At 66.3% G+C, this 56381-nt stretch carries 50 protein-coding genes, 2 tRNA genes and 2 pseudogenes (2 of these 54 cut by a window edge); 25 read left to right on the top strand and 29 right to left on the bottom strand.

What is annotated here, in order from left to right:
• On the top strand, positions 1–643 hold the 3' portion of the coding sequence (locus BMI01S_RS15495; protein ID WP_051381413.1) for a DUF4377 domain-containing protein. The gene continues 179 nt to the left of window position 1, outside the view; 643 of the gene's 822 nt are visible here — the last part of the coding sequence; its start codon lies off the left edge, out of view; its stop codon occupies positions 641–643.
• An 85-nt stretch (positions 644–728) separates the two neighbouring features.
• Here the strand turns inward: BMI01S_RS15495 and BMI01S_RS15500 are convergent, their stop codons facing one another.
• Positions 729–1997 (bottom strand): NAD(P)/FAD-dependent oxidoreductase, encoded by a 1269-nt coding sequence (locus tag BMI01S_RS15500; RefSeq protein WP_028230997.1) that lies wholly within the window; start codon positions 1995–1997, stop codon positions 729–731.
• A 230-nt stretch (positions 1998–2227) separates the two neighbouring features.
• Here BMI01S_RS15500 and BMI01S_RS15505 point away from each other — a divergent pair, with 230 nt between their 5' ends.
• Both BMI01S_RS15505 and BMI01S_RS15510 read left to right on the top strand, forming a co-directional pair.
• Positions 2228–2734: a GNAT family N-acetyltransferase gene (locus BMI01S_RS15505; RefSeq protein ID WP_042289726.1), complete on the top strand. Its 507-nt coding sequence runs from the start codon at positions 2228–2230 to the stop codon at positions 2732–2734.
• A 435-nt stretch (positions 2735–3169) separates the two neighbouring features.
• On the top strand, positions 3170–4714 hold the full coding sequence (locus tag BMI01S_RS15510; protein ID WP_028230998.1) for a methyl-accepting chemotaxis protein: 1545 nt from the start codon (positions 3170–3172) through the stop codon (positions 4712–4714).
• Positions 4715–4743: 29 nt separating this feature from the next.
• Here the strand turns inward: BMI01S_RS15510 and BMI01S_RS15515 are convergent, their stop codons facing one another.
• Positions 4744–5412, bottom strand: coding sequence for a response regulator transcription factor (locus tag BMI01S_RS15515; RefSeq protein WP_036019429.1), 669 nt, complete (start codon positions 5410–5412; stop codon positions 4744–4746).
• An 18-nt stretch (positions 5413–5430) separates the two neighbouring features.
• The gene (locus BMI01S_RS15520; RefSeq protein WP_028230999.1) at positions 5431–6336 is read right to left on the bottom strand and encodes a S1C family serine protease; all 906 of its coding nucleotides are present in this window, start codon (positions 6334–6336) and stop codon (positions 5431–5433) included.
• Positions 6337–6636: 300 nt separating this feature from the next.
• Between BMI01S_RS15520 and BMI01S_RS15525 the strand changes: the two genes are divergently transcribed.
• The 4 genes from BMI01S_RS15525 (at position 6637) to BMI01S_RS15540 (ending at position 9101) form a co-directional block, all read left to right on the top strand.
• Positions 6637–7530: an alpha/beta hydrolase gene (locus BMI01S_RS15525; RefSeq protein ID WP_238327919.1), complete on the top strand. Its 894-nt coding sequence runs from the start codon at positions 6637–6639 to the stop codon at positions 7528–7530.
• Between the two features lie 212 nt (positions 7531–7742).
• Positions 7743–8495 carry a hypothetical protein gene (locus tag BMI01S_RS15530; RefSeq protein WP_036019433.1) on the top strand — a complete coding sequence of 251 codons (753 nt, stop codon included), beginning with the start codon at positions 7743–7745 and terminating at the stop codon, positions 8493–8495.
• Between the two features lie 416 nt (positions 8496–8911).
• Positions 8912–8987 (top strand) — tRNA-Asn (locus tag BMI01S_RS15535).
• Positions 8988–9025: 38 nt separating this feature from the next.
• Positions 9026–9101 (top strand) — tRNA-Gly (locus BMI01S_RS15540).
• A gap of 157 nt (positions 9102–9258) precedes the next feature.
• Here the strand turns inward: BMI01S_RS15540 and BMI01S_RS15545 are convergent.
• The 3 genes and pseudogenes from BMI01S_RS15545 to BMI01S_RS43000 form a co-directional block, all read right to left on the bottom strand.
• Positions 9259–10251 (bottom strand): lysylphosphatidylglycerol synthase domain-containing protein, encoded by a 993-nt coding sequence (locus BMI01S_RS15545; protein ID WP_028212735.1) that lies wholly within the window; start codon positions 10249–10251, stop codon positions 9259–9261.
• 59 nt (positions 10252–10310) lie between these two features.
• On the bottom strand, positions 10311–11576 hold the full coding sequence (gene hpnI / locus BMI01S_RS15550; RefSeq protein WP_407669017.1) for a bacteriohopanetetrol glucosamine biosynthesis glycosyltransferase HpnI: 1266 nt from the start codon (positions 11574–11576) through the stop codon (positions 10311–10313).
• Positions 11576–11722, bottom strand: a pseudogene (locus BMI01S_RS43000) (hopanoid biosynthesis associated radical SAM protein HpnJ); the annotation flags it as partial. The pseudogene BMI01S_RS43000 and the gene hpnI, both read right to left, overlap by 1 nt.
• A gap of 618 nt (positions 11723–12340) precedes the next feature.
• Here BMI01S_RS43000 and BMI01S_RS15555 point away from each other — a divergent pair.
• Positions 12341–13531 carry a glycosyltransferase family 4 protein gene (locus BMI01S_RS15555; RefSeq protein WP_036019435.1) on the top strand — a complete coding sequence of 397 codons (1191 nt, stop codon included), beginning with the start codon at positions 12341–12343 and terminating at the stop codon, positions 13529–13531.
• Positions 13532–13551: 20 nt separating this feature from the next.
• On the opposite strand, the gene BMI01S_RS15560 is transcribed toward BMI01S_RS15555, so the two are convergent.
• Positions 13552–14553 carry a GNAT family N-acetyltransferase gene (locus BMI01S_RS15560; protein WP_028212737.1) on the bottom strand — a complete coding sequence of 334 codons (1002 nt, stop codon included), beginning with the start codon at positions 14551–14553 and terminating at the stop codon, positions 13552–13554.
• Positions 14554–15000: 447 nt separating this feature from the next.
• Positions 15001–15303: pseudogene (locus tag BMI01S_RS15565) on the bottom strand (IclR family transcriptional regulator domain-containing protein); the annotation flags it as partial.
• Between the two features lie 144 nt (positions 15304–15447).
• On the opposite strand from BMI01S_RS15565, the gene BMI01S_RS15570 reads away from it, so the two are divergent.
• The 4 genes from BMI01S_RS15570 (at position 15448) to solA (ending at position 20296) form a co-directional block, all read left to right on the top strand.
• Positions 15448–17016 (top strand): SH3 domain-containing C40 family peptidase, encoded by a 1569-nt coding sequence (locus BMI01S_RS15570; protein WP_081716054.1) that lies wholly within the window; start codon positions 15448–15450, stop codon positions 17014–17016.
• A 460-nt stretch (positions 17017–17476) separates the two neighbouring features.
• A complete protein-coding gene (locus tag BMI01S_RS15575) occupies positions 17477–18574 on the top strand; it encodes a porin (protein WP_407669013.1) in 1098 nt (365 codons plus the stop codon).
• Between the two features lie 32 nt (positions 18575–18606).
• Positions 18607–19002 (top strand): substrate-binding domain-containing protein, encoded by a 396-nt coding sequence (locus BMI01S_RS15580; RefSeq protein ID WP_244145353.1) that lies wholly within the window; start codon positions 18607–18609, stop codon positions 19000–19002.
• A gap of 124 nt (positions 19003–19126) precedes the next feature.
• Entirely contained in the window at positions 19127–20296 is a 1170-nt protein-coding gene (gene solA, locus BMI01S_RS15585) for an N-methyl-L-tryptophan oxidase (protein WP_028231004.1), read from the top strand.
• A 117-nt stretch (positions 20297–20413) separates the two neighbouring features.
• Here solA and BMI01S_RS15590 read toward each other — a convergent pair whose 3' ends face one another.
• The 5 genes from BMI01S_RS15590 to BMI01S_RS15610 form a co-directional block, all read right to left on the bottom strand.
• Positions 20414–21772, bottom strand: coding sequence for an RNA polymerase sigma factor (locus tag BMI01S_RS15590; protein ID WP_407669018.1), 1359 nt, complete (start codon positions 21770–21772; stop codon positions 20414–20416).
• A complete protein-coding gene (locus BMI01S_RS15595) occupies positions 21715–22137 on the bottom strand; it encodes a VOC family protein (protein ID WP_028212749.1) in 423 nt (140 codons plus the stop codon). The genes BMI01S_RS15590 and BMI01S_RS15595 overlap by 58 nt, the downstream gene beginning before the upstream one ends.
• 52 nt (positions 22138–22189) lie before the next feature.
• Positions 22190–22612, bottom strand: coding sequence for a YciI family protein (locus BMI01S_RS15600; protein ID WP_028212750.1), 423 nt, complete (start codon positions 22610–22612; stop codon positions 22190–22192).
• 149 nt (positions 22613–22761) lie between these two features.
• On the bottom strand, positions 22762–23115 hold the full coding sequence (locus BMI01S_RS15605) for a YciI family protein (RefSeq protein ID WP_028212751.1): 354 nt from the start codon (positions 23113–23115) through the stop codon (positions 22762–22764).
• A gap of 99 nt (positions 23116–23214) precedes the next feature.
• Entirely contained in the window at positions 23215–23838 is a 624-nt protein-coding gene (locus BMI01S_RS15610; RefSeq protein WP_028212752.1) for a TetR/AcrR family transcriptional regulator, read from the bottom strand.
• Between the two features lie 87 nt (positions 23839–23925).
• Here BMI01S_RS15610 and BMI01S_RS15615 point away from each other — a divergent pair, with 87 nt between their 5' ends.
• The 7 genes from BMI01S_RS15615 to BMI01S_RS15645 all read left to right on the top strand — a co-directional run bounded on the left by BMI01S_RS15615 (position 23926) and on the right by BMI01S_RS15645 (position 31517).
• Positions 23926–25053: an MBL fold metallo-hydrolase gene (locus tag BMI01S_RS15615; RefSeq protein WP_028212753.1), complete on the top strand. Its 1128-nt coding sequence runs from the start codon at positions 23926–23928 to the stop codon at positions 25051–25053.
• Between the two features lie 280 nt (positions 25054–25333).
• Positions 25334–25762 carry an antitoxin Xre/MbcA/ParS toxin-binding domain-containing protein gene (locus tag BMI01S_RS15620; protein ID WP_028212754.1) on the top strand — a complete coding sequence of 143 codons (429 nt, stop codon included), beginning with the start codon at positions 25334–25336 and terminating at the stop codon, positions 25760–25762.
• On the top strand, positions 25762–26253 hold the full coding sequence (locus BMI01S_RS15625) for an RES family NAD+ phosphorylase (protein ID WP_028212755.1): 492 nt from the start codon (positions 25762–25764) through the stop codon (positions 26251–26253). The genes BMI01S_RS15620 and BMI01S_RS15625 overlap by 1 nt, the downstream gene beginning before the upstream one ends.
• Positions 26254–26616: 363 nt before the next feature.
• Positions 26617–27876: an ROK family transcriptional regulator gene (locus BMI01S_RS15630; RefSeq protein WP_028212756.1), complete on the top strand. Its 1260-nt coding sequence runs from the start codon at positions 26617–26619 to the stop codon at positions 27874–27876.
• On the top strand, positions 27863–29416 hold the full coding sequence (locus tag BMI01S_RS15635) for a sugar ABC transporter ATP-binding protein (protein WP_028212757.1): 1554 nt from the start codon (positions 27863–27865) through the stop codon (positions 29414–29416). The genes BMI01S_RS15630 and BMI01S_RS15635 overlap by 14 nt, the downstream gene beginning before the upstream one ends.
• A 41-nt stretch (positions 29417–29457) precedes the next feature.
• The gene (locus BMI01S_RS15640; protein ID WP_028212758.1) at positions 29458–30483 is read left to right on the top strand and encodes an ABC transporter permease subunit; all 1026 of its coding nucleotides are present in this window, start codon (positions 29458–29460) and stop codon (positions 30481–30483) included.
• A gap of 92 nt (positions 30484–30575) precedes the next feature.
• Positions 30576–31517, top strand: a complete 942-nt coding sequence (locus BMI01S_RS15645; protein WP_028231006.1) for an ABC transporter substrate-binding protein — start codon at positions 30576–30578, stop codon at positions 31515–31517.
• Positions 31518–31589: 72 nt separating this feature from the next.
• Here the strand turns inward: BMI01S_RS15645 and BMI01S_RS15650 are convergent, their stop codons facing one another.
• Positions 31590–33527, bottom strand: coding sequence for a sensor domain-containing diguanylate cyclase (locus tag BMI01S_RS15650; RefSeq protein ID WP_081723410.1), 1938 nt, complete (start codon positions 33525–33527; stop codon positions 31590–31592).
• Positions 33528–33764: 237 nt separating this feature from the next.
• On the bottom strand, positions 33765–34856 hold the full coding sequence (locus BMI01S_RS15655; protein ID WP_028212760.1) for an extracellular catalytic domain type 1 short-chain-length polyhydroxyalkanoate depolymerase: 1092 nt from the start codon (positions 34854–34856) through the stop codon (positions 33765–33767).
• Between the two features lie 231 nt (positions 34857–35087).
• Here BMI01S_RS15655 and BMI01S_RS15660 point away from each other — a divergent pair, with 231 nt between their 5' ends.
• The 5 genes from BMI01S_RS15660 to BMI01S_RS15680 all read left to right on the top strand — a co-directional run bounded on the left by BMI01S_RS15660 (position 35088) and on the right by BMI01S_RS15680 (position 39120).
• Entirely contained in the window at positions 35088–35534 is a 447-nt protein-coding gene (locus tag BMI01S_RS15660; RefSeq protein ID WP_028231007.1) for an Ohr family peroxiredoxin, read from the top strand.
• Between the two features lie 55 nt (positions 35535–35589).
• Complete coding sequence (locus BMI01S_RS15665; protein ID WP_028231008.1) at positions 35590–35904, top strand: hypothetical protein; 315 nt, start codon at positions 35590–35592, stop codon at positions 35902–35904.
• Between the two features lie 149 nt (positions 35905–36053).
• The gene (locus BMI01S_RS15670) at positions 36054–36506 is read left to right on the top strand and encodes a MarR family winged helix-turn-helix transcriptional regulator (RefSeq protein WP_028212763.1); all 453 of its coding nucleotides are present in this window, start codon (positions 36054–36056) and stop codon (positions 36504–36506) included.
• 227 nt (positions 36507–36733) lie between these two features.
• The gene (locus BMI01S_RS15675; protein WP_028231009.1) at positions 36734–37054 is read left to right on the top strand and encodes a DUF4148 domain-containing protein; all 321 of its coding nucleotides are present in this window, start codon (positions 36734–36736) and stop codon (positions 37052–37054) included.
• 296 nt (positions 37055–37350) lie between these two features.
• The gene (locus BMI01S_RS15680; RefSeq protein WP_051381414.1) at positions 37351–39120 is read left to right on the top strand and encodes a trypsin-like peptidase domain-containing protein; all 1770 of its coding nucleotides are present in this window, start codon (positions 37351–37353) and stop codon (positions 39118–39120) included.
• Between the two features lie 51 nt (positions 39121–39171).
• Here BMI01S_RS15680 and BMI01S_RS15685 read toward each other — a convergent pair whose 3' ends face one another.
• The 14 genes from BMI01S_RS15685 to aroQ all read right to left on the bottom strand — a co-directional run bounded on the left by BMI01S_RS15685 (position 39172) and on the right by aroQ (position 54418).
• Positions 39172–40011: an anti-sigma factor family protein gene (locus BMI01S_RS15685; RefSeq protein WP_028231010.1), complete on the bottom strand. Its 840-nt coding sequence runs from the start codon at positions 40009–40011 to the stop codon at positions 39172–39174.
• Positions 40008–40526, bottom strand: a complete 519-nt coding sequence (locus BMI01S_RS15690) for a sigma-70 family RNA polymerase sigma factor (protein WP_028231011.1) — start codon at positions 40524–40526, stop codon at positions 40008–40010. Before BMI01S_RS15690 ends, BMI01S_RS15685 begins: the two co-directional genes overlap by 4 nt.
• 92 nt (positions 40527–40618) lie before the next feature.
• Positions 40619–41338 carry an anti-sigma factor gene (locus BMI01S_RS15695; protein WP_036044968.1) on the bottom strand — a complete coding sequence of 240 codons (720 nt, stop codon included), beginning with the start codon at positions 41336–41338 and terminating at the stop codon, positions 40619–40621.
• Positions 41339–41602: 264 nt separating this feature from the next.
• Complete coding sequence (locus BMI01S_RS15700) at positions 41603–42586, bottom strand: diguanylate cyclase (RefSeq protein WP_238327922.1); 984 nt, start codon at positions 42584–42586, stop codon at positions 41603–41605.
• Between the two features lie 196 nt (positions 42587–42782).
• Complete coding sequence (gene cheB, locus BMI01S_RS15705) at positions 42783–43808, bottom strand: chemotaxis response regulator protein-glutamate methylesterase (protein ID WP_028231013.1); 1026 nt, start codon at positions 43806–43808, stop codon at positions 42783–42785.
• A complete protein-coding gene (locus BMI01S_RS15710; protein WP_028231014.1) occupies positions 43805–46108 on the bottom strand; it encodes a hybrid sensor histidine kinase/response regulator in 2304 nt (767 codons plus the stop codon). The genes cheB and BMI01S_RS15710 overlap by 4 nt, the downstream gene beginning before the upstream one ends.
• Positions 46105–46863: a chemotaxis protein CheW gene (locus BMI01S_RS15715; protein WP_028231015.1), complete on the bottom strand. Its 759-nt coding sequence runs from the start codon at positions 46861–46863 to the stop codon at positions 46105–46107. Before BMI01S_RS15715 ends, BMI01S_RS15710 begins: the two co-directional genes overlap by 4 nt.
• Positions 46856–48352 carry a CheR family methyltransferase gene (locus BMI01S_RS15720; RefSeq protein ID WP_042289737.1) on the bottom strand — a complete coding sequence of 499 codons (1497 nt, stop codon included), beginning with the start codon at positions 48350–48352 and terminating at the stop codon, positions 46856–46858. The genes BMI01S_RS15715 and BMI01S_RS15720 overlap by 8 nt, the downstream gene beginning before the upstream one ends.
• Positions 48349–48873 (bottom strand): chemotaxis protein CheW, encoded by a 525-nt coding sequence (locus tag BMI01S_RS15725; protein ID WP_042289739.1) that lies wholly within the window; start codon positions 48871–48873, stop codon positions 48349–48351. Before BMI01S_RS15725 ends, BMI01S_RS15720 begins: the two co-directional genes overlap by 4 nt.
• A gap of 13 nt (positions 48874–48886) precedes the next feature.
• Complete coding sequence (locus BMI01S_RS15730) at positions 48887–50560, bottom strand: methyl-accepting chemotaxis protein (protein ID WP_028212773.1); 1674 nt, start codon at positions 50558–50560, stop codon at positions 48887–48889.
• 270 nt (positions 50561–50830) lie between these two features.
• A complete protein-coding gene (locus BMI01S_RS15735) occupies positions 50831–51499 on the bottom strand; it encodes a TetR/AcrR family transcriptional regulator (RefSeq protein WP_028212774.1) in 669 nt (222 codons plus the stop codon).
• Positions 51500–51623: 124 nt separating this feature from the next.
• Positions 51624–52913 (bottom strand): MFS transporter, encoded by a 1290-nt coding sequence (locus BMI01S_RS15740; RefSeq protein WP_238327923.1) that lies wholly within the window; start codon positions 52911–52913, stop codon positions 51624–51626.
• A gap of 141 nt (positions 52914–53054) precedes the next feature.
• On the bottom strand, positions 53055–53966 hold the full coding sequence (locus BMI01S_RS15745; RefSeq protein WP_036019447.1) for a shikimate dehydrogenase: 912 nt from the start codon (positions 53964–53966) through the stop codon (positions 53055–53057).
• Positions 53963–54418, bottom strand: coding sequence for a type II 3-dehydroquinate dehydratase (gene aroQ, locus BMI01S_RS15750; RefSeq protein ID WP_028212776.1), 456 nt, complete (start codon positions 54416–54418; stop codon positions 53963–53965). Before aroQ ends, BMI01S_RS15745 begins: the two co-directional genes overlap by 4 nt.
• 310 nt (positions 54419–54728) lie before the next feature.
• Here aroQ and BMI01S_RS15755 point away from each other — a divergent pair, with 310 nt between their 5' ends.
• On the top strand, positions 54729–56381 hold the 5' portion of the coding sequence (locus BMI01S_RS15755) for a bifunctional sugar phosphate isomerase/epimerase/4-hydroxyphenylpyruvate dioxygenase family protein (RefSeq protein WP_036044990.1). The gene runs 264 nt beyond the window's last position; 1653 of the gene's 1917 nt are visible here — the first part of the coding sequence; it begins with the start codon at positions 54729–54731; its stop codon lies off the right edge, out of view.

Raw genomic sequence — 56381 nt, forward strand, 5'->3', positions numbered from 1 at the left:
CAAAGGCATGCGCATCGACGCGCTGTTCGTCGGGGCGGAAGAACCCGTGCAGCTAGACTTCACCGCTGACCGGTTAATCGTAATCAATAGCTGCAACAACATGAGCGCCAGTTTCAGCGTCAAGAAAGGACAATTGCAGCTCGGACCGATGATGAGCACCAGCATGGCCTGCCCCGATGCGGCTCGCGCCGCGCTCGACGATGCAATTGCGCAGCGCCTGCGTGGCAGCCTCGGTGTGAACCTGCTGACGCGCGATAACACCCCGCGCATGCAACTCGTAACCGAAACTGGCGATATGCTGACCTTCACCGGCGTGCCCACTGCCGAGACGCGTTTCGGCGGCCCCGGTGAAACAGGATTCCTCGAAGTCGCCGCACAGACCGTACCGTGCAAAAATCCGCTGATTCCTGACAAGAAGTGTTTGCTGGTACGCGAACGCCACTTCGACGAGCAGGGTTTGCCGAGCGGAACACCCGGTGAATGGCGGCCGCTGGATCAGGATATCGAGGGCTATTCCCACACTCCTGGAATCCGCAATGTGCTGCGCGTAAAGCGTTACAGCGTCAAAAATCCGCCCGCCGACGGACCCTCAGTGGCCTACGTCCTCGACCTCGTGATTGAATCGCAACAGGTCGGGAACTAGGCGGGCTTCGCGAATCGCCTCGCGGCCAGGTGCCGAACGCACGCTACGAAGAGCCACGCGGCCTCGTAACAGGCGGCTGTGGGGCTCAGCGGCGGTATGCCGCGAGAGCGTCGCGCGCCTGAAAGGCGCTGTATGTCAGTTGCGCGGCGGCGAGGCCCGCGATTCCGAATGTGCGGCTCAGGCTGAACGCCGAAAAACCTTCCGGCACGGGCACGTCCAGCGCCAAGGCATCGGCTAGCACCTCGCCCGCGACCGTCGTGGGCGCCATGCCGTGGCCGCCGAATGCGATCGCATGCCAGACGCCTTCGGCATCGCGGCCGATTTGCGGCATTTTGTGCCGGGCATAGCTCATCAAGCCGCCCCACGCGTGGTCGATCTTCACATCGGCCAGTTGCGGATACACGCGTGCAAGATCGCGCCTGAGCAGTCGCACGATGGCTTCCGGACCGCGGTCGAGCACCGAGATCCGGCCACCCCAAAGGACGCGCGTGTCCTGCAGCGGACGATAATAATCGAACGCGAAACGCGTGTCGTAGACCGCATACGGCGCGTCGATCGCATCGGCCAGGCGCGCGCCAAGCGGCTCGGTTGCGATCACATAAGTAGCGATCGGCAAGATCGCGCGCTCGATGCGCGGGGCGACGCCGCGAGCGTAGCCTCCGCCGGCAAATACGACATCCTTCGCGGACACGCTGCCGTGCGGCGTGCGCACGACGTACCCCGCACCATCCCGCTCGATCGCACGCACCGGAGATTGCTCGTACACTCGCGCGCCGCCTTGTTCGGCGGCGTTCGCAACACCGAGCACGTATTTCAGGGGATGAAAGTGAAAAGCGTTGGGCTCGAAGAGGCCACCGTGATAGCGCGAGGTCTTCAACTGTGCTCGCAACACGTCCTTTGCGACCGGCTCCCAGTCGACCCCGAAGTCGCGCTTCATCAGCTTGCGGATGGCGTCGAGCCGCGAAGGATCGTCGAACCAGTTCGCGAGTACGACGCCTCGGTCGACGATCTCGCAGTCGATTCCATAGCGTGCGATGCGCGCGCGAATCAGTTCCACCGCGTCGACCGTGAGCCGGTATAGGTAGCGTGCCCTGTCGTGACCGAGCCTGCTCAGCAAGTCGGCATTGTCGAGGCTGTAACCGCCGAAGACGAAGCCGCCATTACGACCCGACGCGCCAAAGCCAACGCGTTCGGCGTCGAGCACGACGACGTCGCGCACACCTCGCTCAACGAGCCCGAGCGCGGTGTTCAACCCGGCGAGGCCGCCTCCGACGATGCAGACCTGGGCGTCCGCCTTGCCGGTCAGTTGCCCATAGTGACGGCGAGAAACGGTGGATTCGTAGTAGTTGCTCATGCAATTCGGGGATTTCGAAGTGACAAGATCGACTCGTGCGACGAAGACGAACTGGAACTGTACTCGAATATCGCGAGGCGAGAGTCATCGACAAGCGCGCGGACGGCAGGATCCGGATTCGTCCGGGCAATGTACATGCCAGTCGCTCATCGACTTGACTGCTCAAATCACCGAAAATCGATCCGGGAAGTGATTCGAAAGTCGATTGCCTCCCACTCACGAGAACCCCGATGTCCATAGAGTCGAGCCCTGTTCTAGTTCGCGCCGCCACGGAAGAAGACTGGCAAACCTTAAAGGCGATCCTCCTTGCCGCGCTGCTTGACAGCCCTGCGGCTTTCGGCCTGAACTACGCCACCGCGGCCGCGTATAGCGAGCAGCAATGGCGCGACTGCGCTTCGGAACGGACGCAGCCGCAATATCTGCTAGCCATCGAACAAGGGCGCGCAGTCGGTCTTATCGGCGACGCGATCAATCGCTCCCACGAATACAACCTGATTGCCATGTGGGTTGCCCCGAACTGCCGGGGAATGGGAATTGGAGATCGCCTGGTCGCTGCAATTCAGGCGCGCGCGATTGGACGCGGACATCGAAGAGTCGTGCTGAAGGTTTCGCCGGACAACACAAACGCTGTGGGTCTCTATCGGCGGCATGGTTTCGTGTTCTTGCCCGAATGGGAAGCGTTATCCGGTCAGCCCGCGATCACTTTGCAGAAAATGGAATGGAAGAACGGTCGCTGACTGCCTGAACACCTTCCGTAGGAACTCCGATTTCCGTTTCGCGACATTCGCATCGAGGCAGGGTCTTTGCCGCTCGTCGCCTACATCAGGCATCGGTGCTAACCGGCTCACCGAGCCGTTCGCTGTTTGGACATGTGAGATCGAGAAATCAGCCGCGCCGAGCGCCAACCACCAGGTAAACCCTTAATACTAGTCATGGCATTGGCATAATATGGTGTTAACAATCTCATTGCATGATAATGCCATGCGTATAGAATGCGACGTGGACAAATCTACGTGACACTTGCAGCCTTAATAAAATTGTCATTCGTATTACTAAATAAACCAATTCAACAACGCCCGGATATTGAAAATCATTCCGCAAGGGACGAGTCGTCCGCGGCCAATCGCTGCGATCGAAAAGACAATTCAGACGGTCTTTAACAGGGGGCATTGATGCGCAACAACCAGCCGGTGACGCAGCACGAATTCGAGCTTCCGGACAATGCGACCTTGATGTCGACGACCGACGCTCAGAGTCACATTACCTACGCCAACGCCACGTTCGTCCAGGTGAGTGGCTTTTCAAACGAAGAAATCGTGGGCCAGCCCCATAACGTGGTCAGGCACCCGGACATGCCGAAGGAGGCCTTCGCGGATATGTGGGCGACGCTCCAGGGTGGCGAGCCGTGGACCGCACTGGTGAAAAACCGGCGCAAGAACGGTGACCACTATTGGGTTCGCGCCAACGCGACGCCGGTGGTGCGCAACGGTCGGCCCGTCGGTTACATGTCGGTACGGACCAAGCCGCCACGCGACGAGATTGCAGCCGCAGAGTCCCTGTATCGCGAGTTCCGGGAGGGAAAAGCAAACAATCGTCGATTCCACAAGGGTCTGATTGTTCGCACGGGCCTGATGCGATGGGCGTCTGCATTCAAAACGATGCCGGCCAGGTGGCGCATCCGTTCGGCACTGCTGGTGGTGGCACCGGCCATGATGTTGGCGGGCTGGCTGCTCGGCCTGAACGGGCCTGCGCTTGCAGCATTCGCTGCCGTCTCGCTGGTCGTCTCGGTGGTCGCTTCGCTGTGGCTCGAACGCCAGATTTCACGTCCACTCGAACAGGTCTTCGAACAGGCGTTGCGCGTTGCCTCAGGCGAGAGCCAGACAGCGGTACTGATGGACCGCGTGGATGAAATCGGAATGACCTTGCGGACAATTAGCCAGCTCGGCCTGATGTTCCGCTGGCTGATCGATGATGTGAGCGAGCAGGTCCTCAACGTGGAGCGTGCAATCAGCGAGATCGCCCAGGGCAATAGCGATCTCAGCCGGCGCACCGAGCAGGCCGCCTCGAACGTGCAGGAGACCGCATCCTCGATGGCACAGATGACGGCGACCGTAAAGAGCAATGCGGACACGGCGCTGCAGGCCAACGCCCTGGCCGGCAACGCGAGCGATGCGGCAGCCAGAGGCGGAAAGGCGGTTTCCCAGGTCGTCAACACGATGAACGCGATCACAGAGAGCTCGCACAAGATCGCCGACATCACTAGCGTTATCGACGGCATTGCGTTCCAGACCAATATTCTCGCGCTCAATGCCGCCGTCGAGGCAGCACGTGCCGGCGACCAGGGAAGAGGATTCGCGGTCGTTGCAGGAGAAGTACGCGCGCTCGCGCAGCGCAGTGCGGCTGCCGCCAGGGAGATCAAGAATCTGATCGGAGCAAGCGTCGAAACGGTCGAGGCCGGGTCCACTCTTGTCGACGAAGCCGGCAAGACGATGGATGATATTGTCATGCAGGTGACACGGGTGACGGACCTTATCGCCGAGATCCGCTCTGCCACCGAAGAACAGAGCAGCGGCGTCACGCAGATCGATCACGCGGTGAGCGATCTCGACAACATTACCCAGCAGAACGCCGCGCTGGTGGAGCAGAGTTCCGCTGCTTCCGACAGCCTCAAGCAGCAGGCAATGCATCTGGTGAAGGCTGTGAGTGTGTTTCGCTGAAGAAGCAGCAACCGGGCTCAACGTCCCATCTAGACCATGATGAACCCGCGCCGCATGCCGAGCATCACCGCTTCGGTGCGATTGGTCGCGCCGAGCTTGCCGAAGATGGAGGACAGGTGCGATTTCACCGTGTTGTCCGAGATGTCGAGTTGCCGCGCGATCTCCTTGTTGCCGAGCCCGTCGGCGAGCATCGCCAGCACTTCGATCTCTCGTAACGTCAAGGCTTCGAACGGACCGCCGGATGACGTCTGGCGCAACGGCTTTCGTCCGGCAAAGCGCCTTGCGACGATATCGGGCGACAGCACGCACAGCCCCGCAGCGACGGCTTCGATGGCCGCGACGATTTCAGCCGGCGTCGCGTTGCGCGACAGCATCGCCGACGCCTCGCCGGGCATCGCCTCGAGCACCCAGTCGCTATCCGGGTCGTCGAGCAACAGGACCAGCGCCGGCGGCGCTTGCCCCAGTTCGAATAGCGCCTTGAGCACGTCGCCCGCACCGGGTTCGTTGTCGATGAGGAGCACATCGGGCACGGAACCGGCGAGGTTTTCGGCGAGCGCATCGGCATCGGCTGCGCTGTCCACGAAAGCGAGCGCCGGGTGCGCGTCGATAATCGTTTGCAGATCTGCGCGCCCCTGCGACGATGCCGCGATCACCGCGACCCGCACCGGCCCCATGCCTACCCTCTGTCCGTTCGACATTTCGCTGCCGCGAGATCCTTACCTGCACGAATTCCGCTGAGGGCGTTCGCCCACGGTTACCACACACGCGTGGCGTTCGCCCCCCCGGATCAGCGCGATTGGCAACTGCTGTCCAATGCTTGCCGAGCCGAGCGCGGCATGCAGGTCGTCGATGTCGCGGCAAGCTTTGCCATCCAGTTCGATCAGCACATCGCCGATGAGCACGCCCGCCTGCTCCGCAGGACCGGCCGGCGCAAGCGAACTGATCAGCAATCCGCTGCTGAACGACAGGTTCATCTTGTTCACCCACGCGCCCGGCAGGCTGACCTGCTGCGTGCCGAACCCAAGATAGCCACGCGACACGCGCCCTTTGGCCAACAACTCCTCGGCGACGCGCTCGACTGTCGTATCCGGAATCACGATGCCGGCGCCGCGCATCAGCGCCGACGTGCAGATGCCAACAACCTGCCCGCGCATATCCACGAGGGCGGCCCCGGAGAAACCTGGGCGCAGACCGCCGTCCAGACGTACGAACGCGTCGATGTACCCGCCTCGCCACGTGCGCCAGGGACCGGCCGCGCTGCCAATCACGCCGAAATCCGTGCTGATGCCGAGTGCGTCCGTACGCGCGACGGCGAGCGCCAGGTGGCCCGGCTTCAGTGAGCGGGCATCGCCAGGCGCGACCGGCGCCAGTTCCACGCCGTCCACTTTCAGCACGGCGACATCGGTGCCCGGATCCAGCCCTGCGAGGACAGCGGCGACCGTACGGCCGTCGGTCAGCGTGACCTCGATCCCGTCCTCACGCCTGATCGTATGCGCAGCCGTCACCACGACACCGTGGCGCCAGATTACCCCACTCGACGGCATGCGGTGCCGCCCATGTATTGCCACGACACTCGGCCCGACTCGCGCCGCAATGTCGGCCAGGTGGTCCGATAGCTCCATCAAGGATTTTCCGCTCGATGATGTCGTTTCCATTTCCAGTCTCCTGCCGTTTGCGGATTCACAATGACAGAACGACGCGCACCGCGCACCACCCGAATGGGTAGTCGGGGCCATTCGTACGCCAGGTCAACGCGAGAAAACACCAGGCTCGCGCCCCACTAGATGGCGCGTTTGCCCAAATTCGGCATTGCGCTCAGGAGTAGCCTCGTTGATTCCGGGAACGCTGGATGACGCGCGAAGGCCCGGGGACCGACGGCATCATGCCGATCGCGGAACAAAGAGATGCCTTCAGGGGGAATGATGCGCACCGATGTCGAATTCTCATCTCACAACACGCGTTGCGCCGCCTGGCACTATCGCCCGCGAAACACCGGTCACACGGTGCCGTGCGTCGTCATGGCCCACGGGTTTTCAGGCGTTCGCGAGCAACGGCTCGACGCGTATGCCGAACGCTATTGCGATGCGGGAATGGCCGTGCTGCTGTTCGACTACCGCCACTTTGGCGGCAGTGACGGCGCGCCGCGCCAGTTGCTGAGCATCGGGCGGCAGCTTCAGGACTGGAAAGCCGCGATCGCCTTTGCGCGTACGCTTCCCGATGTCGACCCCGAGCGCATCGCGCTCTTTGGCTCGTCGCTGAGCGGCGGACATGTATTGTCGCTCGCCGCGCACGACCCGGCCATCGCCGCTGTCATCGCGCAGGTGCCCACCTGCGACGGGCTGCGCAATTTGCCACCGCTCGGCGTCGCTCACCTCACGCGTCTGGTGCTGGCCGGGGTTTACGATGTGGTCCGCTCGCTGCTGGGCCTGTCGCCTTTTTACATCGCGGCGGCCGGCGCGCCCGGCTCGCTTGCCGCGATGGCCACGCATGAGGCCTTGCCGTGGTTCAACGCGGTCACGCCCGCCAAGACCACCTGGGTCAACAAGGTGGCCGCACGAATCGCGCTGGCCTATGGCACCTATCGCCCCATCAAGGGCGTGCACAGGATCCTGTGCCCAACGCTTTACTGCATCGGCGAACAGGACCAGCGGCTCGCGCCTGCCAAACTCGCGCATGCCGCAGCGATGCGCACGCCAGCGTCGGAGGTGAAGGTCTATCCATGTGATCATTTCGGCCTCTACAGCGGACCGCTCTGGGAGCGCGCAGTCGCCGACCAGACAGCGTTTCTCGTGCGGCACCTGGACCCCGCCGATTGATGACGGGCGAGGACTGTAGTCCGCGCGCCGGCGGACGTGCCGACGGGCGATCCGGAACCTGGCGGGTGCGTCTCGGCGTCACGCGGTCGAGCCGAACAGCGCGCAGGACGCCAGCCGCCTGCGTCGCGGCAGGGAGCGCTAAACTTCTACGCAGCGCCGGTCCTGTCCTCGGCCCCGATTGCCACCTTCCGATCTGTCTACGGCAGGCCACCATGAACATTCACTACGGATGTTTCGTTCGTCCGACGCGGGCCGCGATTGGCGTGGCTTGCCTCGCAATGCTCGCGGGCTGCGGCGGAAGTGTCTGCGTCGGCCTCGACGGATGCAGTGGCGCAAGCGTGACGCCAAACGTCACCCTGTCCGGCACGGCCGCCACCGGCCGTGCGCTCGCAGGCGCCACGGTCAGCATCAGCTGTGTGCAGGGCTCGGGCTCTGCGCTTTCCGACGGCGGCGGGCACTATTCGATCTCGGCCAATGCGACGCCTCCGTGCATCCTCACCGCGGTGTCGGGTGGCACGAGCCTGCATTCGGTGGCATTCGCAGGCGGCACCTTCAATACGACGCCGGAGACCGAACTGATGCTTGTCTACATCGCGTCCCAGCTCGGCACGAGCGAGAGCGGTCTCATAACGGGCTTCCCGACCAACCCGCAGTTCCAGCAGGTACTGGCGAACCAGACCGACGTGCTGGCTGCGCAATCGGCTGTCGTCGCGAACCTGCAGCAGCGCTATGCGCTCACGCTGGCGGTACCGGCGTTTCTGACGACATCGTTTACGGTTGGCCAGGCAGGTGTCGACAGCGATCTGACCGCGCTGGCTGCTGCGGGCGCCATCGACGCCAACGGCATGCCCGATCAGGCCGCCGTCTCGCTCCTCTCCTCGGCGGGTCTCGCCCATCCGCTCATAGCGACATCGGCGCCTTCTTCCGGCGGCGGCAGTCCTGGCAGCGGCAGCGGAACGATGTGACGTGCTGCGCGACCGGGGGTCGTGGAGTCGGCACGGCAATGGTCATCGCAAAAGCCGGTGAGGAGAGGAGCGGCCAGCAACCAGGAGGTCAGCGAAAGGCCGCGCGCGCTATGCTCGCCGTAATCGGCGCCGCTCCCCCTCCCACGCATCTTCTGCCTGCCAGCGATGCACTCTGGCTCGCGAGAAATAAGTTGTCGGCGCTGGAAAGGGAAATCAAAGCCTGGGAGTCCATAACGGTCTCGACAGATTGCTGAAGGATGAAGCGCGCGCTTGCACGCTCTGCCCTCTACTCCCGGCGACGCGGAGGTCTCCTGGATCGCAGGCCTCGGGTACTGTCAATCCACGGCCGCCCGCAAGCGACAACAAAAAATAGCTGCAACGGCGGACATTCTCCTGTACAATCCGGCCTCCTTGATTCCCCGATAGCTCAGTCGGTAGAGCGCCGGACTGTTAATCCGTAGGTCCCTGGTTCGAGCCCAGGTCGGGGAGCCAAAAGTGCGCAATGCATCCCAGAAGCGCATTCCAGATACGCGGGAGTAGCTCAGTTGGTAGAGCGCAACCTTGCCAAGGTTGAGGTCGCGAGTTCGAGACTCGTCTCCCGCTCCAGTACACGTCGGCCCTAAGCGGCGCACTGCATCGTTGCGCGCCGGCACGAAAGCACCGCAAGCCCTTCTTCCCCCTGCGCCGCCAGCAAAGTCCCTTCGACAATGGAGAGCGCTCGTTCGACCTGTCAGTTTGGCCTGCGAGCGCGCGCCGGCCTCGATCAGTGCACGCCCCCCGCCCGTCGCCTCGACGGCCAGCCATATTCCGCCGCTTGCCATGCAAGCAGCCCCGGCAAATAGAACAGCAGATCGCGTATGCGCCGCGCCCCCGCGAGCGCGAGACACGTGGGCGCATCGAACCCCAGCAGACCGCCTATCACGACGAAGGCGCCTTCCTGCACGCCAAGGCCGGCCGGAACCAGAAACGCAATGCTGCTCACCATCTGGATCAGCGCTTCGATCACGAACGCCTCCATGAACGTTGCATCCGTGCCGAGCACGCGCAACGCGATCCAGATTTCGAACGCGTACCCGAGGCATTGCAGCGTTTGCCAGATGAACAGATAGCGCACGACCACGCCGGTCTGCCGCCAGATCAGCTTGAGAGAGAGATCGACACGCGCGGACTTGCCCACGAGATCGACGACCTTGCCGCTCGTGATGTGGTTGAGCGTGCGCGCAGCCCGTTCGAATGGCCGCGCGTGCTGCACGAGCGAGAAGAGAACCAGCAGCGGAGTGAAGGCCGCGATGCCCCAGGCTAGCCGCCCCACGAACCGCGCGGTATCGGAAGAGGAGTGTTCGAGCAGATACCCGGCCGCCACCAACGCAAAGAGCACCTGGCTGATCAGCGTGAGCTGCATGTCCGCAACGAGGCTCGCCACGGCCGGAGCCGGCCGCACACCGGCGCGCCCAAGCAGGCGAAACGAAACGATTTCCCCGCCGATGCGCGCGACCGGCAGCAAGCCGTTGATCGATTCGCGAATCCACACGAGCTTGAGCATCGTTGCGAACGAAGGGCGCTGCGCAGCGCGGACGAGCGTGCGCCAGTCCCAGGCGTTGGCGCACATCGGCAGGATGTGCACGACGGCCGCGAGGACGAGGCCTGCGCCCGCGCCCCGCAACAGTTGCAACACCGCCGCGGGATGCTCGCGCCATACGAGCCACACCGCGATCGCAAGACCGCACAGTGCGGCAATACGTCCGATATGCTTCATCTGCGGGCGCTCTCTGATGGATGCTCCCGTCTCATTCTCTCTCCCATCTGCCTTGACGCTCAGGTCTCGCGAACGGGCGAAAGCATGCCGTTCCTGTCGACGCGAAAGCGTGTCCCGCGCCAGACGACGCCCGACGAGCAAAAGCTCGCAAAATAGATTGCGAACTGAACCAGTTCGCAAAGCGGTAAGAATAACAGTCCACTGGTCTTGTCGCCGGTCGCGCGGTCGGTTTGGCAGACGAGCCACGCGCGCGCCAACAGGGCGACGCCGGCCAGCACCCACGCCGGCCACGCGCCGCCAGACAATGCGACAGCGAGCAGGGCAAGCGCGAACGGATGCATCAGCACGGCGCCGAGATGCCCTGAGCGGTCCGCCGCGCGAACGGTGCGGCTCCAGCGCAGTTCGTGCGCGAAGAGCCTGGTGAACGTATTTTCCAGACAGGCGTGCCGCACGAGGATGGGCGGAATGGAAACCTGGGCGCCTGCGCGGCGAACGGCCTCGCCAATCGCGTGGTCCTCGGCGAGGTGATGGGCGAATTGTGCGAGCCCGCCAATACGTTCGAGCATTTCGCGCGTCATGGCAATGGACTGGCCGAAGCATGGCCGTGCACGCCCGATTGCGAGCCCTGTGACGACGCCGGGCAGGAAATGATAGTTGGTCAACGCAGCCGCAACGCGAGGCCAGAATCCCGGCGCACACAGGCCGCGATAAACGGCGGTCACGAGGCCGACGCCCGGCTGCTGCAACGCCCCGACCACATGGCGTAGATAGTCCCGATCGACAACCACGTCGCTATCGGCGAAGCACAGCACATCATGCTCGGCCTTTTCGAGCATGTTCACGAGATTCGCGATTTTGCGGTTCGGCCCGTAGAGGCGCGCATCGGCGACCACGGTGATGTGCGCATCGGGGTAGCGCACGCGCAGCCGCTCGACGGCGCGCAGCGCTTCGTCGCCCGCGTCGTGAACGCCGAACAGATACTGGATGGATCCTGGATAGTCCTGCTCGAAAAAGCTGGCGAGGTGCTGCTCGAGATCCCATTCGTCTCCATGCAGCGGCTTGGCAAGCGTGATTGCCGGGAAATGCTCCGGCACGGCGACCTGGCGTGCGAAGAACCGGCCGACCAGCACGCTGGCCGTACACGTATAGACGACGCCGAGCGCTGCGCAAAGGCCGCATAACACGGCGAGCGACATGAAAAACCGATGCGCGAATCCCGGCAGTTCCGTGTGAACGACTTCGAACAAGGCAGTCATGACGGCAAGCGCAGTCACGGCCACCGCAATGATGGCGCCCGTTCGTCCCCTGGCGTGCGCGCGGTCCATCATGCTTCGCGCGCGCGCAAGAAACGGGAGAACGCTACGCCTTCGCGCAGACGCCGCTTCGTCATGTCCAAGCCCGTGCGCGTCTCGCACACGATCTCCCGGTTCCTCGAAGGCCGGAGAGGGAACCGCCGGTAGAACTGCTGCAGAAACAGCGTTTTCATATTCCTTGATTGCCCGCGCAGTGTGGTAAACCCGGGTTGCGCGCTGGCGCGCATTACGCAATGCATTCAATTTCCATTCCGGCCCGCACGTTTGTTAGCGAACTGAAGGCAAGAGCATAACCCAGGTGGCTTCGAGATATTAAATCGAAATGCTGATGGAGCGCTGATTTGCGGCCCACCGAGCCAGCCCGAACATGCGAACCCTTGATTTTGACCGGCTGACATGACAGTTCATTGTGTGCCGCCGAAGTTCGCGAAAATCGGCCACACGCCGCCGCCCGGCACCCGGCACCCGCGAAACCCGGCTCGCAACGCCGCTCCATTCCCCTGGACGAATCGACCGCTGCCCTGCACGGAGTTGATGCGTCTCCAGCCATATCGGACAAGAATTCGCTGATCGCCGACATTGCAAAAAAACACTTCCTAATCGGGTTAGGATGCTCGAAACAGCCGGACTGCGGTTCCCCGCCGCGAAGGCGCGAGCGGCGTGGCGCAGACAAGCTGCCCGGCGAGTCACGACGAATGCCGGGGATTCCCATGCGGCCGGGCACCGTCATCGTGCGTTGCCCCGTCAACCGTGAGCCACCCAAGCCGTCATTGTCCATGCGCATCCTATTCGTCATCGGCAACCTGGGCGACTATCACGTCCCTCGCTACGAGGCCCTCGTCAGCGCGGCCTCCACTCGCGGCCACGAAGTGGCGCTTCTGGAGGTCTTCTCGCGCTCCGGCGTCTACGGTTTTCCGCAGGAGCGCCGCGCCGCGTTCTTCGCGAACCGGCCGAGAATGGCAGAAACGCTGGTCGAGGACGGCGCCGACAGCGACGGCCTCGGCGCACGCGGCGCCGCGCGCCTCATAGCGAAGGTGCGCCGCTTCATGCCCGACGTGGTCATCACGCTTGGCTACAACACCGGCTATTCGGCGGTGCTGTGCTTCCTCAGGCATCTCACGCGGCGCTTCAAGCTCATCTACATGTCGGATTCGAAGGCCGACGACGGGCTGCGCCAGCGCGCCAAGGAGCGGCTCAAGCGCCTGATCGTGAGCCGCTTCGACGGCGCGCTGGTAGCAGGCGAAAAACACCGCCGCTATGCGCAATCGCTTGGCATCCCGAAGGAACGCTCGCGCATCGGCTTCGACGTGATCGACGTCGATTATTTCTCGCATCTCGCGCGCGCGGCGTGCGACAACCCGGAAGCCGTGCGGGCGCGCTTCGGGCTGCCGCAGCGCTACCTGCTTTGCGTGAGCCGCTTCGTGGCGCGCAAGAATGTCGACGTGCTGATCGAGGCCTATCGCCAGTCTGGCGTGGCCGAGCAGAATATCGGGCTCGTGCTGGTCGGACAGGGTCCGCTCGAAGCGCAATTGCGCGAACACATCGCCGCGCTCGGGCTCACGCCGCATGTGACGATACTCAACTCGCTCGCCAACCAGGAGATGCCCAATCTCTATGCGCTTGCGGAATTCATCGTGCTGGCGAGCGAATTCGATCAATGGGGGCTGTGCGTGAACGAGGCGTTTGCCGCCGGATGCCCCGCCATCGTCACGCGCACGTGCGGGGTAGCCGGCGAAGTGGTGATAGACGGCGTGAACGGTTTCGTCGTCGAGCCACGCGACGTGACGGCGCTCGCCCAGCGCATCGGCAAACTAGGTGGCGAGCCCGCGTTGCGCGAGCGCTTCGCGGCGGGTGCGCAAAGCGCGATCCGGCGCTGGACGCCCCTGCTCTTCGCAGCGAGCGCACTGGAACTTGCGGAGGTCACGACGCGTAACGCACGAGACCCCGCGCAGCACGAGCTCGTCTAGTTCGCAATACGGGGCGCGACTCACAGGTTCGGCGCGAAGTCCCGTGCAGGCGCCAGCTTGCGCTTGAGCGTGCGCATCAGCAAATAGCTCGTGCCGTGGCGCTCGACGCCGAGGCGCTGCGTGAGCATCGCGCCAAAACCGTTGAGGAAGCTGAATGTCGACGGGTTCGAAAAGCCGTCGAAGTCGAATGTGAGCTTGCGCGCGAGCGCGCGGCCAATGCCTGTCCATAGCAGCAGGCTGACCGAGCCGCTGTGCGAGTCCTGCGACCGCGACGAAAGCAGGTAATACATTGCCTGATGGTCCCACACCAGACCGACCGCCGCGACGAGCTTCCCGCCCTGCCCATAAGCACCGAGCAGCGTGCCGGCCTTGCGCTCGACGAACGCATGGATGAGATCGCGCATGACCTCTTCCCCATAGGCGTTGCTACGTGAGCGCGCCGCGAGATTCGCCTCATAGAACGCGATGAACTCCTCGGGCGCGAGGTCGGACACGACCGTCAATGCGCGCGAGGCGCTGCGGATCACGTTGCGCGTCTTGCTGTTCAGCTGCTTCCAGACTTCGTCAGCCGTGGTCTGGGCGCCGATGCGAAACGTGTAGCGCGCCGACACCGTATAGCCATGCAGCGCGAACGCAAGGGCGTCGTGGATACGGGGGTCGAGCACCTGGAAAAAGCTGTCGCAGTCGGGCAACTGCTCGATCAGCCGCCCGGTGACGTCGAGGCGGTGATGCAACTGGCGCGCCGCGCTGCCCGTCACCGGCTTGATCACCGGCCCGAGCGTGCGCGTGAGCGGCGGCAAATGCGAGACACGCCACAGCCCCATGCGCTGCATCGCGTACGGCATCTCGCCGATGACCTCGCCGTTGCGCTTCACTACGGCAAGCTTCCAGTTGTCCTGCGTGGCGATATCGAGCCACCAACGCTCATGGAAGATCGAAGGCGCCGCTCGAACGGGCACCGGCGAAACAGCGGCTGCCGGCGCCTCCAGATCGGGCAACGTCCGGTCGTTTATGGTCGTCATCGATCACCGGTCTGTTCTGACTGCAAGCGCCGCGGGGTTCCGCGTGCGCTTCACCTCCCACCCCTACGCCCACGCTCCTCAACGACTTCTTGAAGATATGGCAACAGCGCGTCTTCAATATGACAGTTCACGCGACGAATATCGTTTTGGGCCCGGTTCATGCACAGCGATGCCGGATGGCGCCTCCAGCGCCCCTTCGTTTCCGGGCTCACCAGCCAGCTGTCTCTGGCACATCCACTCCAGTCTACGGATTGCACCCTGCCCGTTTACGCCAAAACCAAGACGCTTACGGGTAGGTTATGCCCCTGGTCGATTTCTGTCCGATCATACTTTCCGGTTCGGCTTCGCAGCATCGCTGCGACTGCGCTATTTACCTGCGTAGCGCACCCTGACGAGAACGATTTACGGTCCGCCCAATATCATCAGGAATCCGATGGAATACCATTTTCACGCCAATGGTTGCGTCGTCATCGCGCGCGTGAGCCCGTGCATGGGGCGGCGTACCGCCACATCGAACGGATTCGTCTGCGGCCCGATGATCCCGGCCTGCCGCTTGAGCAGTTCGACGACCGTAGGCAGCCGGTCTTCGGTCAGACGCGCAGCTAGCGTGCCCACACTGAGCGCGCCCACGGCGCACCCGTTGCGGTCGAGAATCGGCACCGCCACACCCGCCATGCCTTCCAGCACGCCGCTATTGCGGCCCGCGTAGCCGAGCTGGCGCACGCGCTCGATCTCCGTGCGCAGATACAAGCGAGCCCCACGGCCTTGGCGAGCGGGGTCACGCGGCTGCCATCGGCCCGGGCCTCGCCCAGCGCACGGATTACCGCGAATTCGAGGCTGGTGGGCGTGGCGCGTCCTGTATCATCCCCGGGTTGTCGAACCGCCCGCTCGCCCATGCGCACTGCCCTCGATTCTTCCTCCCGCCTTTGCACGCTTCCCCGGGCTTCGCGCGCCCGCCTCCTCGCGCTCGTGTTCGCCGCCGCGTGCGTGCTGCCGGGGTGCGCAACGGGCCCCACGTCGCAAACGGGCCACGCACAAGCCGCAAACGCGCTCCCGCCCGATACGGTCACGCTGTTCCCCATCGAGCACTACGACCAGAACGTCGATCACTGGATCGATCCGGCCAGCGCCACTTACGACAAGCCCTTTCTTTCCCCGGAAGTCCAGCGCGCGCAATTCGATGCGCTCTTCGCGCGCTATTTCGGTGCGGGCCCGAACGATCCCTCGCCGTGGAATCGTGCGTTCGTCGAGCAGCGCGTGTATCGCGCCGGTGGCAGCGACATCGCCGCGCTGCAAATGCGCCGTCTCGCCTGGTTCGACAACGCGGGCAAGGCGCCGCCCCGCATCGGCTATGGCATGAATTTCCGGCCGCACACGAAGGCGTGGATCGACGCCATCGAGCGCAACGCCAATGTCAGCCAGTTCGGGCGGGCCAGCGGCTTCGACGCCGGGCGACGCGCGATCGCCACGACGGCGCTGTATGTGCGCGAGCTGCCCACCATCGATCCATCGTTCTACTCGCACCGCATCGCGGGCGAGGGCTATCCTTTCGACAATCTCCAGGTGAGCGCGCTGCGGCCGGGCACGCCGCTCTATGTGCTCGGCACGAGCGCGGACGGCGCCTGGCGCTACGTGCAGACGCCGGACGTGCAAGGCTGGGTGCGCAGCGACGGCGTGGCGAGCGTGGACGATGCATTCGTCACCGCGTGGCGCGCAGCCGCGCGGCAGTCGCTCGGTGTCGTGGTGGTGGCCTCCGCTGCACTGCGCGACGGCGGCGGCGTGTTCCGCTTCGATGCACCCGCGGGCACGCTGCTGCCGCTGCGTCCCGCATCCGGCGCGGCACCGGGCGCGGTGCTCGTGCCGGCGCGCGACATCGACGGCCGCGCGGCGATCCGCACCGCTCGACTCGATTCGAACGAGATCGTGCCCGCACCGCTCGCGGCCACGCCGCGCCATCTCGCGCAGCTCATGAAGGCACTGATCGGACGCCCGTACGGCTGGGGCAATACGAACTTCGACAATGACTGCTCGGCCGAGCTGCAAAGCATTTTCGCGGCGTTCGGCGTGTGGCTGCCGCGCCATTCGTCCACGCAGATGAGTGCCGGTGCGATGACCGACCTTTCGGCGTCCACGCCCGCGCAGCGGCTCGACTGGCTCGTGCAACATGGCGCGCCCATGCGCACACTGGTGTATATCGGCGGCCACGTGATGCTGTATCTCGGCAACGCGGAGCGCGACGGCAAGACAGTGCCGCTCGTGTACCAGGACGTGTGGGGCCTGCGTCCCGCCGACAACAGCCGCCGCGCCGTGATTGGCGGCTCGGTCGTCCTGCCGCTGCTGCTCACGTACCCGGAAGACCAAAGCCTCGAATCGCTCGCGGGAACCCCGACTTTCCAGGTCAGCATTCTGGGCACGCCGGCCGGAAATGCGCCTTCGCAGGATGAGGAAAACCCGGCGGGTTGAGTCGAACGCCCGCCGAAAAACCGTGCACTGGATACATCAATTGAATCCTGGAATGTGATCGTTTCTCCCAGGATGACAGATTCCGCACGGTCGTACAAAAATAGACTCCATCGAACGTAGCATCCTGTCAACGTTGCACACCCCTCGTCAGTGGAGAAGCGATCGGTGAACGCGCATTCAATCCGGCTCATGCCTTCCAGCAAGCCCACGATGATCACGCGCTCGTCCACGCAGCTTCTGCGCATGCGCGCGAGCCCCTGCGGCCGCGCTACCCTGTAGTACCCCGAGCACTCTGATTCGTGCGGTTCCGCGAGGAACCGCAGCCTCGCTTCGCCCATTTTCTGGCTGTTTTTTCCGGCTCCTGCCGGTTTTTGCATCAAGCATTGCCTGCGCTTTGCCCGTGCGTCCGAAACACCTGTCACCATCACCTCAATCTACTTATAACAGTAAGGATGACGAAATGTTACAACGCGACAACATCGGTATGAAATGGCTGGTCCGCTGCCTCGTGGCGGCCGGTACGATGGGGACAGCAGGCGTCGCAAACGCGCAGAGTAGCGTCACCCTGTACGGTATCGTCGACGGATCGATCCTCTATACGAGCCGCACGATGAACATGCAGACGGGCCAGAACGCCGGTCATCAGTTCTCCTTCACGGACAGCGGCATGACGGGCTCGAACTTCGGCCTGCGCGGCACGGAGGATCTGGGCGGCGGCCTGCACGCCGTTTTCGCGCTCGAAAGCGGCATCAGCGTCGCAAACGGCAAGTTCAACAACTCCAACGGCAACTTCTTCGGCCGCCAGGCCTGGATCGGCATGGAAAGCCCGTACGGCACCGTCAAGGCCGGTTTGCAGTACTCCCCATTCTTCCTCTCGCTCTACCATACCGACCCGCGCGGCATGTCGCAATTCGGCAGCGGCCTCGTGAGCTATGTGAATAACGTGTTCGTGACCGGCCTCTTCAATAGCAATTCGCTAACGTACACGTCGCCCGAAATTGCGGGCGTCCAGGCGATGGGCATGTTCGCGATGGGCGGCGCGGCCGGCAATTTCCAGGCGGGACGCCAATATTCGGCGAGCCTGCGCTACCACATTGCGGGCTTGACGCTCACAGGCGCACTCTACAGCGGCAACGCCGGCGGCAGCGCGGCATCGACGCCGGTTCCGGGCACCGTGGAATTCGTCGGGCGCACGCTCGGCGCGAGCTATCGCTTCCCGAACTCGCTCACGATCTCCGCTTCGTATGCGCTCTACAAGGTCGCGCAATCGTTCGACAACAGCGTCTATTCGGGTGGCCTCAGCTACATGCTCACGCCCTACCTCAACGTCGATGCGGGAGTCTGGTACACCCATGACGGCAACGACGGCGGCAATCACTCGCTCATGGCGTCGAGCGGTTTGCAGTACTATCTTTCCAAGCGCACGACGCTCTATGGCCAGCTCGGCTACGTGTACAACCACGGGCGCATGGATACCGGATTGTCGATCAACAACGCCCTGTTTGGCGTCACCGGCTCGACGGTGGGCGCGAGCATCGGAATGCGGCATCTGTTCTGATGCGCGATGTGCCAGGTCGCGCACGGGTCGGCGTGGCACGCCTTCCCGGCCGCACCGCTACGCGCGGTCTCGCCACGCACATACGTCGCCTCTCGACAATTTGCGCCGTGATCGGCGTCACCGACGTTCGGCTCGCACATCAGATGCGTCCCGCGCTGACCACCGTCGCGATCCAGACCGAGGCCGTGGCCGCGCTGTCGATCCGCAGCCTGATCTGGCTGATCGACCACCCGGACCGGCAGCCGCCTATGGTGTTCGGGCCGCAGCCCGAACTCGTCGTCCGGATGTCCAGGGGCCACGCAGGCGGCGCCCGCGCGCCAAGGCGTAGGCAGCGCACGCAGCATCTACGCCTGGCCCGGTCGCAAGGCCGGCCGCCGTGCACGCAGCGCGGCCAGACCGGTGCACAAGCCGTGGTTGTTCGCTTCTGACCACCGCGCGCACGCTCGACAGGCGCGGGCGCAGCGCGGACAATGAACCCCCTTCAAGGCGCGTCATGAGCAGCCCCGATCGACGGGACTGCCCTGCGCGCGCCGTACCGCTCACAGGTCAGGTATGCACGACACAAACCTTGGCAATCGACACTTCGACACGCTCATTGTCGGCGCTGGGTCCATGGGCATGGCGGCCGGCTATTACCTGAGCCGCCTCGGCAACAAGGTGCTGATGCTCGACGCCGGCGACCCGCCTCACGACCAGGGGGCGCACCACGGCGGCACACGCCTCATCCGCCACGCCTATGGCGAAGGCGCGGCATACGTGCCGCTTGCGCTGCGGGCGCAGCGGCTCTGGGAAGACCTGGAGCAGCAAACGCAGCGAAACCCGCAGACCGCCCTCTTCATGCGCACGGGCGTCGTCAATATCGGCTCGCCAGATGACCCGTTCCTGCGCGAGGTGCAGTCGAGCGCGGCACGGCACGGCATCCCGCTGGAAACGCTCGGCGCATCTGAAGCCAGCAAGCGCTGGCCCGCATGGCGGCTGAGGGCCGACCAGATCGCGAACTTCGAACCCGGCGCGGGTGTGCTGTATTGCGAGCGGGCCGTCGCCGCTTACCGCCAGCTCGCGACCGCGCTCGGCGCAACCCTCTGCACGAATACGCGCGTCGTGCGCATCGACTGCCATGGCCGCGAGAGCGTCACCGTCTGGACACAGAAGAACGAAAAGTTCACCGCCCGCGACCTGGTCGTGTGCGCCGGCAAGTCGACGCGTTCTCTGCTTGCGCCGCTCGGTCTCGACGTGCCCGTCACACGCGTGCGCAAGACGTTCGCGTGGTTCGAGGCCGCACCTGGCCTCTTTGCGCCTGAGCGCTTTCCGGGCTTTTTCGTCGCCTCCGAAGTCGGTGGCTATTACGGGTTTCCCGACCTGGACGGCAGCGGCCTGAAGCTGGGCCGCCATGACATGGGCGAGCCCGTTTCCGTGGACGCGCCGCTCGCGCCATTTGGCGCCGAACCCGGCGATCTCGGCGATCTGCAAGCCTTCCTGCAGCGCTATTTGCCGGGCGCGGGCAAGCTGCGCGTGGGCCGCGCGTGCGAATACGACATGACGCCCGACACGCATTTCATCATCGACCGCATGCCCGCCTGTCCGAATGTCCACCTCGCAACCGGCTTTTCGGGGCATGGCTTCAAGTTCGCCAGCGCGATCGGCGAGGCGCTGGCCGAGCGGATCACGCAAGGCGAGAGCCGCATCGACCTTGCCATGTTCGCGCGTAACCGTTTCGCATAACGAAGCATGCTGTTTCGCCGGAATCGTCACGACCCGCGCCGTGAGGCGCCGCGCGCACAGGCAGCAAGCGTCGCACCCCGATCGCTCAGGAACGCAAACGGATAAGTCCGGAATATTCTATGCGCGTGCCGCGCACGCCTGCGCCCGCCCCAGCAGCACCTCGCGGTCGCGCGCGTTTTGCGTGAGCGAGGCCGCGCGTTCGAATTCCGCGCGCGCCTCGGCATGCCGCGCGAGCTTTTCCAGCAGATCGCCACGCGCGGCCGGCAGCCACGGATAGTCGCGCAGCGCGGCTTCCTCGCACAGTGCATCGACGAGTTCGAGCGCCGCGTGCGGCCCTTGCGCCATGCCCACCGCCACGGCGCGATTCAGGCGCACGACTGGCGAGGCGTCGAGCGCGAGCAGCGCATCGTAGATCGCGACGATCTGCGCCCAGTCCGTCGCCGCCACGCTCGGCGCGCGTGCATGGCACGCCGCGAGCGCGGCCTGCAGCGCGTAGGGGCCCGGCGCGCCCGCGCACGCCGCGCCGCGCGACAGCGCCGCAACGCCGCGGCGGATCAGCAGCGCGTCCCAGCGGCTGCGGTCCTGGTCGGCGAGCAGCACGGCGTGCCCTGCGGCATTCACGCGTGCGGGCAAGCGCGAAGCCTGCAGCTCCATCAATGCGACGAGGCCATGTGCCTCGCCTTCGGCCGGAACGAGCTCCGCCAGCATGCGGCCTAGCCTCAGCGCTTCTTCGCAAAGCGCTGGCCGCGTCCAGTCCTGGCCCGCTGTGGCCGTATAGCCTTCGTTGAAGATCAGATAGATGACTTCGAACACAGAAGCAAGACGCGGCTTCAGGTCAGCAAGCCGCGGCACTTCGAACGGCACGTTTGCCCCCGCGAGCGTGCGCTTCGCCCGCACGATGCGCTGCGCAACGGTCGCCTCCGGCACGAGGAACGCGCGCGCGATCTCGGCAGTGGTGAGGCCGCCGAGCAGACGCAGCGTGAGCGCGACGCGCCCCTCCTTCGGCAGCACGGGATGGCACGCGACGAACACGAGCCGCAACAGATCGTCGCCGATCTCGTCCTCGCGCGCCGTATCGAGCGCCTCCACGAAGTCGGGCGCGAAGTGCGCTTCCAGCGCTTCGAGATCCGCGCCCATTGCCTCGTGCGCGCGCGCATGCGAGGCCGCGCGCCGTAGCCGGTCGAGCGCACGATGTTTGGCGGCGGTCATGAGCCACGCTCCGGGGTTCTCGGGAATGCCGCCGTCCGGCCAACTCTCCAGCGCGGCGACGAACGCGTCCTGCGCGATCTCTTCCGCTACGCCCACGTCGCGCACGATGCGTGCGGCGTGTGCGATCACCCTCGCCGATTCGATGCGCCACACGGCCTCGACCGCGCGGCGCGTCGCAGCGAAGGCGTCGCGTTCGTCGGCCGGATGCGTCACGAGCCGTGCGCGCCTTTCTCGACGGCCGCCGGCGACATGTACATCAACTCCCAGATATGGCCGTCGAGATCCTCGAAACTGCGGCCGTACATGTCGGTGCCGCATTCCATCGGCGGACGCTTCGAGGTGCCGCCCACCGCCAGCGCCTTTTCCACGAGGCCATCGACTTCTTCGCGCGACTCACACGAGAGGCAGGTCAGCACCTCGGTGCATTCGCGGGCGTCCACGAGCGCCTTGTCGGTGAAATTGCGCATGAAGTCGGGGGTGAGCAGCATGGCGTACATGTTCTCTCCGAGCACCATGCAGGCTGCCTGGTCGTTGGTGAACTTCGGATCGAAACTGAAGCCCACCTGGCCGAAGAAGTCCATCGAGCGCTTGAGGTCGCGCACGCCCAGATTGACGAAGATGTGCTTGTGCATGATCGTGTCTCCGCAATGATCCATTGAAGTCAATTCGTTGAATGAAAAACGCTCAGGATGCCTTACGTTGTGCTTGCAGCTCACGGAAACGCTCGACGCCCGCGCATTCCGGCAATTCTTCGAGTTCGAAGAGCTGGCGCACTTCGATCTCGCATTCATCGTGCTTGCCGAACGGCGCCGGGAAGCGGCGCGCCCACTCGATCGCTTCGTCGCGCGAACGCACCTGGATCAGCGTATAGCCGGCGATCAGCTCCTTCGTTTCGGCGAACGGGCCGTCGACGATCGTCGGCTTGCCGTTCGTGTAGTGCACGCGAAAGCCGCGCGAACTGGGCTGCAGCCCCGACGCGTCGAGCAGCACGCCCGCCTTCGCCAGCTCGTCGTGATAGCGGGCCATTTCGGCGAATATTTCCATGTCGGCGGGCGGCTCGCCCGCTTCGCTCAACGCGTTGGCACGGACCATGATCATGAATCGCATGTCTTCTCCTGAGTGTGGCGTTCGGAATCGTGGAAGCAAGCGGCACCGGAAGGTGCGCTCATGAACACGACGCGCGGGGCGCACGGAAATCGACAGCGGGCAGCGAAATAATTTGCTTGCCTGGGGAAACTACCTGGACAGACGGCGCCTCAACGAAAACACGGACCGGTTTCGCGCACCTCGACACTCGCCCATTCGGCCGCCGGGCAGCGCCGCGCGATGGCGAGCGCCTCGTCGCGCGTCGCGCAATCGAGCAGGAAGAAGCCGCCGATCATCTCCTTGGCCTCGGCGAACGGGCCATCGACGATGTTCGTGCGGCCCTCGCGCACCTGTACGCGCGCAGCGTTGGTGTCGGCGGTGAGCGCGTGGGCGTCGATCAGCTTGCCTTCGGCGGCGAGCGCCTCGGAGAACGCGACCATGCGCGCATAGAGCGCCTCGCCCTCGGACCGCGCGCGCGTATCGCGCTGGCCGCGCGGCTCGGCGATGAGCAGCATGAATGGCATGAAGCCCTCCTTTGCGTCGTCCTGCGATCCCGAAAGGCAAGAGTCTAGTGCAGAACACCGGTTGCGCGTCGCAGGCTGGCACAACGCGCGCTCAGGCGCTCATGCGTAACGCGCGAGAAAAAGATCGGCGGACGATTCGGCGATCTGCCGCTGTTGCGCTTCGCCGAGCGGCGGCTGGCCCATGGCGACCTGCGGCCAGAAGGCGAACGCCTTCACGACGCCGTGCAACTGCTGCGCGGCAAATGCTGGATCGGGCGTCTTCAGGCGCCCTTCGGCAGCGGCGCTGCGCACCCAGACCGTAAGGTCCTCCTCGCGCTCGCCGATGCGGGCCACCATGTCGCGCGCGCGTTCCGGGGAGTGGATGCCGGCCGCGATGGCCACGCGCGCGAGCTTGAAAAACGCTTCGTCGCTCAGAAGCCGCAGCTTGCGCATCAGCAGTTCGACGAGTTGCGGGCGCAGCGGCTCGCCGGCGCGGTAGGCCGGCGCGTCGGCGGTCGCGCTGGCGTCCCAGAGCTGACACAGGATCGACGCGAACAGCGCCTCCTTGCTCGGGAAATGGTTATAGACCGTGCGCTTCGAAACGCTCGCGCGCGCGGCAATGCGGTCCATGCTGGTGGCGTCGAAGCCCGAGGCGAGAAACTCGTCGATGGCCGCCGCGACGATAGCGGCGCGCTTGCGCTCGGTCAGGCGCAGTGGGGTGGGTGAAATGGCGCTGGAATCCATTTCCAAATTTTACACCGCGCAGTTTACTTTTCGCCAGAATAAACTACACTGTGCAGTCTACTTCCCGTCCCCACAGGCAGCCGCTCCATGACCTCGTCTTTCGCCTCTTTGAGCCGTATCCTCGGCCTGAGCGCCGCACAGCGCGGGCGCGAGCTTTCGCGCACCTCGCCGCAACACGACGGCGAGCGCTTTCGCAACGTGCGTCCACGCCCGGCAGAGGGACTCGGCAAGACGCTGAAGATCATGTGGAACATGATCTTCCACAAGCCCGGCGGCACCATGCCCGGGGGGACGCTCCCCGTTCAACCGCTCACGCGCGAGCAGCTCGAGGCCGCGCCCGACCGCAGCGTCTACCGCCTCGGCCATTCCACGCTGATCTTCAAGCTGCGCGGCCACTTCTGGCTGACCGACCCGGTGTTCGCGGAGCGCGCCTCGCCGTTTCGGCGTCTCGGGCCGAAGCGCTTTCACGCGCCGCCCATCGCGCTCGACGATCTGCCGCCTTTGCGCGGCGTGATCCTCTCGCACGACCACTACGATCATCTCGACCGCGAAACCGTGCTCGCGCTCGCCGCGACGACGGGCGTTTTCCTCACGCCGCTCGGCGTGGGCGACCGGCTGATCGAATGGGGCATCGACGGCGCGAAGGTGCGCCAGTTCGACTGGTGGCAAGGCGCGATGGTGGAGGGCATCGAGTTCACGGCCACGCCGGCGCAGCACTTCTCGGGACGCAGCCTGTTCGACGGCAACAGCACGCTGTGGGCCTCCTGGGTGATCGCCGACGCCGACCTGCGCGTGTTTTTCAGCGGCGACACGGGCTATTTCGACGGCTTTCGCACGATCGGCGAGCGGCTGGGCCCGTTCGACGCGACCTTCATCGAAACCGGCGCGTACGACCCGCAATGGCCCTACGTCCACATGCAGCCCGAGGAAACGGTGCAGGCGCATGTCGATTTGCGCGGCGAGTGGCTGGTGCCGATTCATAACGGCACGTTCGATCTCGCGATGCATCACTGGCAGGACCCGTTCGAACGCGTGACCGGGCTCGCGCTCGCGCGCGGCGTGGTGCTTTCCACGCCGCGCATGGGCGAGCGGCTCGATCTCGCCGAGCCGCATCGCGGCGAGCGCTGGTGGCGGGAAGTAGCCGAAAGCGCAGAACCCCCGCGCACGGCGCGACGGTGGCTCCCGTGCCGGGATGCTGGGGAGGCGCAGTTGTAACGGTCTACGGTCGGGCTTTGCCAGCAATCGCGGGTGGAGTCCCGTAAGGCGAAAGCGGCGCGTCAGGCCCGGCGAGATGGGCGATAAGTGCGTGCCTCATCGCACTGCCGGCCGCCGATGGGCGCCCGGATTCCCGGTACGTAGGCGCCCTTAGCGCATTCGCATTGCGTGTCGCGGCGGCCGGTTCGGACTCTCTACCGCGGAGAGCCGGCAAGCCTCCCTCGTGGCAGCTCAAATGAGCTACAATTTAAGCTCATTTGATTTACGATGGAGGCCCGCCATGCAACTCGTTTCCCCGGAGAAGGTTGCTGCGGTCATGGGGCTCAGTCCGGTACCCCATTCGATTGCCGAGCTCGAGGCGCAGGTCGCAGAAGGCCTCCCAAAATCCGCCTTGCGTAACGGCGTCGAACAGATCGCCGTGACTGCGGAGGCAAGGCGCGCACTTCAGGCACGTATCGTTCCCGAGGCAACCTACAAGCGCCGGCGCGACCGGCTGACGCCTGATGAATCTGAGAAGACGGAGCGTCTCGCACGGGTCTACGCGAGCGCGGCCTACGTCTGGGACGATCCGGCGGATGCACGCACCTTCCTTGCCACACCCCACCCCCTGCTGGAGGGGCGCGTGCCCCTCGAGGTTGCCCTGACGGAACTGGGTGCCCGCCGCGTGGAAGAGCTCCTGTGGAAGCTCTTCTACGGGCTGCCGGCCTGATGAGGATTTTCCGCATCGCCGACAGGCGGCATCCGCTATGGAACGGCACCGGCGCCATGCTCATCGGCGGCCGCTTCAACAGCCCGGGCCGTCCTGTAATCTATGGCGCGCTGACGTTCGCGGGCGCCATGCTCGAGGTACTGGTGCACGCACGGATCGGCAAAGTGCCAAAGACACACGTCTGGGTCGAGGCGCAGGTTCCTGATGATCTTCCCGTCGAGAGGCACACGCCGGGCACACTGCCTGTGGGATGGGACGGGCCTTCCCTTGAAATCGCACGTGAGTTCGGCAACCGCTGGCTGGAGGAATGCCGCTCCGCCATCCTGGTCGTGCCATCGGTAGTCGCGCGTGCCGAGTCCAACGCCTTGGTGAATCCCGCTCATCCGGACGCTATGCGGATCGTCGTATCCGAAGCGCAGCGAGTCATCTGGGATGAACGCCTGTTCGTCCTGCCTGCGATAGATGGCCAGGAGAAGTCGGAACATCACTGAAAACGAAGTAGGCGTAGGATGCTGATCGCCTCGACAGGCAGACGTCGCTTTGCTGCTTCGTCCTGGGCTCGCGTGTCGGGTGCGCCAGCCGCTCGACGGTTGGCGGCAGCGGCATACGCTGTCTTCAATGACTCCGTTGAACTCACCTACGCGCGCGCCGGCGCGTCCTCTGCCAAGTTCCAGCTTTTTACGCTCGCAAAAGTCTCCTAAGCTTTGCATTAGGGCCGCTACACCTCATCTAGCCCCATTACCCTTAACGGGATTTCCCCAGGCTGACAGCCCCCGATTTCTGGCATTAAATAAATCAACTTGATTTATTTAGTCGGCCACGCAGTTCGCGAAAGCGCCGACCGGAGGAGACACGTGAGAAGTCCGCATGTCGGTCAGGGCAGCAATTCCGCCAACGTCCGCCGCTTCAACGAACGCCTGCTGCTGCAGGCGCTGCGTCGCGCGGGCGAGGCGTCGAAGGCCGACCTCGCGCGTCTTGCGAACCTCACGAGCACCGCCGTGGGCAGCATCATCACGTCGCTCACCGCCAATGGCCTGATAGAGGTCAGCGGCCGCCGCGACGGCCAGCGCGGCCAGCCCGCGTCGCTCTTGCGCCTTTCGCCGCGCGGCGCGTTCGCCATTGGCGTGCGGCTCGACCGGACCAACATCGAAACCGTGCTGGTCGACTTCGCCGGCCAGATGATCGAGCGCCGCTCGCGCGACATGCTCTTGCCGCAGCCGTCGCAAGCGCAGGAAATCGTGCAGCGCGACATCGCCGAGCTATTAGGCGTCCTCACGAGCGAAGAGCGCAGCCGCCTCGCCGGCATCGGCGTCGCGCAGCCGTACAACCTCGGCAGCTGGCTGCGCGAACTGGGCCTGCCCGCGGATACGTTCCGCGTGTGGAACGACGTCGATTTCGCGGGCGAGCTTGCGCGCGCCACGGCCCTGCCCGTCTTCAGCGAAAACGACGGCAACGCGGCCGCGATCGCCGAGATCTTCTATGGCTGCGGGCGCCAGCGCGACGACTTCCTCTACCTCTTTCTCGGCCCGGCAATTGGCGGCGGCATCGCCATCGACGGCGACTGCGTACGCGGCCTGACCGGCAACGCGGGCGATTTCGCGGTGATGCCCGTGCTGCCGAGTCGCCTGGCCTCCGCGCACCAGCCGAAGGGTCAGTGGGACATCCTGCTCTCGCGCGCCTCGCTCATCGCGCTGCGCCGACACCTGCAATATTGCGGCGAGACGATCGACAGCCGTGCGGACCTCGAATCATGCATTGCGCGCGGCCACCCGGCCGTGCAGGAATGGCTCGACGACTGCATCGACGCGCTCGCGCCGGCGCTGCGCGCGGCGTTCTGCGTGCTCGACGTCCCCACCGTCGTGCTAGACGCCGACGTGGACGCGGGACTCATCGACACGCTCATGCAACGCCTGCGCCTTGCGGTGGCGGCCACCGCGCCCGAGGCGCGCGGCACGCCCGCGCTCGTGCGCGGCACCTTCGGCCCCGACGCGGGCGCGCTCGGCGCGGCCACGCTCCCCATGTTCTTCAACTTTTCGCCGCGCGCGGGCATCCTCATGGGTGCCGGCGCGCAAACTTACGCACAAGCGCAGGAGGAGAGCCATGTCGCCCTCTGAGTCCACGCCCCCGCTGCTGGAAATGCGGGGCATCTCCAAGACCTTTCCCGGTGTACGCGCGCTCGACAACGTCCGTCTCACCGTCTATCCCGGCGAGGTCCACTCGCTCATGGGCGAGAACGGCGCCGGCAAATCCACGTTGATGAAGATTCTCTCGGGCGCCTACCAGGCCGACCCCGGCGGCGAGATTCTCATCGAGGGCAAGCCGGTCGTGATCGACGGTCCGCACGCAGCGCGCGAGCTGGGCATCGCCGTGATCTATCAGGAACTGAGCCTCGCGCCCAATCTCTCGGTGGCCGAGAACGTTCATGCGGGCCGCGAGCTGCGCAAAGGCGGCCGCCGCTTCGGCACGGTCGACCGCCGCGCCATGGAGCGCGGCTGCGAAGACGTGCTCACGCGACTCGGCGCAAGCTTCGGTCCGGCCACGCTGGTCGGCTCGCTCTCCATCGCGGAACGCCAGCTCGTGGAGATCGCACGCGCCGTGCATAGCGACGCCCGCATCATCGTGATGGACGAGCCCACCACGCCGCTCTCCTCGCGCGAAACGGAGCGCCTTTTCAAACTGATCAACCAGCTGCGCGACGAAGGCCTCGCGATCATCTACATCAGCCACCGCATGGCGGAAGTGTATGAACTCTCCGACCGCGTTTCCGTGCTGCGCGACGGGGGCTACGTGGGCACGCTCATGCGCGCGGAACTCAACGCGGAAAGCCTCGTGAGCATGATGGTGGGCCGCGATATTTCGGGCTTCTACAAAAAGGCGCACGCGCCCTACGACCCGGGCAAGGCCGTGCTGACCGTGCGCGACGTGGCCGACGACAAGCGCGTGCGCGGTTGCAGCCTCGATCTGCACGCGGGCGAGGTGCTCGGCATTGCGGGGCTCGTGGGCGCGGGCCGCACCGAACTCGCGCGTCTGATTTTCGGCGCGGAGCCGCGCGTGCGGGGCGAGATCGCCATCGACGGCAAGAAGCTCGACGTGCACACGCCGCGCGACGCGATCAACGCGGGCCTCGTCTATCTGACCGAAGACCGCAAGCATCAGGGCCTCTTTCTCGACATGAGCGTGCGCGACAACATCAACGTGGCCGTGGCAGGGCGCGACGCGCGCATGGGCGTGCTCGACCTCGCGCGCGGCGGCGAGCGCGCGAAGGAAGCCATCCGCTCGCTCTCCATCCGCGTGCCGAACTCGCGCGTGAACGTGGGCGCGCTGTCGGGCGGCAACCAGCAGAAGGTGCTGCTTTCGCGCCTGCTGGAAACGAAGCCGCGCGTGCTGATCCTCGACGAGCCCACGCGCGGCGTCGATATCGGCGCGAAGTCGGAGATCTATCGCATCATCAACGACCTGGCCAAGACCGGCGTGGGCATCATCGTCATTTCGAGCGAGCTGCCCGAGATCATCGGCGTGGCCGACCGCGTGCTCGTCATGCGCGAAGGCATATTCGCCGGCGAACTGGGCGGCTATACAGGCAAGCCGATTTCCCAGGAAGCGATCATCGAACTCGCCACCGGCTCGCAGCACCCGCTCGACGAAGCCGCCTGACCCCTACCGCATACGCTGAATACGTCCCTCAGGAGTACGACATGAAGAGCATCCTTCCCCGGCATGGCGTCGCGGCCTCGCCCGCGCAACCGGCGCGCAGCGTCGCGGTCGATGGCCACCGCCAACGCATGAAATCCCTCGTCCGCACCGCTGGCATGCTCCCTGTGCTGGTGCTGCTGTGCATCGGCTTCGGCCTGCTCAACGACGGCTTCTTCACGCTGGAAAATCTGTCGATCGTCACGCAACAGGCTTCGATCAATATCGTGCTCGCCGCCGGCATGACTTTCGTTATTCTCACGGGCGGCATCGACCTCTCGGTGGGTTCGGTGCTGGCCGCCGCGGCCATGGCCGCGATGCTCGGCTCGAACATCGCGGGCTGGGGCTGGCTCGGCGTGCCCGCGGCGCTCGCGGTGGGGCTCGGCTTTGGCCTCATCAACGGCGCGCTCATCGCGCTCCTGCGACTGCCGCCGTTCATCGTCACGCTCGGCTCGCTCACCGCGGTGCGCGGCGTCGCGCGTCTCATGGGTCACGACACGACGATCTTCAACCCGCAACTGCCGTTCGCGTTCATCGGCAACGGCACGGTGCTCGGCGTGCCCTGGCTCGTCATCATCGCGATCGTGGTGGTGGCCGCCTCGTGGTTCGTACTGCGCCGCACGGTGCTGGGCTTGCGCATCTATTCGGTGGGCGGCAATCCGGAAGCGGCGCGCCTCTCGGGCATCAAGGTGTGGGGCATCGAGATGTTCGTCTATGCCGTTTCGGGTCTGCTCGCCGGTCTCGGCGCCGTGATGTCGGCCGCCCGCCTCTACGCGGCCAACGGCCTGCAGCTGGGCCAGTCGTATGAGCTCGACGCCATCGCCGCGGTCATCCTGGGCGGCACGAGCTTCGTGGGCGGCGTGGGCTCGATCGTCGGCACGCTGATCGGCGCGCTGATCATCGCGGTCCTGACCAATGGCCTCGTGCTGCTCGGCGTCTCGGACATCTGGCAGTACATCATCAAGGGCCTCGTGATCGTCGGCGCCGTGGCGCTCGACCGCTACCGCCAGCGCGGCTCGGCCCGCACGTAAGCGACACTACGTATAGAAATAGCGCGGGCGCAGGCGGTCCTCCTGCACCCGCCCGGAAAGCACCTAAACAGGACCTCTCAGGAGACAACCTCATGTTCAGGAAGAAAGCCGTATTCGCCGCCGCCCTCTGCCTCGGTTTCGCGCTGCAAGGCGCGCACGCCGCCGACAAGCAGCTCAAATCGGTCGGCATCACCGTCGGGTCGCTCGGCAATCCTTACTTTGTGACGATCGTGCACGGCGCCGAAGCGAAAGCGAAGCAGATCAATCCGAACGCCAAGGTCACGGCCGTTTCCGCCGACTACGACCTCAACAAGCAGTTCACGCAGATCGACAACTTCATTTCCGCGCACGTGGACATGATCCTCCTGAACGCGACCGATCCGAAGGCGATCGAGCCCGCGGTGAAAAAGGCCCAGGCGGCCGGCATCGTGGTCATGGCCGTGGACGTGGCCGCCGCGGGCGCCAACGCCACCGTGCAGACCGACAACGTGAAGGCCGGCGAGATTTCATGCGAATACCTCTCGAAGAAACTCAACGGCAAGGGCAACGTGATCATCCAGAACGGCCCGCAGGTCTCGGCCGTGATCGACCGCGTGAACGGCTGCAAGCAGGTGCTCGCCAAGTCGCCCGGCATCAAGATCCTCTCTGACGATCAGGACGGCAAAGGCTCCCGCGAAGGCGGCATGAACGTGATGCAGGGCTACCTCACGCGCTTCCCGAAGCTTGATGGCTTGTTCGCCATCAACGACCCGCAGGCCATTGGCAGCGACCTTGCCGCGAAGCAGCTTCATCGCAGCAACATCGTGATCACTTCGGTGGATGGCGCGCCCGATATCGAAACGGCGCTCAAGTCCGATACGATGGTGCAGGCGTCGGCCAGCCAGGACCCGTGGAAGATGGCGCAAACGGCCGTGCAGGTGGGCTACGAGATCATGAACGGCAAGAAGCCCGCCAATCCGATGATCGAGATGACGCCGCAACTCGTCACGCGAGACAACGTGAGCAGCTATAAGGGCTGGTCGTCGCCGCACTAATCAGCACTTTTCAGCACCAGGCGCGTGTGTGCAGGACGCCGCTGCCCGCACGCGTCAGCTAACGCGCAGACCTCACGCGCATTCGATGCGGTTGCGGCCGCCTTTCTTTGCGCGGTAGAGCGCGAAGTCGCTGCGCGCGAGCGCGGCTTCGGCGCTCGGGTCGGCGGCGTTCATGAGCGCGATGCCGATGCTCACGGTGAGCGCGACCGTCTCGCCAGCGACTGCGAGCGGTTGCGCGGCGAAGCGCTCCTGTATGCGCTGCGCAAGGCTTCGCGCGCCGTCGAGTTCGGTGGCAGCGAGCAGGATCGAGAACTCCTCGCCGCCTATGCGCCCCGCGAGGTCGCCTGCTCGCAGTTGCGTGCGCAGGATTTCGGCGAAATGGCGCAGTACCTCGTCGCCGATCGCGTGGCCCCAGCGGTCGTTGATCGACTTGAAGTGGTCGAGATCGCACATCATCACGGCCGCGCCGGCGCCGCCATTGCGCATATGCGCGAGCTGCGCCGCGATACGCGCCATGAAATGGCGGCGGTTCGGCAATTGCGTGAGGCTGTCCGTGCTCGCGAATTCCTGCAGCTCGGCTTCGATCCGCTTGCGATCGGTGACGTCCGTGATGAAGCCGTGCCAGACCGTGGTGCCGTCGGCGAGCCGCTGCGGCCGCGCATCGCCCTGGCGCCAGCGCAAGCCCTGCTGCGGCAGTTGTACGCGAAATTCCAGGTGCCACGGCGTGAGATGCGCCGCCGAGTGCTCGAACGATGCGCGCCACGCGTCGAGATCGTCGCGATGGATCAGCGCGTCGACGCACGCCGTGTCGTGCGCGACCTGCCCGGGCGTGAGCTCGTAGATTTCCGCGATGCCTGCGCTCGCATAGGAAAAGAATGCGCGGCCGCCCGGCGACTGGCGGCGCTGGAACACGAGGCCCGGAACCTCGTTCGTAAGATTGGTGACGAGCGCCGCGCTCTCGCGCAAGCGCTCGGCCATTTCGCGCATCGAGGTGATGTCAGTGGTCGTGCCGATCATGCGCAGCGCACGTCCCTCCTCGTCGTGGCTCATGACCTTGCCGCGGCTGCAGATCCACTTGTAGCGGCCATCCTTGCAGCGGATGCGATGCTCGACTTCATAAGAGGCGGTGAGGCCGTCGAAGTGCGCCTGCATCGCGGCCTTCACGTACTCGCGGTCCTCGGGATGCAGGCGCTCGATACTGTCTTCGATCCGGTTCGTCAGCTCGTGCTCCGCATAGCCGAGTATCGCCTTCCATCCCGTCGAGTAGTGAATCTCGCCCGTCACCACATTGCGATCCCAGACTCCCGTGCCGCTGCCGGCAATGGCGTACGAGAGCAGGCGCTCATGCTCGCGCAGGGCTTCGAGTTCCGCGCGCAGCGTGAGGGCGTCTTCTGCGTAGCGTCGATGGCCGTTATTCGCGGCGAGCGCCGGCGACATGGCCAGCACTGCGGCCACACGCGCGAAGTCGCCGAGGCGCGCGCGCTCCGTGGCATCGAGCTCGCGCGGCTCGGGGTCGATCAGGCAAAGGCTGCCCACGTGCTCGCCGTGCGCGTTGCGCAACGGCGATGCGGCGACGAAGCGAAACGGCTCGCCCGCGCGTGCAAGCATGCTGCGCCACGCAGGATTCCCAGTCATGGCGGACACCACGAGCGGCTCGCGCGCGCCGCTCGCACCGGCCTCCGGCGCGAGCGCACGCAGGGCCTCGCAAAGCACTTCGTCCACACTCGTGCCCAGCCCTCGCGCGGCCAAGACGTCGCCTGGCACGATGCAAGCCGCCGCCACGCCGAAATGCGACGCCACGAGACGCAACAAGCCTTCGAGCGCGAGGTCCGCTTCCCCGCGCGTGGCGTCGGCAACGATCTCCCCCGCTGCGGCGGCGACCGAAACCGCATGCTGGTGCGTGCTCAACGGATCGCTCCCGTCGGCGGCGGCCTGCCGCCCCGGCGCGCGCGCAAGCGTGGCGTCGTTGGAGGGCGGAACGGCCTCGGGCGTCGACGAAGGAACGGTCATGGCATGCGCTCGAACGGAAAAATCGAGCGCCTAGTATATAGCGTGCGACTTTGCGGTCCGGCGGGGCCTCCACAAGCCCAGCGGGCGAGCGGAAAATCTCGCCGTTGCGCGCCTGGCCGCGCAGGCGGTCGATGGCGCGCAGGGGCTTCAGGCGCGCTGCGTGTCTGACCATAGCGTCACGATCCGCGAAGGCGTCAGCTCGAAATCGCACGTCACGTCGTTGCGCGACAAGCGCACTCACGTCATCTCCGGCTCGCCGTTTCGCCGCCGGCGGCGAAAGAACTGCCACATCATGGCCGTTGCATTGGGCCCCCGCGCCGAATGGAACGGTTCGCGCGGGTCGCCGCCGCTCCAGGCATGTCCCAGGCCGTGCACGACGCAGACCCTGACGACGAGCCGCCCCGATTTCAGATAGTCGGTGTATTCCACGGCTTCTCGGCCGTAGGTCCGCATCTCGCCGACGCGCAACGCGCCCTGCTCATCGACCAACCGGTTGACGCGCGCAAACTGAATGCCCAGTTGTGCGGCATTGCGTTTCGCAACAACGGCATCGACTTCGCCCTGCACGATGATGGCCGGCATGCCGGGATGCGCGAAAACGTCGATAGCGGCGTCGATCAGGCCCACGGGGTCTTCCCGGCTGCCCCGGCGCATGACGTTCATGGCGCTCATCGTGGACTCTGCCGCGCCGAAAACCGGCCCCGAGTGCAAGCCGACTGCCGCAAAGAGGTTCGGGTGACGTACCGCGAGCGCGGCCGCGAGCCCGGCCCCCGCAGAAATGCCGGCCAGATAGACGCGCTCCCGGTCGAATCCGTGTTCGCGCACGATGGCCTCGACGAGCGACGCGACGGCCGGCCCCTCGGACTCGACGTGCTCGCCGTGCCAGTGCCAGCACCGTTGCGCATGCGCGGTGCTCGCCTGTTCAGGGAGCAACACCGCGAATCCCGAGCGCTCCGCAAGCCGGCAGATCCGCGTGCCCGCGGCGAGCGATTCCGCCGTTTGCTTGCAGCCGTGCAGCATCACCACGAGCGGCATGCCCGCATCCGGCGGCTCCGTCGCGGGCAGGTAGAGCGCGTAAGCGAGATGGTTGACGAGCCGCCCTGCCAGCGGCGGCGCGGAATGATATGAACGCAGCCACCTGCCCGCCGCGCCGGGCGACGGCGAACGCGTTTCACGCGACTTGTCGAGACGCCTGCCCGGCGTCTTGACGGGCCCCGTCTTCGCCGGCCCCGTTTTGCGCGAGCCGGCCTTTTTCTTCGGGCGGGCGCCGCTCGTACGGGTGAGCAGTTCGAAGCCTCTGATCCAAACGCTGGTCTTTTTCCGGGGCATGAGCAATGGCGTCGCTGTGGCGCTGTTGGCGGTTCATCATAGCCCCGCAAATTGCTCGCCGGGTTTTGCGCGTCCCCCGTCCGATATGGCCCTTCCTCGTCTATCAATCTATCGTATGCGATTAATTCTTATGCGCTTGACAAGCGACTCTGCTTTGTCCATTATTCGACGCATGCGATTACATCGCATGCGATCTACACCATCACTGCAGACTTTTCAAGGAACCCCATCATGACCACGATCGAAAAAGTCATCTTCTCCGGCAACACTCACACCACGATCAACCGCGATCCGGCGGTGGAACGCGGCGAGCACGGTGCCGTCGATATCCGACTGTCGGCCCCCGGCGGCGAGAACCACGAGTTCATCGGAGCCGCACCGCACCCGAGCGCCGAGCAGTTCTTCGCGGGTGCCTGGTCGGCTTGTTATATGGGCGCGCTCGGCATTGCCGCTTCACTCAGGAAGGTCGAGTTGCCGCCCGAGACTTCGGTCGATATTCAGGTCGATATCGGTCAAACGGGGCCGGGCTGGTTCCTCGGTGCTCATTTTGCCGTTCGCCTTCCCGGACTCGCGCAGGACGTCGCCGAAGCCATCGCGCACTCGGCTCATCAAATTTGCCCGTATTCCAAGGCCGTGCATGGAAACATCGACGTCGCCATGAACGTCGTCACGGCGTGATCCAACCCACGACCCTTTAGCTAATCCACTTCACTTTTGTATGCGAGATCCGATCATGAAGACCAAGCTCATCGTTGTGCTGTTCGCCGTTCTTTCCGCCTCCGTTGCCGCGCCCGCGTTCGCCAGCGGCTATGGCCCGGCGCCCGGCTATCGGCCCTCCATAGGCGCCCCGGAATCCCAACGGGGTCAAAGCCTGCAGACGCTCGCCGCCAGCACCTCCGGCAATAACGGCGCTCAAGGGGCTCGAGCGGCTCAAGCGGCCCAGGCGACCCAGGCGACTGAAGCGGCATACGGTGGCGTCGCTGGCTTGCGCTCGGAGTCGGGCGGACCTTTTATCGGCCAGCGCGACACGCTTTTTGCACATCACTGAGTGCGTCCGGCGACGTCCTGACCGGCATGCTGGCATCTCGCCGCGGCATGCCGGTCCTACCGGAAAAAGGATCGGCATACCCTCTTAAGTTGAGCGCGATATAATCGCATGCGATAAACATTCATTGCCATGGCCCGAGGAGGATCCCGATGAAAACAACGGAACGTTCCGCGGAGATGCCGCTCTCCGATTTTCTGTGCTTTGCGGTCTATTCCACCAACCTGGCTTTCGGCAAGGCTTACAAGCCGATGCTAGAAGAGCTTGGGCTCACCTACCCGCAATACATCGCGATCGTCGCGCTCTGGGAGGAAGACGACCAGACCGTGAGCGGCCTCGGTGAAAAGCTGTTCCTCGAATCGAATACGCTCACGCCGATGCTTAAGAAGCTCGAGGCGATGGGTTATCTGGAACGCAGGCGCGATCCGGAAGACGAGCGCCAGGTGCGCGTGAGTCTCACGAAGAGCGGCCGGCGCCTGCGCGAAAAATGTCTAAAAATGGACCTGACCGACGCCACCGCGCTCACGCCCGATGACTTCACGAGGCTCCAGAAACAGATCGTCACGCTGCGCGAGAACCTGATCAAGCACGTGCAAAGCCGCTAGGCGCCGCAAGAGAGCGTTCGTGCTGCACGCTGACCTGCGGCTTGCCGCACGGGTCCAGATCACGCAACAAGCACGCGGGCGGCGATCGGGCCGCCGCCTGCGCTCGCCGTTGTTACAACTCCACGGGAATAGCTACCCGCCTGCAACGGTATACCCGTTGCAGTCCCCATTGAAGCGACCGCGTCCCCGCAGGTCGCCGAAACAGGCTATTTCCTAAGGAGTTCGAAATGAATATCCGCCGCCCGCTTTTCGCCTCGCTCGTTGCGCTGGGTTGCCTCGGCGTGCTTCCCCCCGCATTCGCCCAGGGGCTCACCCGCGCCGAGGTCCGCCAGCAGTTGATCGACGCCCAGGCCAACGGCTCGCAATTCGTCACCGATAGTTCTTATCCCGACGTGAGCCCCGTCTTCGCGCAGCAGGCCGCCCACGCGAAGGCGCAGCAGCAGCCCGACGCCATGGGCGCGCCCATGCAGGGCAAGAGCGATTCCGGCGCGCCACACACGGCGTGCGTGGGGCCGGTCAGCTTCTGCAATCTGTATTCGGGGAGCTGAAGCGAGCGCCGCCTTCCCCGCCACAAGCCGGCTGCCCCGCAAGTCGCCAGCGGGGCGACTTGCGCGCTTTTCCTGCGCCGCTTGCTTCCGTCCTGGCGCGCCGCGAAGCCGGCGGCGCGCCGCCTTCCATGCGCCGCGCATCGCCTGTCGCTCCAGGTTTGCTTCTTGCGTGTGCTACAGGACAAACCCTTCCCCCCAATTGTCTTGTAGCGTGTCTACACTATGTATGTCGGCATGCGATTGCTAACGACATTCGCCTGCCGCCCGCCAGCACGATGAACACTGGGAGGTGTGCTGTGCTCCGCCTGATCTTCGCCCGCACTTCGCGCCCTGCGGCCGCGCTCGCGCTCGCGCTTGCCAGCGCTTTCTGTCACGAGGCGAACGCCGCAACGCCTCCCACGGCTTCGGCCAAACCCTCGGCAGCCGGCGTGCCTGCGGATAAGGCCGCCGGAAAGTCGGCCGTCAGCAGCGCTGCGCAAAAGCTCGCCGCCGAGAAGCCTGCGGCTACCGCCATGGCCACACCGGACTTCTTCTCGCTCGCCGAACGCTACGGGCCCGCCGTCGTGCACGTGATCGCGCGCAGCACCGAAGACCAGACCGCGCCGCCCGAGCAGGCGGCCATCGACGACGCCGATCCTTTCTCCGCGTTCTTCCGGCGCCCCACGCAGCCCGCGTCCGACCCCGGCGCCGCAGCGCCGCGCGTGATGACGGGCGTGGGCTCCGGCTTCATCGTGAGCCCCGACGGCGTCGTGCTCACGACGGCGCATGTCGTCGACGGCGCCGAGCAAGTCACCGTGCGGCTCACCGACAAGCGCGAGTTCAAGGCGGAGGTGGTCGCCGTCGATCCGCTGAGCGACGTCGCGGTGCTGCAGATCGACGGCCACGATCTGCCGTTCGTGAAGCTCGCCGACTCGGCGAAGGTCCACGCCGGCGAGCCGGTGCTATCGATCGGGTCGCCGGACAGTTACCAGAACACCGTGACGACGGGCATTGTGAGCGCGGCCTCGCGCACGCTGCCCGACGGCAAGGCGTTCCCCTTCCTTCAGACCGACGTGGCGTTCAACCCCGACAATTCCGGCGGTCCGATTTTCAATCGCGCGGGCGAGGTGATCGGCATCGACGTGCAGATCTACGCGGACGTCGGCCGCTATGGAGGCCTGACCTTCGCGATTCCGATCGACGCAGCCAATCGCTTCCGGGCCCAGTTGCAGGCGCGCAAGGCGGACCCCGCGACGAGCGCCGATGCGGCGAAGCCCGGAAGCGCCGGCGGCCCTGCCAGGATCCGCACGTTCGGCATGCAGGTGGAAGACGTGAGCCCCGGGCTCGCAGCGGCCCTTGGCTTGCCGCATGCGGGCGGCGCGCTCGTCGACGCTGTCGATCCTGCCTCGCCCATGGGCCGGGCGGGCATCCGGACCGGCGACGTGATCATGCAAGTTGGCAACAAACGGGTCGACCGGGCCGCGACGCTCGCCGCCGCGCTCGCCGCCGTGCCGCCCGCCACGCCAGCCGCGCTCAAGGTGATCCGCAACCGGAAGCCGGCCGTGGCCGGCTTCTCGAACACGGCATTCGACGCCAAGGCGGCGGATGCCGCGCAGGGCACGACAGCCGAGCAAACCGCACCCGTGACGCAGGCGGCGCAGGCACAGACGGCAGAAAATACCGACGATCCCGCCGCACCTGCCGCTGCGGATACGGTAACCAAGTCGTCGCCGGCTGGCGCGCACCACGTCAAAACAGTCATGACGGACTCGGGCGCCCAGCTCGCCCAACCAGCCGCCGCGCCGGCGCCGCGCGTTGCCGCCGACCGGCTTGGCCTCGTCGCGCACGCGCTGAGCGAAGAGGAAAAGCGCTCGACCGGGCTGCCGCTGGGCCTCATGGTGGATGCCTCGACCGGGCCCGCCGCGAAGGCGGGCGTGCGGCCCGGCGACGTCGTCGTGTCGTTCGACGACACCATGGTCGAAACGCAGGAAGAAGCCGCCGCGCTCGAAGCGAAGGCGACGAAAAGCATGTCGCTGCTGATCCAGCGAAACAATGCACGCAGCTTCGTTGCGGTGAAGCTCAGGTGACAAACCGATGACGAGGGCGCGGCATCGAAGCCGCGCCCGCCGGCCGCGCGCTCAGCGCGGCGTCAATTGCGCATAGACGTCGTGCGCGAGCTGCAGCAGCGCGTGGCGGTCGATGCCGCCCGAAAGCGCGTAGCCGAAGTCGCCATCCACCCAGTAGAACACGTTCACCGGACCATCCTGATAGAGCTTGAACGCGGTGGTGTTGGCGCTCGTCCTGCGATGGGAGATGCACAGCGTCACGCGCTCCCCACGGGCGTTGTGATACATGAACTGTGCGACCTCGCCGCCGTCGTCGCCCGCCAGCAAACGGCCGCCCGAAAGCGCGAAGCCGCTTTTGGAGAGCATGGGCGCATGGACGTTGGTGCCGAGCCGGTTCGCGAGCCACTTCACGAAGTCCTGCTCCTGGCTGTCGTCCATCGTGTCCGGGCGCACCACCGCCGGCATGTAGACGACATGCGCAAGCGCCGCCTGCTGCGCGAAACGCATGGTGTTGTCCGCGTTCACCGCGCGCAGATCGCCGCCGTCCGCCGTTGCCGCCGCACCGCCGGAGACGCCCGTGCCGCTCATGCCAAAGTGCATGCCCCAGCCGATTCCCACGCCCAGCACGAGCGCTGCCGCCAGGCCCGCGAAGCGCGGCCAGTTTGCCGCCGGACCCGGCTTTCGCACCGCCGGCGCCGCAACGCGCAAGCGCGTGGGCAGCGGCTCGTTGAGCACGCGGTCGTAGCGGTCGTGCAGCAGGTTGTTGAGCGCGAAGAAGTCGCTCGCGCGCGCGGCCAGCTCGGGGTTGCGCTCGAGTTCGCGCTCGACGTCGGCGCGGCGCGCCTGGGAAAGCGTGCCGTCCACGTAGGCGTGAATTTCGTCTTGCGTGACGGGATCGGTTTGCTCGCTCATCGCACCACCTTCAGATTCGCACGCGGGACGGAACCGGCCATGAGCGCGCGAAGGCGCTCACGTCCCCTCGACAGGCGCGACATGACCGTGCCGATCGGTATGTCCAGCGCCAATGCGACATCGGCATAACTCATTTCCTCCAGGCCAACGAGGAGCACGACCTCGCGCTGCTCCACGGGCAGACGTTGCAGCGCGTAGTCCAGATCGCGCACTTCGAGCGCGCTGGTTTGCATGGCGGGCACGGCGTAGTCGGTTTCGGGCACGCTTTCGTCGTCCACGGAAACGTGCGCGCCGCGCGCGGCCGACTTGCGCACCTGGTTCACGAAGATGTTGTGCATGATCGTGAACAGCCACGCGCGCAGGTCGGTGCCGGAACGAAACAGTTCCGTACGGGCGATCGCGCGCTCCAGCGTGTCCTGCACGAGGTCGTCGGCCAGCTCGCGGTTGTTGATCAGCGCGCGCGCGTAGCGGCGCAGGCGCGGCACGTGCTCTATCAGCTCGTCACGGATGTCCATGTTCCATCCTGGATTGCTGCAAGGTCATTGCGCGGGGTGCGTCGTCGCGCGTGTCGTCCGTTGCCGTCATGTTCCGTCGCCTGGCCATTGCCCTAATGCGGCGGCGCCAGCGTCGCGAGGTCTGCCGCGCGCATCAGGCCGCGCGTTCGCGCGTCGCCCGCGAGCACCCAGCGCGTGCCGCGCGCTCTCCACATCAAAAGACGCAGCGGCCCCGCGCGATGCGCGCTCCACTGCGGCGCGTCGGACGCGAGCCAGGCGCGGCCCGCCAGCAGCACCACGCGCTGGCCGTCGCTGCTCTCGTAGAGGTAACGCTGCGCGCTCGCGAACGGCCCGACCCTCACCTCGCCGCCGCCCAGAAAGCGCATGCCTGCCGGGCGGAAATCGAACGGCGGGCGCGCCGCGCCTTCCGGCAAGGCCTCAGGCCGCGCGTTTTCGCCCTCCATGAGCGCCATGACCGCGGCGTTGTTCAACATCTGCTGCGACGGCTCCGACACCGCGACCCATGCCAGCGCCACGCCTGCGAGCGCAAGCGCGGCGGCGAAAGCGATAGCGTAGCGCAACACCCGCGCTCGCCGTGCCGGCGCGGTGCGCGGCTGCGCTGCCCGCGCCGCCTGGTCCGCCTGCTCTGGAAACGCGTCGCGGATCTGTGCGTTCAGGCGGCGGTAGAACAGGATGCGGTGCCACTCGCCCGGCCGCCCCGCAAGATAGCGCCGCACGTGCGCCGCCCGCGCGCCGGCGAGCGTACCGTCGCTATAGGCCTGGATATCGGCTTCGGAGACCGGCGGCTGGTGGAGCGGCCCACGGAACTTCATGATGAGCGTGCAGCGATGCTGAAGGGATGGCGATGCGGGGCTAACGCGCGGCGGCCCGGGATTATTCCGCCGCGCGTGTCGAAATTTCTCGTTGCGCCTCGCCGATGTTCGAATACTTCCCTTACAGGTGCATGCCAGCGCCCTCCACTGGGCGCGCACCCTCGCCACTGTTCATCGCAGAGCCGTATGCACCGAAGGTCGATGTCTGCGACTCGCGCGGCGGTCGGTCCCCGGCGCGATCGCGCCAGGTCCAGGTTCCCGCGCTCACCCTCGCCCCGCCACCTGCGTGGCGAACGCCACGCGGTTGCGTCCGTCCCGCTTGGCGCGGTACAGCGCTGCGTCGGCCGCCTCGATCAGCGCCGTTTCCGCCAGCCCCGGCGCCGGCGTGAGCGTCGCCACGCCGATGCTGATCGTGAGGTGCTCGCTCACCGCAGACCCCACGTGCGGCAACGCGAGCGCCGCCACGTCGCGGCGCATTTTCTCGGCCAGCAGGCGCGCGCCCGCGCTCCCCGTGCCCGGCAGCACGACGGCGAACTCCTCGCCGCCGAAGCGCGCCACGAGGTCGCGGGGCTGGAGAATCTCGCGACGGATCGTCGTCGCCACGGAGCGCAGCACGTTGTCGCCGGCCACGTGGCCATAGGTGTCGTTATAGGGCTTGAAGTAGTCCACGTCGATCATCAGCAGCGAGACTTCGGTGCCTTCGCGCTGCGCGCGCTTCCACTCGACACTCAGGAATTCGTCGAGATAGCGGCGGTTCGAGAGGCCCGTCAGACCGTCCGACTGCGTGAGGCGCCGCAACTCCAGATTCGCCTTTAGCAGCTCCTGCTGCGAGCGCCGCAGCGCACGGTACGCTTCGTCGCGCTGGAGCATGTTTACATAGGAGCGCGAATGATATTTCACTCGCGCGATGAGCTCGATGCTATCGGGCAGCTTGACGAGATAATCGTTCGCGCCCGAGGCGAACGCCGCGCTCTTGATGGCAGGCTCTTCCTTGGTGGAGAGCACGATGATCGGCACGTCGCGGGTCGCCTCGTTGGCGCGGTAGGCCCGCACGAGCGTGAGACCGTCGGTGCCCGGCATCACGAGGTCTTGCAGGATGACGGTCGGGCGCACTTCCTCGGCGGTGCGCACCGCCTGATCCGGATACGCGCAGTAGTGGAAGTCGATCTCGCGCTCGCCCTCGAGCGCCCGGCGCACGGCCTCGGCCACGATCGCCTGGTCGTCGACGAGCAACACCATCATCGGCATGTCGGCGGGCAGCGTTTGTTCGAGCGCGCTACGCACGGCGTCCAGCGCGAGGGCGAGCGAAGCGTCGTCGGGGCGGCCGGGGTTGGCGCCGGCTTCGATGGCCCCTTCGATGCCGGTGCTGCCCGCACCGTCTGTGCTGTCTGGAAGAGTGGACTTCTCGGTCATGATGTCAGTCGCGTTTCGTGATGTCAGGCGTCTAGCCGGCAGATTGAAGCGGTGAGGTCACCCGGCTCGCAAGCTCGGGCGCAATGGCGGAAAGCGGCAGGATCGCGCGCGCGGCACCGAGCGCGGCGGCCGCCTTCGGCATGCCGTACACGGCGCTCGTCGCCTCGTCCTGCGCAATGGTGTGCCACCCCTTGGCGCGCATCGCCTTCAAACCGATCGCGCCGTCACGCCCCATGCCAGTGAGCAGCACGCCGATCGCATCGCCCGCCCAATGCTCGACGAGGCTGTGAAAGAACGTATCCACCGAGGGACGGTATGGCGTGTCGGCCGGCTCGCGCGTGTACGTGAGCGCGCCGGTCGCCGTGATGCGCAAGTGATCGTTGGTCGCGGCGAGCAACGCGCAGCCCGGCGCGGGGCGCTCGCCTTCGCGCGCGATGCGCACGGCGAGCGGCGTCTGGCCGTCGAGCCACGCAGCCATGCCCTCGGCGAACGACCGGTCCACGTGCTGCACGATCACGACGCCCGCGCCGAAATTGGCCGGCAGCCCACCGAGCACCGCGGCGAGCGCGCTGGGGCCGCCCGCCGATGCGCCGATCGCGACGATGGGCGCGCTCGGGCCGCCGGGCAACCTGACGGCCGGCGTGCGCGCCGCCGCATCGAGCGCGCCCGAAAAGCGGCCGATCTGCTCGATCTTCGCGAGCAGCAGGTCCATGGTGCGGCGCGCATCGGAGCCGGCCAGCGTAGGCGTGTCCACGGCATCGAGCGCGCCCGCGCCCATCGCCTCGTATACGCGCCAGGCGTTCGCGCCCACGCTGGTCGTGACGATCAGGATCGGGCACGGCGAGCGCGCCATGATCTGGCGCGTGGCCTCGACGCCGTCGAGCTTCGGCATCACCAGATCCATGAGGACCACGTCGGGCACCTGCGCCGCGCAGAACTGCACGGCCTCCTCGCCGTTCGCGGCGACCCACAGCACGCGATGGCCGGGCCGTTTCGCAATGGCCTGACGCAGCGTTTCGACGGCTAGCGGCATATCGTTGGCGATACCGATCTTCATCCCGTCGCCTCTCCGATCAGGTCGTGTACGGCGTCGAGCAGCGCCTCGTCGTGGAAGCTGCCCTTGGTCAGATAGTAGTCGGCGCCCGCGTCGAGGCCGCGACGCCGGTCGTCCTCGCGGTCCTTGTACGAGACGATCATCACGGGCACGTTGCGGTGCTGCGCGTCGCCCTTGATCATCGTGACGAGTTCGATGCCGTCCATGCGCGGCATGTCCACGTCGGTGATCACGAGGTCGAAGTGGGCGTTGCGCCAGGTGTTCCAGCCGTCCATGCCGTCCACTGCCACCGTGACCTCGTAGCCGCGCTTTTCGAGCAGCTTGCGCTCCAGCTCCCGCACCGTCAACGAGTCCTCGACAACGAGAACGCGCTTGCGCGCGCGCACCGTTGCGTGCGTGCCGCGCGCCACGCCCGCGAGCTGCCCGTCGTGCACGAGACGCGCGACCGACGCCACGATGTCCTCCACATCGACGATGAGCGCAACCTCGCCGTCGTCGAGCAATGCTGCTGCCGAGACGTTGCGCACCTTGCCGAGGCGCGCGTCGAGCGGCTGCACGGCGAGCGTGCGTTCGCCCGCGAAGCGATCCACGGCCACGCCATAGAGGCCCGCCTCGCTGCCCACCAGGACGACGTTCACGTCTTCCGCGGCCATGGGCTCGGCGCCCGCGCCGAGCAGCTGGCGCGCCGTCACGAGACTCACGGGGCGCCCTTCGAAAGCGATGTGCTGCTGGCCTTCGAGCGTTTCGATCGCGCTGCGCGGCACGCTGAGCGCGCGCCGAACATGCGCGAGCGGGAATGCATAGGCTTCGCCCGCAACCTCGACGATCAGGCTGCGCACGACCGAGAGCGTGAGCGGCAGTTGCAGCACGAAGCGCGTGCCTTGCCCACCGGCGCTCTCGATGCGTACGGTCCCGCGCACGGCCTTCACGAAGTTCTGCACGGCGTCGAGGCCCACGCCGCGGCCCGACACGTCGGTGACGGTGTCGCGCAGCGAGAAGCCCGGCAGCAGCAGAAAATCGAACAGCTCGGCATCGGACATCGCGGCAACGGCCTCGGCCTGAGCGAGCCCGCGCGCGACGACGCTCGCGCGAAGCGCGTCAAGATCGATGCCCCTGCCGTCGTCGCCCACCGCGATCAGCAGCTTGCCCGCGCTATGGCGCGCTTCGAGCGTGAGGCGCGCGTCCTCGGGCTTGCCCGCGCGGCGCCTCGTTTCGGAGTCCTCGATACCGTGATCGATCGCGTTGCGCAGCAAGTGGCCGAGCGGCGCATCGAGCATTTCGAGGATATCGCGGTCCACCTGCGTCGCTTCGCCAACGATGGTGAAACGCACACGCTTGCCGAGCGAGCGCGCAAGGTCGCGCACGACGCGCGGATACGCGTGCGCCATGTCGCCAAACGGGCGCATGCGGCATTGCAGGGCCTCGTCGTAGAGGCGCTGCGCGAGCTGCGTGCCGCGCCGATCGATGCGATCGGCGTCGTCGTATCGTTCGGTTAACTGATGATCGAGGGAAACGAGTGCATCGCGGATGCTCGAGAGCATGGCGCGCGCGGCAGCGTCCAGCCGGTCCGCGTGACGCTCCTGAAACTGCCCCAGCGCCGCGAGCACTTCGCCCTGCGCGCGGCGCGTGCGCAACAGGCCTTCCGCGAACGGACGCATGCGGCGCGACTCCACGAGCGATTCGCCCGCGAAGCCGAGCAACCGGTCGAACGTCCCGGCGCGTACGCGCAGCATGCGCTCGGTATCGGCCGAACGAGGTTGCGAGAGTAGCGCCGACGCGGCCGGTTCGGCAGCTTCGTACGGTTCGACGGCTGCGGGCTCGATGCTCACGGGCTCCGGGTCGGGTAACCGCAGCGACGCCGCCAGCGCGGCGATGCCATCGGGCTCGCGAGTGTGCTCCGGCGTCACGGAATCTGGCAGCGCCGAGCTCCTCAGCCGGGCGGCGAATCCCTCGACCGCCTCGCGCGAAAGCGGCGCCACCGAGGCGTCGCCCGCCGCGCTCAGCAAGTCGATGCCGACGAGCAGCGCATCGATGCGCAGCGCGTCGATGCGCAATTCGCCGCGCTGCGCGGCCACGAAGCAGTCCTCCATCGCGCTCGCCACGGCTACCGCTTCCGGCAGTCCGACGATGCGCGCCGCGCCCTTGAGCGAATGCGTGGCGCGCATGCACGCTTCGAGCGTCGCCGCATCGTCGGGCGCGGCTTCGAGCGCGAGCAGGCCCGCAGACAGCGTGCGAGTTTGCGTCTGCGCCTCTTCGTGGAACAGATCGAGAAGCGAGCGGCGGCTCAGTTCGTCGTCGCTCATCGCAAACTCCTCGCCAGTACATCGAACAGCGCCTCGCTGTCCAGCACCCCCACCGAGTGCCCGCGCCAGTGAGCCACGCCGCGCACGTGCCGCCCGCTCGATTGCGCGAGCGTGGCGGGAGCGGGCAGCAGCGTGTCCGCGCCGAAGCTCGCCACGCCTTCGACCGCATCGACGGGAAATGCCGTTGCCGCGCCGTCCCATTCGGTCAGGATGAGGCGCGGCGTGGCGGCGCGCTGCTGGGCGCCCTGCGCGGCCGGCTCGATATGCAGCAGCGCGGCCAGCGACACCGCGAGCGTGAGCACGCCGCGCACGTTCACCACGCCGAGCACGGCGGCGCTGCGCCGGTGCGGGAGCGTATGGATGTCGCGCGCTTCTTCCACGTGGCGCAGCACCGTGGCGGGCAGCGCAAGCCACTCGGCGCCCACGCGAAACACGAGCGAGCCTTGCGTGCGAGCGTGATTGTCTGCCTGGTTGCGCGCTTCATCGCGTGCACTCTCGTGCGTCCGATAGCCTGCGCGGCGGTCGGCAAGCGCACGCGCGGACTGCGCCGCCGCAGATGAGCCGGGCGGCGCGGGCCGGTCGAGCATGCGCGCCGCCGCGTTTTCAAACACCGCGCAATTGAGGCAGCGCACGCAAGTTTCGAGGCGCGGGCATGACTTGTCGCCGAGCGTTCCGATCACTTTCCAGCACGTCTGAAGCGGCGCGCCCGCGAGCCCCGCTTCCTGCCGATCCTGCGTAAGGTCGTGCTCAGGCATGCGTGCCTCCTGCATGCGGTGCGTCCCGCTCAGTCATTGCGTCCGCCGCGCGCTGCGCACGTCGCATCAGGCGGTGCGCGCCATCGGCGTCGCCCTGCACTTCGAGCAGCGCGGCCAGATGCGTGAGTGCTTCGTAGTGCGAAGGTTCCAGATAGATGGCCTTGCGATAGTGCGCGAGCGCTTCAGCGGCACGCCCCTGCGCGTCGGCGATCAGGCCGAGCAGGTACCAGGTGCCGGCGTTCTGCGCCAACGCCTTCGCCGCTTGCGCGGCGAGGCGTTCGGCTTCGTCGAGCGAGCCTGCGTCGGCAAGACGCCGCGCGTCGGCGAGCGCGGCCTCGGCCGTGCGCTCGCCAGCGTGCGAGGCGGTTGGCGCACCGCTCGCCGCCTGCGCACCCATCATCGTCGCGAGGCGTGGGACCGGTGCGTCGTGCAAGGGCCGCAGCGCGAGGCGCAGCGGCGCGGGCCGGCGCGCCGCCTCGGCCAGCGCCGTGAAGACGGGCGCGCTGCTGGGCGCGGGCGCCACGGCCAGCGCGGCGATCGCCGGCAGCGGCGTGAGCTCTCGCGCGGGCATGACGGGCGCGCCGTCCGCCGACCCGGGACGAACGGACTTCGCTTGCGCTTCGGGCTCGCGAAATCCGAACGCGAGCGGAATGGACGCGGACGCCATCTCGTGCCGCATCATCAGCCCGGTTTCCGCCGGTCCGACGAAGATCATGCCGCCATCCGCGAGCCGCGCGCGCAGCAGACCCATGGCGCGGTCCTGCGCGCCGCGCTCGAAATAGATCAGGACGTTGCGGCAAAAAATGAAATCGTAGCGCACGGGATGCTGCGCCAGCCAGTCGAACAGGTTCGCGCGCTCGAACGTCACGGCGCGCCGCACCGTCGCCGAGATGCGCCAGCCGCCCGGCGTCGACTCGAAGCAGCGCTCGCGAAACGCGAGGCCTTCGCCGCGAAATGCATTGCGGCCATAGGTGCCGAGCGCGGCCGCCGCAATGGACTGCGCGCTGATGTCGATCGCGTCGATGGCGAACTGCTCGTGCGCGAGACCCGCGTCGAGCAGCGCCATGGCCGCAGAATACGGCTCTTCGCCGCTGGAGCACGGCGCGCTCAGCACGCGCAGCACTTCGCCCGGCCGCGCGGCGAGCCGTTTCGCGGCAAGGCGCGCCAGCGCCGCGAAAGCCTCGCGCTCGCGAAAGAACCAGGTCTCCGGCACCACGAGCGAATCGATCAACGCCTGACGCTCGGCCGGCACGGCCATGAGGCGCTCCCAGTACGCTTCGCGCGCCCATTCGGGCAGCATCGCGCCGCTCGTCCATTCTTTGCGCAGCGAGGCTGCGTGCGGGGCGTGAGCATCGTGGGCATCGGCCGCGACTGTCGCTGCCGCGCTCGCGCCCACTGCGCGCGCGAGCGCATGGGCGCCGAGCGATTCGGCATCGATGCCGGTTTCGTCGAGCAGCCAGGCAGCCAGACGCGGATCGGCCTGCGTCATGGCGCGCCTCCGGCTTTCGGCACGTCCGTGGCTTGCGCGGGCGCGCCTTGCCACGAAGGCGGATCGGGGAAGAGCAGCGCACGCACGCGCGCATCGAGCAGTTGCGCGACTTTCACCCACTGCACGAAACCGTGCTCGTCGCGCGCGACGGGACCGAGCCAGCGTGCCTCGGGCGTGGCGATGCCGCCTTCGGCAAAGCGCTCGGGCGCAATGGACTGTGTGCGCGTCGCGCATTCGAGCAGCAGCGCGAGCCGGCGCGGCGGCGCGCAAGATCCGGCGTCGTCGCCCTGGTCATGCACGAGCACGAGCCGCGTGGACATGAGCGCGCGCGCGGGCCGCCCGAGCGCGAGCATCGACAGATCGACCACGGGCACGGGCGCGCCCTCGTAATCGATCACGCCGGCGATATACGCGGGCGTGCCCGGAAACGCGCGCACGGGCGCGAGCGGCAGCACGTGCACGATCTCGCGGGCGTCGAGCGCGTAGCGTTCGCCGTCGAGTTCGAACAACAGGAAGAGCATCCCCGCTCCCCTGTCACGCCTCGATCCGGAACCGCGACACGCCGGTGCGCAGTTCGTTGGCGACGAGCGTGAGATTGTCGATGGCCTGCGACGACTGGCGCAGCGACTCTGCAGTCTGCTGGGCGGCTTCGGAAAGCTGCGTGAGCGCCTGGGTGATCTGCTCGGCACTCGTGGCCTGCGCCTGCATGCCGTCGTTCACGACCTGGAAGCGCGGCGCGAGCGTCTGCACCGCGCCGATGATCTGCGAGAGCTGCACGCTCACGGCCTGCACGTCGTGCATGCCGCGGCGCACTTCCTCGGCGAACTTGTCCATGCCCATCACGCCCGCCGAGACGGCCGACTGGATCTCCTTCACGGTCTGCTCGATGTCGTACGTCGCCACGGCCGTCTGGTCGGCAAGGCGGCGGATTTCGGTGGCGACCACGGCGAAGCCGCGCCCGTACTCGCCCGCCTTCTCCGCCTCGATCGCCGCGTTCAGCGAAAGCAGGTTGGTCTGGTCGGCCACCTTCGTGATCGTCGCGACGACCTGGTTGATGCTCACGGCCTTCTCGTTGAGGATGGCGAGCTTCGCGTTCACCGAGCCCGCCGCCTCCATCACGCTGCGCATGGTGTCTTCCATCTGCGTGAGGCCGCTCTGGCTCGTGCTGGCGAGCCCCGCCGACTGCTCGGCCACCGTCGCCACTTCGTTCATGGTGCGCACGAGGTCGCGCGCCGTCGCGAAAATCTCGCGCGAGGTCGCGCCGATCTCGGTCGTCGTGGCCGCCGTCTCGCTCGCCGTGGCCTGTTGCTCCTTCGAGGTCGCGGCCACTTCGGCCACCGAGGTCGTGACCTGCAGCGACGACTTCTGCGCTTGCGCCACGAGGCTCGCGAGCTCGTCGCTCATGCGGTTGAAGCCATCCTCCAGCACGCCGAACTCGTCGCCGCGGTTCAGTTGCAGGCGCTGCGCAAAGTTGCCGGTGCGCATCGAGTCGTGCACTTCCACGAGTCGTGCCATCGGCACGGTGATCGCGCGATGGAGCGCGTAGCCGGTGGCGAGCGCGGCGAGCAGCACGACGCCCAGCGCCGTGGCGAGCGTGATCTCCGTGCCCGTGACCGAGTTGCGGATGGTCTGCGCGGACTCGTCGGCCTGCTGACGGTTCTCGTCGACGAGCGCGTTGGCCACGGCGACCACGTCCTGCCACGCGGGCCCGATCTGCAGGAAGGCGGCCTGCGCGGCCTGGCGCGAGCCGGGCAATTGGCTTGCCGCCGCCTTCAGCATCGGCAGATAGCGCGCGTAAGCGTCGCGAAAGCGCTGGAAGTGCTCGCGGTCGTCGGCGCGAAAGAGCGTGCGCTGATACTCGCTCGAGGTTTTCTCGACCTGCGCAATGGCCGTCAGCAGCGCGGCGAGGTCGCGCGCCACGGCGTCAGGATCGGCGTCGACGAAGGCCGCTCGCTCGACGAGGCTATTGGTTTCTCGGGCAGCGGCACGCATCGAGGTCGCGTAGAAGAGCCCCGGCACGGAGTCGCGCGTGAGACTGAGCGCTTCGCTGTCGATGGCGCGCAGGCGGTCCCACGAGATGGCGGCCATGGCGAGCATCAGCACGAACAGCAGGCCGAAGCTGAGCACGATGCGCGTGCCGAGGGTGAAGCGACCCTGGGTCTTGCGCGGCAGGCCGGCGTGGCCGGATCGGGGCATGGCGGTACTCATTACGCTAAGGGCTCTCCGGTGGCGGACCGCCGTAGTGTAATGGGTTTGCTCACTTTTTTGGGATTAGAAAATCGGCCGGACGGCCGCGCCGATTGGGCCTTCGGGCGAATATAGAGACGAAACTTTGGGCACCGCGGGAAGAACTTGGGCGCGCGGACGCGGGCCGGCCCGGCGCGCATGCGCGGCGCATCGGCGGGGAGACTCGACGCTTGCTGCGCCGACGACGCGCCCACAGCGGCCCCCTTGGGCGGCCCCCCTCGGCGGCCCCCCTTACTTCTTGACGAAGCGCAGCGTGGCGTCGACGACCATCTCGCGGTGGCGTGCGCGCAGGCGCGGATGCGACGGGTCGCGCCCGAACGCCGCGCCGAACGTGTGGCGGTTGCCCACGCGGTGAAAGCACATCGAGCTGATGAGCAGATGGAGGTCGATGGGATCGATGTCGTCGCGGAACGCGCCGCTCGCCACGCCGCGCGCGAGCAGGTCTTCGATCGTGCGGATCGCGCTCGCGTTGCGGCTGCGGAACGTCTTCAGGCGCTCGATGTACTTCGCGCCGTGAATGTTCTCGATCGTCACGAGGCGCACGAAGTCGCGATGACGGTCGTGATAGTCGAAGGTGAATTCAACGAGCCGCCGCAAGCCTTCCACGGGATCCAGTTCGTCGATGTGCAGGTCGAGTTCGAGCGCGCGGATGTCGCCGTAGACCTTGTCGAGCACCGCTTCGTACAGCCCTTCCTTGCTGCCGAAGTAGTAATACAGCATGCGCTTGGTCGTGTTGGTGCGCTCGGCGATCGCGTCCACGCGCGCGCCGGAGAGACCCATTGCCGAGAATTCGGCCGTCGCGACTTCGAGGATATTGCGCCTGGTCTGCTCGGGATCGTACTTGCGCCGGCTTTCCGATTGAGCATCGTTGCGTTCGGCCGAGGCCGCCGGTCTTGCCATGTTTATTGTGGCCCGCAGCAGGAAAGGAATGCGGGCGATTCTAGCATGGCGGGCGCGGCGCGCCGGTGAGGCGCCGCGCCGCGCAACCCCGCTGAAAAGCCGCCCGGGAAGCGGCGTTCGAGCCTTACAGTTCGATCCGCTTGATGTCGCCGACGATGAAGATATAGGAGGCTGCGCCGATCAGCGCGATCACGCCGATGAACACGAGCGCCCACACGAACGACCCGGTCGCGCCCACGATCAGGCCCACGACCAGCGGCGTCACGATACCCGCGAGGTTGGCCGCGAAGTTGAAGATGCCGCCCGTGAGACCGAGCATGCCGGCCGGCGCGATGTCCGAGACGAGCGTCCAGCCGAGCGCGGCCATGCCCTGCGCGAAGAACGCCACCGAGAGAATCGCGATCACGGCCACATTGCTCTCGACGAAGTTCGCGAGAATGATGCTCGAGGCGAGCAGCAGCCCGGCGATGATCGGCAGCTTGCGCGCCACGTTGGCGGAGACGCCCCGGCGCAGCATCCAGTCGGAGAACGTGCCGCCGAACATCACGCCGACCGACGCGGCGATGAACGGCATGATCGCGAAGAAACCGATCTTGAGCCAGCCCATGTGGCGTTCGGTGGCGAGGTAAGTCGGGAACCACGTGAGGAAGAACACCAGCGTGGAGTTGCCCGCGAACTGCCCGAGGCAGATGCCTGCAAGCTGACGGCGGCGCAGGAGCTGGCCGGCCATGCGCCAGTCGAAGCCCTGCTTCTTCGTCTGCGCTTGCGCATCGGCCTTGCGCTCGTGGCGCGCGAGGCCGCCGCCCGCCTCGATGTAATCGAGTTCGGCGCGGTTGGCCCCCGGATGCTCGTGCGGCTCGCGATACCGGAACCACCACACCACGCCGAACGCGATGCCGGCGGCGCCGACCACATAGAACAGCGAGCGCCAGCCGTAGGCGCCCATCAGCGCGAAGAGGAAGGGGCTGAAGAACGCGAGGCCGATGTACTCGCCCACGGTGTAAGTGCCCGTGGCGAATGCGCGCTCGCCTTGCGGGAACCACGTGGCGACTACGCGGCTATTCGTCGGAAAGCACGGCGACTCTGCCGCGCCGAGGCCCAGGCGGCACGCGAACAACGCCCCAATGCCGTTGACGAGGCCCTGCGCAAGCGTGAACAGCGACCAGAGCGTGATCGAGAGCCAGTAGGTGAGCTTGCTGCCGAAGCGATCGAGAAACAGGCCGCCCGGAATCTGCGCGACCACATAGCTCCAGGAAAACGCCGAGAACACGACGCCCATGAGCGCCGCATTGATGCCAAGCTCCTTGGTGAGCTGCGGCGCGGCGATGCCGAGCACGGTGCGATCGAGGTAATTGATCATCGTGCCGACGGCCAGCAGGCCGAGGATGCCGTAGCGGGCCTTCGAGCGGCGCATCGCGCCCTCGGCGGGCGTCGCGGCGGAAAGCGTTGACGCGTCGCCGCGTCCCGTGGATAGCGGTGGTGCCATGTCTGTCTCCTGGTGTTGGCCGGAGCTGGCGCTTTCACGCAGACTCCGTGCCCATACAAAGCTCGTTTGTTATTCGCCGGCGTTTGCCGCCAGCATGGACTGCAGATGCGCATACACGCGTTCCGCGTCGGGCTCGACACCCGTGAACAGCCGGAACGCGTCCACTGCCTGGTACACCGCCATCCCGCCGCCGCTCAGCGTGCGGCAGCCGCGCGCCTCGGCCGCTTCGAGCAGCGCCGTGCGAATCGGGAAATAGACGATGTCCGCCACCCACAGCCGCTCGTGCAGATACTCCGCGGGCAGCGGCAGGCCGGGCAGCTTCGCCATGCCGGTCGGCGTGGCGTGGATCAGGCCGGTGGCGTGCAGGAGCACGTCTCGCAAGTCACCGCCCGCGCGCACGCGCGCAGCCGGGAAACGCGCCTGCAGTTCGGCGGCGAGGGACGCGGCGCGCGCCGCGTCCACGTCGAACAGCGTGAGCGCCTTCGCGCCCATCTGCAGCGCCGCGTGCGCGACCGCCGCGCCCGCGCCACCCGCACCCAGTTGCACGACCGCTTCGAGCGAGACGTCGGGCAAGCCGCGCCGGAACGCGCGCGCGAAACCCGACCAGTCGGTGTTGTGGCCGATGCGCTTGCCGTCGCGCAAGAGCACCGTGTTCACGGCGCCGAGCGCGCGGGCGTCGTCGGAGAGTTCGTCGAGCAGTTCGATCACGGCCTGCTTGCAGGGGTACGTGATGTTGAGGCCGTCGAAGCCCATGCGCTCGGCGGCGAGCAGCAGCTCGGGCAGCGCGGCGGGCGTGAGCTCGAGCGCTTCGAGATCGATGCGCCGGTAAACATAGTTGAAGCCGAGTTCGCGGCCCTCTTTCTCGTGCATCGCGGGCGTGAGCGAGGCGCCGATGCCCGAGCCGATCAGGCCGCACAGAAACGACTGCTTGCTCGCGCGCGCGCCCAGTGGGCTTTTTTCAGCGGAATTGCCGGCGCTCATTTCGCCACCTTTTTCGCGAGCAGCGTGGCCATGCGCTCCAGCGCGAGCACATACCCCTGCGTGCCGCAGCCGACGATGATGCCCTCCGCAATGGGCGAAACAAACGAATGGTGCCGGAACGCCTCGCGCTTGTGCACGTTCGAAATATGGACTTCGATCACGGGCTTCGCGATGGCGGAAAGCGCATCGGCGATCGCGACCGACGTATGCGTATAAGCCGCCGGATTGATGACGATACCGTCCACACGCGTACGCGCTTCATGAAGCCAGTCGATCAGCTGATGCTCGGCGTTCGACTGGCGAAAATCAATCTCGAGCCCAAGACGCGCCGCCGCTTCGCGGCACAGGCCCGCAACGTCATCCAATGTTTGCGCACCGTAGATCGCGGGTTCCCGCGTTCCCAGCAGATTCAGGTTCGGTCCGTTCAGGACCAGCACCGAAGGCATTCCCATTACTCACGCTCCAGTTTGACGACCGGCACGGCGCATGCCGATGAACCCTTGCATGCCCTCACCGCATGGTCGCCAGTGTGCCGCGAAGCGGGGCAACGGTCACCCTGGGGTTTGCGAGAATTTGTACTAACTAGTTAGTTTGGCGTATTCTTCGGACACTCCAGCGGCAAGTGTGTCTGCAGCGCGCTGGTTGGCTCAGTGGCTACGCCACGCCGCGCCGCTGACCCGCACCCTTTTCAATGCCGTTGCCGCAGTCATCCCCGTAGTGGTCACACTCATGTCCAACACGCCCCAAGTCCCCTCTCGCCCGCTGCGCCGCTCCATCGCCACGGTGTCGATCAGCGGCACACTCGCCGAAAAGCTCGCGGCCATCCGCGCCGCCGGCTTCGACGCAGTCGAGATCTTCGAGAACGACCTGCTCTATTTCGAAGGTTCGCCAGCCGACGTGCGCCGCATGGCCGCCGATCTCGGGCTCGATATCGTGCTGTACCAGCCGTTTCGCGATTTCGAGGGTGTCGCGCCCGAACGCCTCGCGCGCAACCTCGAACGCGTGAAGCGCAAGTTCGATGTCATGCATCAGCTGGGCACGGACCGTTTGCTGGTGTGCAGCAACGTCTCGCCCGAAGCGATCTGCGACGACGGCCTCGCCGCCGAACAGCTTGGCGCACTGGCACGCGCAGCCGGCGAAGCGGGCGTGACGATCTGCTATGAGGCGCTCGCGTGGGGGCGCCACGTGCGTACTTATGGGCATGCGTGGCGACTCGTCAACACGGTCAATCATGCGAACCTGACGCTCGCGCTGGACAGCTTCCACACGCTCTCGCTCGACGACGCGCCCGACGGCATCGGCGCGATCCCGGGCGAGCGCATCGGCTTCGTGCAGATCGCCGACGCACCGCGCATGCAGATGGACGTGCTCGAATGGAGCCGGCACTATCGCTGCTTCCCGGGACAGGGCGATTTCGCGCTCGCCGACTTCACGGCACAGGTCGTGAAGAGCGGTTATACGGGTCCGCTGTCACTCGAAATTTTCAACGACGGTTTTCGCGGCGCGCCGCCCGCCGCCACGGCCGCCGACGGTCATCGCTCGCTCCTGCTGCTCGAGGAACTCACGCGCGAGGCGCTACAAGCCGGGCATATCGAGGCAAGCACGCTCTACAACCCGAGCGCGGCGCCCGCGAATGCACAGTGGCAGTTCCTCGAATTCGCCGTGGACGACACGGCGCGCGCGCACGTGGCCAACTGGCTCGAAAAGCTGCACTTTCGCCGCGCCGGCCAGCATCGCTCGAAGGACGTGACGCTCTATCGGCATGGTTCAGCGGCCATCGTGCTCAATGCCGAGCCCGACTCGTTCGCCGATGCCTTTTTCCAGCGCCATGGGCTCTCGCTCTGCGCCTCGGCATTGCGCGTGGACGACGCACGTCTCGCGCTCGAACGCGCCAGCGGTTTCGGCTATCAGCCGTTCTCGGGCCGCGTGGGTCCGAATGAACGCGTGGTGCCCGCCGTGCAAGCGCCGGACGGCAGTCTTAACTATTTCGTTCACGAGCAGCCCGGCGAGCCCACGCTATTCGAAGCCGATTTCTCGCTCACCGAGATCGACGGTCCTGTCGAAGTCGGCCCGATCGCGGGCATCGATCATGTGAGCCTGTCACTTCCGGCGGGTTCGTTCGACACGTGGGTACTGTTTCTGAAGACGGTGTTCGGGCTCGAAGCGACGCCCGCCGTGCTGTTGCCCGACCCGTACGGGCTCGTGCGCAGCCGCGCGCTCATGAGCCGCGACCGCGGGCTGCGTGTCGTGCTCAACGCCTCGGTGGACCAGCACACGGCCGCCGCGGAAACCGTGCGCGCCTACCACGGCACCGGCCTGAACCACGTGGCGTTCAGCACTGGCGACATCTTCCGTGCGGTGACCGAATTCGAGTCGGCAGGCGTGCCGCTCCTGCGCGTGCCCGCGAACTACTAC

The organism is Paraburkholderia mimosarum LMG 23256 = NBRC 106338, assembly GCF_000739815.1.
GTDB lineage: Bacteria > Pseudomonadota > Gammaproteobacteria > Burkholderiales > Burkholderiaceae > Paraburkholderia > Paraburkholderia mimosarum.

What these genes read in the sequence shown, in the direction of transcription:
- BMI01S_RS15500 (WP_028230997.1), bottom strand. Translation starts at nt 1,997, where the DNA reads ATGAGCAACTACTACGAATCCACCGTTTCTCGCCGTCACTATGGGCAA.
- BMI01S_RS15505 (WP_042289726.1), top strand. Translation starts at nt 2,228, where the DNA reads ATGTCCATAGAGTCGAGCCCTGTTCTAGTTCGCGCCGCCACGGAAGAA.
- BMI01S_RS15510 (WP_028230998.1), top strand. Translation starts at nt 3,170, where the DNA reads ATGCGCAACAACCAGCCGGTGACGCAGCACGAATTCGAGCTTCCGGAC.
- BMI01S_RS15515 (WP_036019429.1), bottom strand. Translation starts at nt 5,412, where the DNA reads ATGTCGAACGGACAGAGGGTAGGCATGGGGCCGGTGCGGGTCGCGGTG.
- BMI01S_RS15520 (WP_028230999.1), bottom strand. Translation starts at nt 6,336, where the DNA reads ATGGAGCTATCGGACCACCTGGCCGACATTGCGGCGCGAGTCGGGCCG.
- BMI01S_RS15525 (WP_238327919.1), top strand. Translation starts at nt 6,637, where the DNA reads ATGCGCACCGATGTCGAATTCTCATCTCACAACACGCGTTGCGCCGCC.
- BMI01S_RS15530 (WP_036019433.1), top strand. Translation starts at nt 7,743, where the DNA reads ATGAACATTCACTACGGATGTTTCGTTCGTCCGACGCGGGCCGCGATT.
- BMI01S_RS15545 (WP_028212735.1), bottom strand. Translation starts at nt 10,251, where the DNA reads ATGAAGCATATCGGACGTATTGCCGCACTGTGCGGTCTTGCGATCGCG.
- hpnI (WP_407669017.1), bottom strand. Translation starts at nt 11,576, where the DNA reads ATGGACCGCGCGCACGCCAGGGGACGAACGGGCGCCATCATTGCGGTG.
- BMI01S_RS15555 (WP_036019435.1), top strand. Translation starts at nt 12,341, where the DNA reads ATGCGCATCCTATTCGTCATCGGCAACCTGGGCGACTATCACGTCCCT.
- BMI01S_RS15560 (WP_028212737.1), bottom strand. Translation starts at nt 14,553, where the DNA reads ATGACGACCATAAACGACCGGACGTTGCCCGATCTGGAGGCGCCGGCA.
- BMI01S_RS15570 (WP_081716054.1), top strand. Translation starts at nt 15,448, where the DNA reads ATGCGCACTGCCCTCGATTCTTCCTCCCGCCTTTGCACGCTTCCCCGG.
- BMI01S_RS15575 (WP_407669013.1), top strand. Translation starts at nt 17,477, where the DNA reads ATGTTACAACGCGACAACATCGGTATGAAATGGCTGGTCCGCTGCCTC.
- solA (WP_028231004.1), top strand. Translation starts at nt 19,127, where the DNA reads ATGCACGACACAAACCTTGGCAATCGACACTTCGACACGCTCATTGTC.
- BMI01S_RS15595 (WP_028212749.1), bottom strand. Translation starts at nt 22,137, where the DNA reads ATGCACAAGCACATCTTCGTCAATCTGGGCGTGCGCGACCTCAAGCGC.
- BMI01S_RS15600 (WP_028212750.1), bottom strand. Translation starts at nt 22,612, where the DNA reads ATGCGATTCATGATCATGGTCCGTGCCAACGCGTTGAGCGAAGCGGGC.
- BMI01S_RS15605 (WP_028212751.1), bottom strand. Translation starts at nt 23,115, where the DNA reads ATGCCATTCATGCTGCTCATCGCCGAGCCGCGCGGCCAGCGCGATACG.
- BMI01S_RS15610 (WP_028212752.1), bottom strand. Translation starts at nt 23,838, where the DNA reads ATGGATTCCAGCGCCATTTCACCCACCCCACTGCGCCTGACCGAGCGC.
- BMI01S_RS15615 (WP_028212753.1), top strand. Translation starts at nt 23,926, where the DNA reads ATGACCTCGTCTTTCGCCTCTTTGAGCCGTATCCTCGGCCTGAGCGCC.
- BMI01S_RS15620 (WP_028212754.1), top strand. Translation starts at nt 25,334, where the DNA reads ATGCAACTCGTTTCCCCGGAGAAGGTTGCTGCGGTCATGGGGCTCAGT.
- BMI01S_RS15625 (WP_028212755.1), top strand. Translation starts at nt 25,762, where the DNA reads ATGAGGATTTTCCGCATCGCCGACAGGCGGCATCCGCTATGGAACGGC.
- BMI01S_RS15635 (WP_028212757.1), top strand. Translation starts at nt 27,863, where the DNA reads ATGTCGCCCTCTGAGTCCACGCCCCCGCTGCTGGAAATGCGGGGCATC.
- BMI01S_RS15640 (WP_028212758.1), top strand. Translation starts at nt 29,458, where the DNA reads ATGAAGAGCATCCTTCCCCGGCATGGCGTCGCGGCCTCGCCCGCGCAA.
- BMI01S_RS15645 (WP_028231006.1), top strand. Translation starts at nt 30,576, where the DNA reads ATGTTCAGGAAGAAAGCCGTATTCGCCGCCGCCCTCTGCCTCGGTTTC.
- BMI01S_RS15650 (WP_081723410.1), bottom strand. Translation starts at nt 33,527, where the DNA reads ATGACCGTTCCTTCGTCGACGCCCGAGGCCGTTCCGCCCTCCAACGAC.
- BMI01S_RS15655 (WP_028212760.1), bottom strand. Translation starts at nt 34,856, where the DNA reads ATGCCCCGGAAAAAGACCAGCGTTTGGATCAGAGGCTTCGAACTGCTC.
- BMI01S_RS15660 (WP_028231007.1), top strand. Translation starts at nt 35,088, where the DNA reads ATGACCACGATCGAAAAAGTCATCTTCTCCGGCAACACTCACACCACG.
- BMI01S_RS15665 (WP_028231008.1), top strand. Translation starts at nt 35,590, where the DNA reads ATGAAGACCAAGCTCATCGTTGTGCTGTTCGCCGTTCTTTCCGCCTCC.
- BMI01S_RS15670 (WP_028212763.1), top strand. Translation starts at nt 36,054, where the DNA reads ATGAAAACAACGGAACGTTCCGCGGAGATGCCGCTCTCCGATTTTCTG.
- BMI01S_RS15675 (WP_028231009.1), top strand. Translation starts at nt 36,734, where the DNA reads ATGAATATCCGCCGCCCGCTTTTCGCCTCGCTCGTTGCGCTGGGTTGC.
- BMI01S_RS15685 (WP_028231010.1), bottom strand. Translation starts at nt 40,011, where the DNA reads ATGAGCGAGCAAACCGATCCCGTCACGCAAGACGAAATTCACGCCTAC.
- BMI01S_RS15690 (WP_028231011.1), bottom strand. Translation starts at nt 40,526, where the DNA reads ATGGACATCCGTGACGAGCTGATAGAGCACGTGCCGCGCCTGCGCCGC.
- BMI01S_RS15695 (WP_036044968.1), bottom strand. Translation starts at nt 41,338, where the DNA reads ATGAAGTTCCGTGGGCCGCTCCACCAGCCGCCGGTCTCCGAAGCCGAT.
- BMI01S_RS15700 (WP_238327922.1), bottom strand. Translation starts at nt 42,586, where the DNA reads ATGCCGATGATGGTGTTGCTCGTCGACGACCAGGCGATCGTGGCCGAG.
- cheB (WP_028231013.1), bottom strand. Translation starts at nt 43,808, where the DNA reads ATGAAGATCGGTATCGCCAACGATATGCCGCTAGCCGTCGAAACGCTG.
- BMI01S_RS15710 (WP_028231014.1), bottom strand. Translation starts at nt 46,108, where the DNA reads ATGAGCGACGACGAACTGAGCCGCCGCTCGCTTCTCGATCTGTTCCAC.
- BMI01S_RS15715 (WP_028231015.1), bottom strand. Translation starts at nt 46,863, where the DNA reads ATGCCTGAGCACGACCTTACGCAGGATCGGCAGGAAGCGGGGCTCGCG.
- BMI01S_RS15720 (WP_042289737.1), bottom strand. Translation starts at nt 48,352, where the DNA reads ATGACGCAGGCCGATCCGCGTCTGGCTGCCTGGCTGCTCGACGAAACC.
- BMI01S_RS15725 (WP_042289739.1), bottom strand. Translation starts at nt 48,873, where the DNA reads ATGCTCTTCCTGTTGTTCGAACTCGACGGCGAACGCTACGCGCTCGAC.
- BMI01S_RS15730 (WP_028212773.1), bottom strand. Translation starts at nt 50,560, where the DNA reads ATGAGTACCGCCATGCCCCGATCCGGCCACGCCGGCCTGCCGCGCAAG.
- BMI01S_RS15735 (WP_028212774.1), bottom strand. Translation starts at nt 51,499, where the DNA reads ATGGCAAGACCGGCGGCCTCGGCCGAACGCAACGATGCTCAATCGGAA.
- BMI01S_RS15740 (WP_238327923.1), bottom strand. Translation starts at nt 52,913, where the DNA reads ATGCGCCGCTCGAAGGCCCGCTACGGCATCCTCGGCCTGCTGGCCGTC.
- BMI01S_RS15745 (WP_036019447.1), bottom strand. Translation starts at nt 53,966, where the DNA reads ATGAGCGCCGGCAATTCCGCTGAAAAAAGCCCACTGGGCGCGCGCGCG.
- aroQ (WP_028212776.1), bottom strand. Translation starts at nt 54,418, where the DNA reads ATGGGAATGCCTTCGGTGCTGGTCCTGAACGGACCGAACCTGAATCTG.